Below are 46,877 nucleotides of genomic sequence, written 5' to 3'. Positions count from 1 at the left end.
GCAAGATGGCCTGATGGGCGTTGGCGGGCTGCTGCAGCCGCCTTCTTGGTCTCGATCAAGTTAATGTGACGATGCCGCTGGGGATGCTCGGCTGCATGCGCTGGGCCTTCGAGCTGCTGGAGGAGCACAAGGGCATCCGCATGGACTTGGCGGGCATTCCAGCTGAGGACCCGTCGACCTACGCGATGATCAGGAAGGCCGACACACTGGGCGTCTTCCAGATCGAAAGCCGCGCCCAGATGGCCATGCTGCCGCGGATCAAGCCGCGGACCTTCTACGACTTGGTCATCCAGGTGGCGATCGTCCGGCCCGGTCCGATCCAGGGCGACATGGTGCACCCCTACCTGCGCCGCCGCGAGGGGCTGGAGCCGGTGGACTATCCCACGCCCGAGCTCAAAGCGGTCCTGGGATCGACGCTTGGCGTTCCGCTCTTCCAGGAGCAGGCGATGCGGGTGGCCATCGAATGCGCCGGCTTCACGCCCGGCGAGGCTGACCAGCTGCGGCGGGCTATGGCGACCTTTAAGCTCACGGGTGGTGTCAGCAAATTTTCGAGCAAGCTGGTCGACGGCATGGTGGCGCGCGGCTACAGCCGGGAGTTTGCCGAGGGTACCTTCAAGCAGTTGGAGGGGTTCGGGTCCTATGGTTTCCCGGAAAGCCACGCAGCGAGCTTCGCGCTGATCGCCTATGCCAGCAGCTGGATGAAGTGCCACCATCCCGAAATCTTCACCTGCGCCCTGCTGAACGCTCAGCCCATGGGCTTCTATGCGCCGGCGCAGATCGTTCGGGACGCGCACGACCACGGCGTCGAGGTCCGGCCGGTCGACGTCAACTCCTCGCGTTGGGACTGCACGTTGGAGCCAGCGGGGCAGGGCAGGTTGGCCGTCCGCCTCGGACTCCGGCTGGTGAGAGGGTTGGCCAACGCCGCCGGCGCTGGGATCGTCGCCGCCCGCGAGGACCGTCCCTATGGCGACGTTGAGGACCTATGGCGCCGGGCGGGTGTGCCGGTCGCGGCACTACGCCAACTGGCGGCCGCCGATGGCTTCGCCGGTATGGGGCTTACGCGTCGAGAGGCTGCTTGGGCCATCCGGGCGCTCCGGGATGAGGCCCTGCCGCTCTTCGCGGCCGCCGGGGATGCGCAAGAGGTGGTGGAGCCGGAGGTCACCCTCAGGCCGATGAGCGAGGGCAGGGAGGTGGTCGAGGACTACACGATGACGGGCTTGAGCCTGCGCAGCCATCCCGTCGCTCTCCTGCGCCAGGACCTGAGAGGGCAGGGCATCATCCCCTGCGCCGATCTCGCTCGCACGCGGGATGGACGCAGAGTGACGGTGTCTGGACTGGTGCTGGTCCGGCAGCGGCCGGGATCGGCCAACGGGGTGTTGTTCCTGACGCTCGAAGATGAAACCGGCGTCGCGAACATCGTTGTTTGGAAGAAGCTCTTCGAGCAGCGGCGGCGCATTATCCTCGGAGCCAGCATGCTAGCGGTGAAGGGCCGCGTGCAGATCGAGGGCGAGGTCATCCACCTGATCGCGGAGCAACTGGTCGATCAAACGGACCTACTGCGGTCGGTTGGAAGTAGGGAGATGCCGACGCAGCCTGCCGGCAGGCCTGCACGGGTGTAGCGTCACCAAGGTTCAGGCTGCTTTGTCGGGCCACGGCCATGGCATGGTTTGGCTAACGCTTTCGACCGGCAGGCCACAGCCGGTATCGACGGCCACGAGGCGCAGGCCGGCAGCGTCTGGCAGCCCCTCCACCAGTTGAATCGCTCGATCGGCCGACATGGCTCGAACGTGCCAGACGACGGTGGGGATCTCTGAGCCCGCTGGAAAACCCTTAACCCCAAACAGGCGCATCAAGTGCTCCATCATAGATTGGTTGCTGATGCGACTATACTGTAGCTAGGTCTGCCGATCGATGCGCACAAAGGTCTTGTTTTTGGTCATGCGCCACCGGTCTAGCGCTTTGCTATGTAACCCAAGTGCCATACCCGATACCCTTGATCTTCGCTGTTATGACATAGAGGCGCTCTGATGGCATTATTCTCAAAGAACCAGCACGGGTATATTTTACCTAACGTATTCTGCCATTCCTTTTTTACCATCGGCAGGCCAATGGTCTCTGCGACCTCAGCGGCAATCATATCTTCGTCTCTAACATCTATCCAAAAATACCTGATCGACTGAGCCTTCCGCCCCTTTGACAATGGGGAGAAATCGACGCTGTAAGGAGAGTATAGGTAACGCACGACACATCGTAAACTAAGGCGGTCTTGTGTCTTGCCATTCACGCTGTCTTGATGCAGCCGCTCTATAACTTCATCACAAGGAATTTCCGAAAGTACTCTGCGAACATCCGCTTCCGACATTCCAGGGCGCACACGCTGCAAATACTCCTTTGCGTATCCGTCGGCGAGCGCGTGAGGAATACTCGCTGCGATTAGCAGAGCCGGTAACACAAAGAGCCGCAATGCCACCATCACCTCCAACGTGGAAATAGAACACACATAACTTTTGTTATGGAAATAAACGCCACTCATGCGACATCGCATAATGAACCGACACTATTCCAGATGTAGCTTCGCCATGCGATAAAAAATGGGCCGCTGCATGAAGTCAGCGGCCCAAGTCTAACGAGGACGGCGTGGAATTCTATACAGCAGGCTGCGATAACGCCGGCTGGACGAGCGCAGCGGGCGGGATTGCCCAAGGCCCGGAGGCGAGGTCATCCTCCCAGCGACCCCATTTGCCAAGGGCCTGGGACACCCGTTCGACGGTCAGGTAGTACGTGTGCCGATCATCCATGCTCAGCTCTGCCGTCCCATCGCGCAGAAACCAGCGCAGATGCTTCGCCTGCCACTGAAAGGGGCCGATCTCGTACTGGCGCCAGATTGACCCAGCGATCTCGGCCGACAGGTACTGGACCAACTCGGCATCAGCGGGGCGCTCCCGGTGAAAGGTGCCCTTCAGAAGTGCTGTGACTTGGCCACGGGCGTGGGCTTCGCTGATTGGGTTGGCGAGGGATTTCCTCATCGGCGCGCTCCCGAGTGTCGAGCCACGACGATACGGTAGAAGGCTTCGCCTGCGCGCCGGAGAAAGGCAGCGGAAATCATCGCCTTTCCGGTCGGTCATCGTTCAGGGGGTTTTGGCGTCAGGCGGCGCGATCAGCTCGTCGGCAAGGTCGAGGACGTCATCCCACTGGGGCCTTGTCGATTTGGACAGGCGATGTCGGACGGCCAGCTGGCCCAGTGTCACCTCCTCGTCCTCGTATTGGATCGGCACGTCTGCGGAGCGCACCAGGGCGCCGGTGATGCCGCCGTCGGCGTGATCCTTCCAGACCAGCAGAGCGAGCCAGCGGTCGCCGGCGGCATTGTGGACCTCGAAGGCGAACAGCTTCTCAGGGCCAGGGCGTTCGGTGCCGGCCCAGAGTCCCTCCCCTGCATCCCCGATCATCTCGTGCACGAAGCTGCCGTAACCGGACAGTGCGGCCAGCAGGGCGGCCAGATCGTCTTCGAACGGGCGCATGGCGTTCTCGGTGTTTAAGCTGGACAACGACAGATCTCCTTGATGCTCACGCGCCACGGCGGGGGCGCGGGTGGATGAAGGGTTGGGCGACCGCGTGAGGAACGAACACCATCGCTATGTCCCTCTTTCCGTCGCGGTGCCGTCGGTGAATGCGATGCAGGCCGTCGATGACCTGCGTGGTGCCGCCTGCCATGCCGACGGTGAGGATCGGCACCTCAGCTTCGGCGGGTGTCATGGTGGCGATCCGGCGTTCATCGCGCTCGAAGAGGGCGACATGGGTCAGCAGCGCCTGATCCAATGGGACCAGCTCAGGGGGGAACTTGGACGGTGCGGAGCGCACCAGCGCCAGCAAGCCCTCAACATCGTAGATCTGATCCTCGAAGATGAAGCTGCGGCCGGTGATCTCGGGGATGTCCTCGTCCAGCACCAGAGCCCGGTGCCGCTCCTCCAGGTGCCGGCGCAATCCGTCCTCCGTCTTGTACGGACGCCGGCACTGAGGACAGATCAAGTTGCTCGTGAGCATGGTTGAACCTCGGGTGTGATGACGGTTCCGGCCCGTACCCCAGCCGGAGAAGGTGTTGTGCCGCGACGCCGGGCGCGGCCTGGATGAGCCGCACGATGAAATCGTGGTCTTCCTGCCCATCCAGCAACTCCACCGGCAGAGCGCGTCCCAAGCGCAGATGCGAAAGCAGGAGTTCGCGCCAGTCCGCTGCGGCCTGTTCGATGGTTCCGGCGTCGGTGTCCGACCGGGAGGCCCCCAGCCGGCATTCGAGGAAGCCGTCGAGAGTTGGAAGCGGCGGCTCGGTTGACCTCACCCCCTCTGCCGGAGGCTTGGGCCTGACCAGGGCGAGGAAGCGTAGGAACGCGACCAGCTCTGTCGATGACGCGGCGGCAAGCCTCTCCTGACGGCTGATCGTGGACCGCGCTACCGGTGTGCCGCCCAGGAAGTGCAACAGCGCCGCCATGCCAAGCTGGGATTCGATCCCAAGTGCCTTGCGCAGGGCTCGTAGCTCAGGCCCGCTGGCCTGCCCCAGGCCGTAGTTCGTCGCCATGTTTCGTATCCATTCCTATCCAGGGTCGGGGTGCGATCCTGGCCGGCTCCCCTGCCCTCCTCGCCTTCCCGCCGCACTGGCGTTCGACCGCGACATTCGAGGGACGGAGGTGGCGGAGAGGGGGCGAGTTGATTCCCTCCCCTGCTCCTTCGGGGAGCCGGCGGAACCTGCCCGAAGTGCCGGACAGGTTCCTTTCCTGACTTAGGCCGCTTCCGCTGCGTCGGCGTCGTCCTCAGCCACCGGCGCTACCCGGAGAAGCGCGGTCATCACCGACGCATCGGCGGTCGGGACGAAAAGGCGCGTCGCGTACTGGACAATTTCGCGCCGGCAGCCAAGGTCGGCCAGACGCTTGATATCCGACGGCTGGAACCCAACGACCTCGATCCGATACTCGCCGTTGACGCGGGCGCGCTTGAGCTTCCACCCGTTCACCAGATCCAGCCGCACATCGGTAAGAACCGCGTCAATGGCCTCTTCCGGGGTCCAGGCCGTGTTCAGATCGGCGCCCAGCTTCGCCAGGGTGGAACGCACGCGTCCGGGATGGATCAGGCGACCAAGGTACTGAGCGCCCGTTTCGTCGATCACGCGGAAGACCCGGCCCCCGGCATCCAGGCGGTCCCAGACAGGGAGCAGAACGCCGCAAATGAGGTTCAGATCGTAGCCTTGCAGCTCCTTCGTCGCCCTTGCCTGTTCCAGCCACAGGCTTTCGGCTTCGCTGCTGGACAGGATGGCGAAGGCCTTAGCTGATGACAGGTTACGAGCTTCCTCGAAGCGTTCCGAGTAGGGGCCGATAAGCCGGACTTGCGCTATCACGTTGCCCGATTCATCGGTCCGAGCGCGGGCCGTGGCGACCGCGAACACCGCCCCCGTGGCGATCTCGCGGACGAAGCCGGTAACCTCCCGCCGCTTGCCACCCATCCGTCCGTCGGCAACGGCATGGAAGGACCGGGGCGTGCGGCGGTGCCATGCCCGGAGGTGAACGTAGTAGGTTTCCGCCTTGGACGACGGCTCGACGTACACAGTCCGCGGCGGGCTCACCACTTCGATGCGATCCGCCCGGTATTCCTCGACACCCTGGTTATAGATCCCGGCATCAATCGCCGCCTGAACGTGCTCATCAAGGCGATCTTGGAATTCATCGAAAAGCGCGTTCTGGTCGGCCACCTTCAACGCCAGCAGGCGGTTAAGGAATTGGCGCACCGGAGGGAAGCTGTTGCGAGTGAGGTTCCCTTCCCTATCGGTCAGCCGCAGCCCCAGTTTGCGCTCAAACTCGGCCATGGTGAGTCCGGCAATCGTGCCGCCAATGTGCAGTTCGAGGATGATCTGATTGATTGCCGCCGTGCCGTATTCGCCTTCCAGATTGTCCCGCTCCGACATCAGCCCTTGGCTGCCGGTGTCGCGCTGCCCCTTCGTGAGAGCGCCAAGCGCTCCCAGCCGGCGGGCGATGGACGTAATAAAGCGCAGTTGGCCGCGAAGATTGGTCGTGACCAAGATGTATTCCGGGGCCTGCGCTTGATCGGAGCGGTGGGTGCGACCCAGGGCCTGGGTGCATTCTTTCGCATTCCACCCCGCCTGCAGCACGTAATGACGGCGCAGACGACGGTTCGGGATTTGATTGGACGCGTGAAAATCCACGCCCGTGTTGGCGGCATTGCTGAAAATCAGAATGCGCTTATTGTCGTTGGCGAACGCTTCCATGTCGGCGAGGCGGGCGCCCTCGCTCCGGGATTGGATCTGGCGCGTCGGCAGACCCGTTTCCGGATCGGCCAGCGTTACGACCCGGCGGGACCGGCCCGTAATCTCGGCCACTGTCTCCACGCCGAAATGGTCGATGATGGCTTCCAGCGGCCCGTGCGGCACCTTGAGGAAGCCGACGCGGGCCAGCATGTCGTCACGCATCTTGACCGCTTCGGCACACACGACGCGGTTCCCGGCTTCGTCGATCACAGGGCGGGTCCGCGTGTTGCCCTCTTCGTCGGTGTATTCCTCGTAGGCGTGGACGGGGAACGACGCCTCCAAATACTGCATCAGAATGTCACGAGGCGTCAGGTCCAGATCATCGAGAGCTTCCATGGCGCCCTCCTTGGACAGGGCGCGTTCCTGCTGGGCTTCCAGGGTATTCACCAACTGGACGACCACGGCATGACCGGCGGCAATGTCGCGCTCCATTTCGCGGACGGCCGTCGGCAACTGCATAGACGTCAGGACTTGGTTCCAGAAGCGCTGGTTGGACCCCCAGAATGCCGACAGGGCGGCGCTCCGGGCGCCGGCGTCTGACTTGGAACCCGCTGAATCCATGGCGGCATCGAGGTTGGAAAGCACGACTTGCCAGGCATCAGCCAAGGTATCGTAGGTTTCCAATTGAGCCGGAGCCAGTTCGTGAACCAGGCGCTCGAACTTCACGTCGGCGTACGACAGCGAGCGAGCCGAGAACAAGCCCATGGCCTTCAAATCGCGCGCGACAATCTCCATTGAGGCTACGCCGCCAGCCTCGATGCGGGATACGAAAGCCTCTTTGGTTGGAAACGGGGTGCCCGGCCCATAGATTCCGAGGCGATCAGCGAAGCAGAAATTGCGCACCTCGGATGCCGCGGTGGCGGAGATATAAACAACACGCGCCTTTGGGAGCAGACGTTGAATGTCGATTCCCGCCAAGGCCGTTTGAGACGCTTTCGTACGGCCCCTCTCACCCTTTTCGTCCATGGCGTTGCCCATTTTGTGGGACTCGTCCATTGCAAGAACGCCCTCAAAATCGGAGCCCAGCCAGTCGACGATCTGCTGAACCCGGGATTTACCGGGGCGGTTCGACCGCAGTTCTCCGAACGAAACGAGCATCACGCCATGCGGCGCCTTCACCGGCTCCCCCGCCGGGGTGGCGCGCAAGGGGAACACCAGGGCCGGATCGCCGCCCAGAGCCTTGAAGTCGCGCTTGGCAGCCTTCAAGAGTTTGGTGCTGTCCTTCGTCAGCCAGACATGGCGTTGAATGCCCTTGTGCCAGTTATCCAAAATAACTGCGGCTATTTCGCGCCCTTTGCCCACCCCTGTTCCATCGCCGATGTAATAAGCACGGCGCCACGGGACGCCATCCGTATGTGCTTCCAGCCATTGGGCGTGCGCTTGACCTGCGTAGCAAACGACTTCCAGCTGTGCAGCCGAGATTTTTCCTTCCGCGATCACGTCTTCCGGGAAGCTGGGCACATACCAGATTTCCGGCGGCGTGACCGCCGACATGGCCCAGCTTTCCACGAGCTTTCCCGGATGCGGGGCCGGCGTGGGCAGGCCCAGCTTGGCAGTGTCCAGGCGGGCCGGACGATAAGCGGCAAAGCGGCTATCCGCGCCGTCACCGTCGTCGTCCACCTTGGACGTGCGGCGCACCGGGGCCAGGAGGCGGATAAGCTGTTCCAGGGTGTCCGCCTGCCCGATGACCGGCGCGGTGTTGTTCGCCGGAACCTTGTCGATCACCACGACGCGGGTTTCGATGCTTGTTCCGTGAGCCTTGTAGAGCGCACCCCCCACAAGCAGGTTGGCCCGCACGGCGTATTTGGAGCGGATGCGCGTGATCCAGGAGCCCCGATTGCTGGCGGCTCCGGTGTTCTTGCCGGTGATGCAGACGAGGCGGCCACCGTCCGGGAGCAGCTTTAGCGCGGCCTCGACGTGTTCGCCGGCCACCGAGAGGTCCTTTTTGTCGCCCGTGCGGATCGACCGGCTAAAGGGCGGGTTCATGAGAACCACGGTAGGCGTCAGCTTGCCCGCAAAGATGTTGTGGACCTGTTCGGCATTCTCCCCGGTGGGCTCGTAGCCGAGCGCCCGCAGAACCAGCTTGCGACGGTTGGCGATCTCGTTGACGTGGACCTTGGCTCCGGCATTGGAGGCGTGCACCGCAAGCCCCCCGTTCCCGGCGCTGGGCTCAAACACAACGTCGCCCGCGGTAATGCCCGCAGCCCAAGCCAAAGCGTATGCGTAGGCGGGAGGCGTCGAGAACTGTTGCAGCGCCAGCATTTCGCCATCGCGGCGGGTCTGGGTGGGGAGCAGAGCCGCCGCCGTCTCGATTTCCGATGCGATGCGAACAGCGCTGTCCGCGTCAACGTCCAGGGTCCAGACGGCAGAGTTGGCGCGAATGTGGCGGTTCATCGCCAGCTCCGACGCCTCATAGGCGTCCTTGGCGACGTAAGCGCCAGCGCCCATGGTTCCGCCGAACGCTTCGTCGGCCAGCTTGAAAAGCTCCGCCGACGACATGGCCGCCCCGGCGGTGATCCGTTCCAGGAGGCGATCGGCAAGCAGCGCGTAGCCGCTCACCATCGCTTCGTCGGAAGCCGCCGATGCGGGCGGCGGAGGCTCGTCCGGAGCGCTGTCGTTGGCCGGGGGGTTCCACGCCATTGCGGCCAGCGCCGAGGCATCCAGCGTGCGCACGGTGGACGCCTGTTGCGCCAGAAGATCGCGACGGTACTTCACCACGCCCACGATGCCGGCATTCTCATTTGCGAGCTTGAGCAGCACCTTACGCAGGTATTCGCCGGCGGTGTTCAGAACGGGCATTGGCGAGGCAGCATGGGCGGGGTCAACAACAAGAACCTCACACCGAATGACCTCGACGTTGAGAGCCGTGAACATGCCGGCGGGCGTGCAGCGAACCTCGATGCCGAAGCCGCGAGGCAGCGTGCCAGCCTGGACGGCGGCGCCAACGCTGGAACGGTAGCGGTTCATGACAAGCGAAAAGTCGGGAGCGGATTGCATGCGGGAGCCTCTGCGGGCGGAGTGTGGGGAACACAGCGCCGTTATATCGTACACAGCGCAGGGGCGCAACAATAAATGAAGCGTAACGCTGCACTTTAATAGATGATGTCTGTGAACTTAAGGTTCATCCAATGTCGCGGTTGGACGATGAGCCAGTGTAAAGCCTCTCAGGTTGAAAGGAAGCAGGAAGTATGTCTCTCGAAACACTTGATGTCCCAGTTAGACGCTGGCTTGCCCGGTTATTCCTGGTTGGGAAGCTGCTGGTAGCGCCAAAGTGCAAGCTGCGTCAGATCTGGCGCAGGTCACGCACGGGCGAAGGCGGAAGAGCATCACCCAGCGGCAGCGGCAGCTAGTCGTCTGCAGCCCAGAGAACCGCCGCGGCGACTGCGGCAATCTCCGCAACTCTCCATCGCGTGCTCTGGAAATCGCCTCTCATGGAACCGCTTGTCTGAGCCTCCGTTCAGATGAGGGCGTTAACCCCAGGATGGAACTATGTCGTCTTCGCATCGCAAGATCATGATCAACAGGGCACCGGTGTTGACGCTGTGGGCTACAGTGGTCGCGGAACGGCTTGGTCTGGACCATGATGAAGCTCTCACCATGGGCAAGGCGCTATCGGGCCTCACAGCGCATGCCAAGGGCGTCCGGCTGGGAATTTTCGAGCCGACCCCAGAGACGGTGAGCGATCAGCGCAAGGCGCTCCAGGATGGCGACGAGATCCACCTCCACCTCATGGGACGGTCGATCCCCACCGTGCACACCAAGGACGGCTTGCGTGCGGTCCGTCAAGGCAAGCTGATCACGCCGGCGAGCGTGAACCGGTACTTGGCCGGGAAGTTTGGGGACGACCTGGAGGATGTGCGTCAGGCCATGACGGTGCTGGCCCACTCATTGCCACCGGCGGACCTCGCACGGCAGGCGTTCCGGATGTATGAGGCGTTCCGGCCCGACGTGAAGGCTGGCACCGCCGGCTGGGGCGCCGAGGGCGAGTTGGACTTGGCGAAGCTCGCCCCGGCTGCCCGTTCGTGACGGACGATATGCGCTCTGCACGGTCGGTCTCTCCGTGTCGTGCTTCGACGCAGAGGAGCCGCGGCGAGCCCGGCGTGCAGAGTATGCATGCGCCGCTCCCTCAGTCTTGGAGTGCCGGACGTGCCGCCTTGAGGTCGCGTGCCCAGCGGACCTTCGGTACCAGGGGCGTCTTGTCGACCCTCTGGCGGCTCCGGCTGTTCCAACTCTTCGGTCGGGTTACATGCTCGGGTTTCCAGCGGGCGTAGCGGAGGCTCATGCCGGATTCCGTCGAGAGCGTGTATGTGATTATGCGGTCGAACCCCCTCCGAGCAGCCTCAGAGGCCGCCCAGGCATAAAGGGTCGAGCAGGCCTTGTACCGAAGCGTGTCCGGCAGGCTCCTATCAACGCACAGCCGGTTAACCTCCACCCAGGTCGTCTGCGGCAGCATCCGAGCTACCGGGCGCCCAACGGAAACGACGCCCACCAGCGTGTGTCCATTCCAGACGCCAGCCCCATAACGCCAACAGACCGGAGGTGGGCAGTGATCGTGGTGGCGCTGGACGAAGGCTTTCATCCTGGAAAAGGCGATGGGCGCGACTTCCAACTCGCAATCCAAGAGCAGCTGCCCGTCCTGATCGGCCACCCGACGCAGCCGCTCAGCGCCCAAGTGCTCCGCCGCTTGCAGGTTCTGCAGCAGGGCCGTGCGGAAGTCCGGATCGGCCATCTCATAAACCAGTTCCTCATAGAGCAGGTGGCAGCAGGTGGAGATCATGAAGGAGTGATCCGACCAGATTTCGGCCAGTTCCACGACCTGCGGCTCGCCGCAATGGATGCACGTCGGGATGGTGTAGTCGCGGTCGAAGTCGATGGCGAGCTGCCGATCACCCTTGCACAGCATGTTCATGGCAGAGTCCGGGTGTAGCGCGACCGTGCGGCGGCGCTCATACCGGGTCTCCCTTGCTCAGCTCGGCCTGGAGGGCCTCGTCGGACTTGTCCGCGCAGGATGGGCACTCGCCATCGTAGGCGTCATCGCTGGACGCGCCGCGGCCATGGCAGGTGCGGCAGACGTCTTCATCCTCATCGTCGTCCCTGGGGGGCGGCCCGCCGGCGATGGTGCAGTTCGTCTGCTCTGGCTGCGGTGCGCTGAGGTCGGTGCCGGTGATCGCAGTGCCGACAATGTTCGGGCCGTCCGTGTCGGACCGTGCCCTGAGCGCCTTGTGCAGCGCCGCGGCCGTCGCGGTGTCCGGCGCATCGATGTGGGTCACGAAGCTGACGCGCGGCATCACGCGGCTTCCTTGTTGCCGCTCACCTTTGCGAGCAGCCTCGTGATGTCCCGCTCCAGCCCAATGAAGTCGTCGACCTGTGGGGTCGGTGTCTTGTAGCCGGCCATGGCGGCGATGGTGGGTAGCGCGTCCGTCAGCAGAGCGAGCATATGCGGCAGGTGAACCAGCATGGCGCGGCCGTCCGCGCTGTCGAACACCGCGCGCTCGGCCTCGGTGAGGAAGCGCATGCCGTTGTCCTCCAACGAGAAGCCATCGGGATCAACGTCCCTCTCCTGGCCGTCGGACATGGACACGACGCGATAACCGTCGGCGCTGCTGGCATCCACCTTCCAGCCATCGATCAACGTGCCGTCCTTGAAAGCCTGTTCGGCGGCTTTGCGCGCCAACGCGGCCAGAGCCTCCTCGTCCGTGTCCGCCGGCACCACAAGGGCCACCGTCGAGCGGCCATAGGCCTGCATGGTCATGGCATACTCCACGGAGAGCGATACCGTGCGAGTAGCCCGCGCCCCGGCAACCAGTTCCTCGGTCAGATCGTCGAGGTCTGCGAGTCCGAAAAAGCTCTGCAGGTCGGCCGCGTCCACATCCACCTCATAGGGGCCGCTGTGGGCGTTCAGTTCGGCGGTGCCTTCGGCCAGGAAGTCGTTATCCGGACTGTCGGGAAGAGCCCGAATTTCATCGGCGCTCAGTTCCAGCACCTTGTTGGTCACGTCGATCCGGCTCGCGCCGTCGATGTCCACGGCGTGATCATTGACCCAGGCCTGCGGTCGGAACGTCGCGAACAGGCGCTTGTCGATAGAGGTGGCCGCAATCGGAGCGGTCATGGCGGTGGCCAAAATTTCGGGTGCAGGCATAGCTGCGGTCGCCTTGTATATTGGGGAACGAGGCAAATGTATCGTACACAGCGCATAAAACAACCCAAAAAAAGCAGCGCGCGCCGGGATTATTTACCGTTATTCTGGATCTCTACGAAGTCTGGCTCTGACGCAGAGTGAAATCTGTGGTTCCAATTGTCTATGTGGGACAACGAACAACAAACACCAGCGGCCACGCCTTGGAAGACGTGGCCGATGTAATTTCGCCTTTCGCCCGCGATTACCGGGTTCTAGCCCGTCGACGGTTGGGCGAGCAGCGCAAGTGCTCCCTCCCCTCTTTCTGTGAGTGCCCACGGTTCAAGCCACGCTCTCTTGCCCGGCGAGTGCCGGACGACGCCCAATGCAGCGAGGGTCCGGGCCAGACGCCAACGGCTGTTCCGCTCCCGGCCCCAGACAAGCGGTGCCGAGGGATCAGCCTGGATCGCGGCCAGGGTGCGGAGCTGCTCAGCGTCCAGCACCGGTCGCCACGGAGCATTGGGATCAAACGGCTCCAGCTGGCGCAATTCCATCATGCGCTCGCGCGGTTTGCGCTCACGCCCGATGGGAGGGAACTCGACATAGCAGTGGTCATCGAAGGGTGATCCGCAGAGACGCCGGATCGTCCCAGCGCGGCCGGTCATATTGTCTCCCATGACTCGGCTATCGTAGGTGCAGACGACGCAGCTACCCTCCCGAAACCAGTTGGCCGCTTCCGCGTAACGGGCTTTACGGTCCTTCGTGTAGAACCCGAGGCAAGTGCCAGTCTTGCAGCGGCCGTCGAAGCAATAATCCACTGCATCAGGCGGCTGGTGACGGGCAAAACGGGAGCCGGTCATTCGGCCAGCCCCTCGCGCTGGCTCCGTGACCGCACACCGAATTGCTCGAAGCTCATGCGCGTTCCGCCGATGGTGCAGAGCCGCCCATGCACCACGCTCTGGTCGACACCGTAAGCACGAGCCTCCTGCAGAACCTCTCGGTAGATCTGCCGATCCAGCGTCGGAGCGGCTTGGCCATCGCGCCAGATAAGGAAGTGGCCGATCCGCCAGTCCCGCGTCACGCGCCGGCCAAGCGCCCCGTCGTACACCCGGCGTCGGGTGACGACGACGGCTACGAGCCAGCGGCCTTCAACAAGGGCGTCGGGTGCCGCTATCCATGACGCCAGTGCGGCCCGCGTAGCCATCGGCTCGACCATCGGCATGTCGTCGCCTGGAAGGTACCAGACAGGGGATGAGGGGCTCTGCATCGCCATCAGTCCTCCGCTTTGCGCAGTCTGGCCGTCATGGCGTTCCAGTTCGCGAAGTGCGCAGCCGCGGTGACACCGAAGGGCCGCTCCGTCACATGCCAGTCCAGCCAGTCATCCGTCTCGCCGGGAACCGGGTGCGCGCAGCCGAACTGCTCGGCCCAGGCCTTTGCATCGTCGAGCAGCTTCGTTTCCCACTTGGTGCCCTTGGGAGCCTTCGGGTGGGTGGCGTAGCCATTGGGACCGCCCTGACCGCGATTGTCGGCGAGTAGAACCGGCTTGCCGTCATAGGTGATCGTCGCCGTAAAGCACGGCGTCTCCTCGCTCAGAGCCTTGACCTCGCGGTAGTTCGTGACGGCCCATCTGTCCATGTCCGAGGGCGGATCAACCGGCAGGGGGTGGTTGGACCGGTGGTAGAGGTAGGCCGGACCACGGCTTTCCTGACGCCCCCCATCCAGGACGACGACGACGTTCTCTCCGCCCTTGCTGACGACGCCGTACACCATCGCCCCCTCATGTTCGTATTCGACACGGGCTCCCTTCTCGAGCGTCAGGTTCGCCATGAAATCGTGCAGCTTGGACGGGATGGGCACCTTGGACGGGGTGAAGACGGCGGGACCGCCGGTGAAAACTTCCAGATCGTCGGTGACGACGGAAACCTTGGCCGCGACCTTGAACACAATGGCGTTTACCGTCTTCTTGGTCTTCGGGTGGGTCAGGCAAACGCGGTCGCCCTTGCTGTGTGGCATGGTGCGGTTCTTTCCAGGGATGAGGGGCTGTTGGGCGGTGTGGGGAGCGGTGGGATGCGGTCGGCGGCTGGCGTTCGGGATGGGAAAACGGGCAGCCGCCAACCGGCTCTTACACCGGGCGAAGAGAGGAATTTTCGAAGGACTTAAGCCGGACCGAGGCGGGAGCGCCGGTCAAGGCGAGGCCCGAGTGGGGTCGGCGACGGACGCTGAAAGGTTCAAGGCCGGGCGGCACAACGGTATCCATCACAAGGCGGAAGTCCGCCACCGGCAGGACGATCTCCTCGCGCGTGTCTTCCAAAACCACGCGGCCAAACCTCATACCGTCTTTGGTGTCGAAGCTGCTTTTCAGAATGCAGCGCCGCCCTTTGTGTTGGCCTTCCTCAATGATCCAGCGAATGTTCGTGGTTTGCCAAAGCGGGAGCTTCTGCGGGCCGAAAAGGTCGGATTGAGAGCCGGGCGGCGGATGAATAGTAGGCATTGGAGCCTCGGACGTGTTTGGGGAACACAGCAACGATATCGTACACAGCGCATGACCGCAACGAAATAATGCGCCCTGTACGATAGATTTTGCGGGCCGAAGCTGGTACAAGCCTTGGCGTTTTCGCTGTGCTGGTAGGACGAGGAGCGGCGCGGGTTCGTGTAGATCAGGCAGCGAGCTGCAATTCGCAGTCATCGAACACCGGCATATTCCACCGGCCGCCAAGGTCTTCTCTCAGGAGGAGCACCAGTTCGTCGCTGGCGCGAGTGACCGCGGTATAAAGCCAACGCCAGCGGTCATCGCGAAAGACGCGCGAGTCATCAATGACCGTCACGCTGTCCCATTCACTGCCCTGTGCTTTGTGGACAGTTAGGACATAGCCAAAGTCGAATTCCTCAATACCTTTTCTAACCTTAGGGCGGGTGATGCTGTGATTAAAGTGCTGTTGGAACATCCATGGTGACGTGGGTAGGTCTTTGCGCCTTTTCGCCTCATCCTCAATCAGGACCGAAAGGTTGAAGACGCCCTCCCCTTTCTCAAAGCCCTGCTCGGCGTCGGCCGTCATGATGCCCATCATGCCGTTGAATAGCGCTGCGTCGCGGTTGTTCTTGCAGCACATGACGGGCTCCCCCCGCATTGGCATCGGGCCGGAGAACCCGTGCAGCGCACGCAGGCGGCTCGTGTAGGCAAAGCGGACTTTGTGAACCCCGCACAGCGTCTGCGTTGTACGGCGGGCGACGAGGCGCTGGGTCTGGGGAGTGAGCGGGAGAACGTGGGCCGAGCCGGCGGACCCGAAACGGCGCGGCAGCTCGCCATTGCGGATCATGGTCGCCAGCCGGATGATCGGGCTTTCCTTGGCCTGCCGGTGGATCTCGCGCAGGAGGAAATCGGGGGCGGTCTTCGTAAATGCGCCGGCGCCGCTTACGGGCGGAAGCTGGTACGGATCGCCGAGGACCAACACCTTCTTCCCGAACATCAGGATGTCATTGGCCAGCCGCTCGTCGATCATCGAGCATTCGTCCAGCACGATCAGGTCCGCCTCTGCGGCCGGCCCGTCGATACGGGAAACGAAGTAGATTTCCCCCGTCTCCTCGTCCTCGCGGGGTTCGTAGATCATCTGGTGGATGGTCGTCGCGTCCTTGACCCCCTTCTTGCGCAAGATGTGCGCAGCCTTCCCGGTGTAGGCACCGGAGGCTACCTTCTTGACCTTGTTCCGCTCTTTGAGGCGTTCGATCACCTTGTTGGCCGTGTACGACTTGCCGGTTCCAGCGCCACCGCCGAGAAAGTAAACCTGGGGAGCACGCTTGTCGCTGTACCAGCCTTCAATCGCACGGATCGCACCGAACTGTTCGTCGCTGGGCGAGGTCTCATCGTAAGTGTTTTGCGGGATCATCGCGGCGGCCATTCGTTTGACCAAGGAGAGCATGGTAGGGGCTCCGTAACGACTCAATGAATTTAAGCCCGTTACGGGATTTTCCGCAAGGCGCGAAAGCAACGACTGCGAGAAATATTGCTCTCCGTCCGAGTAAAACGGTAGAATAGCGCTCCCTGCCCTTCCGATTTCCTACCCGGACAATGAAGCTCAAGAACCTCGCCTTGCCCGCCATCGCCCTACTGACGCTTGCGGGATGCACGCCGCTCGTGGTCCTAATGACGCCGTCACCGCCGCCTGGCCTGCGGTCGTCAGACCGGCCGCCGGCAGAAGTGAAGCGTCAAGTGCCTGCCTCCGCCGGCCAGGATCAGGCCCCGGTCCAGCATCCCATCCGGTAGGAGAAAACAGTGGCTAGAGGCGACGTCACTAGGAAGAAGATTGCAGGGATGAGCCCGGCGGAGCGTGTGTCGCTCGCCGAGAAGAAGGCGTCCGAACTCTGGCGCTTCATCGGGAGTCTAGCCCAGACCCACGGCAACAATCAAATCGTCAACGCAACGAACCGGCTATCCAGTCAAATTGGGCGTTCGTATGCCGGACACGCCTTCTTCGATTTCCAACAGGCCATCCTCTATATGGAGCTGGCGAAGTTGACAGCCCTATGGGATCGCCCTGACCTAGGAAAGTTCAGTATACCGACTGTGATCGCACTGATTGATGAGCCGAAAGTGCTGCGCATTCTTTACCGCCGCCGGCTTTTCGAGCGGTTGGAGCTGGAGCGAGTGTTCCGGCGCAATCACCGCGAGGAGTTCGCCTTCGAAGAACTACAACAGCACTGCCATGTAATCCGAGTTGGCGCTATAGAAGCTGCCCGGCGGTCATACCGTAAGCAACTCCGGATTGGAATGGGGGTTGGCCGGGCGGTGATGGAGTCCAAGCGTTTGCTGTCCATCCGTGACTTTCGGGATCGTTACATCGCCCACAACCTTGATGCCGATGATCCCGGCATTGCGGCTAGACCCTACACGGCGCCGAAATTCGGTCAGGAGCGGCGCTTGCTCATGACGACGTGCCGCGTCACGGACGCGCTGAACGGGGTCATTCGTGGGGCGGGCTTCCAATTCGAGAGCCTGCTAGGGGACGGAAAAAGGAACGCCGGCTACCTGTGGGATGGGTGTCGGTTCACAGCCATTCGATAGCCCAAACTCATAGGGCTCAGCGGCTGTGGCTTAAGAGGCGAACCCCAACGCGTCGGGTTGGAACTGGCGGAGTGCGGCCTTAGTCGATTCCCTTGGTGTCCGAGCGAGACAAGGGCTCCATGCTCCGGCGCTCGTTCGCCTCGTCGACCGCCTGGTTGAATGCACGACGCATCATCCAGATGTCGCGCCAGAACGCCGTATAGCGGAAACCCAGCCATGCCAGCAGGACGGCCGCGATGACCGCGCCCGAGATCAGGGTCGCTGTGTGCAGCCAGGGGAGTAGCTGGCTCGACACGACCAGAGCGCACATGCCGATGGCGATGACACTCAGTGCCAAACGGTTGCGGTGGTTGTTACGGTAGGACATCGGGCTGCACCTCTCGCCGGGAGCATACCCGGAGAGGAGGCCATCCGACAGGGCGAAGTGGGGCTCACCAGAAAGTGGCCCCTGGGCGGTCAGCAGGGGCCGGCGTTCTCGCCGTATGCGCCCTTCGGCAGGTGCCAGTCCGCGGTAGCCACGCGGATCGGCCCTTCGTAGGTGCGGGACATGGCAATGCGGACGATCTCCGGATCCATGTCATAGGCGCGGCCGCGGTCGGCACGCTGGGTGACCGTCTCGTCCCGCTGGATGGTGTGCCCCAGTCGCCCCTCCATCCCAGAGATCACGCCGAACATCTCAGGCGCCGCAACGCGCAGACTGGCCCATTGCGACGGCGAGCCATAGATGCAGCCGGCGCAAGATGCCCGCCCCCAACCCAGGTGGTAGCAGGGATGAGCTACAACCCCATGTCGCCTGACGATTGCCCAGACCTCCTCGTCACTCCAGGCGTGCACGGATCGCCAGACGTGGACTGTGCGGTTGGCCCGTCTTCCAGGTGCGTTGCAGCGGTGATTCTCAAATGGCAGGTACTTGGCCCTGTTAGCGCTTTCCGCTGCCCGCTCCCCTGTCATCACCAGGACCCGCGTGCCTCGGAACCTCTTTTGGTTGTTGATCGCTATGGACATGACATCCACTTTCAAACCACCACTGCACCAGCGAATGCGCAGATTGGGCGATAGCGCTGGCCAGCGCCGCCGGGTCGCGATTTCGCCGCGCTCCCCGCCGGCCACCTTCACGCCATCGGGTGTTTCGAAGGCCACGGGCGCGATCATGGCATTACTCTTCAAGAGTTCACGCTTGAAGCCGCCGATCCGCCATGAGAAGTATATGCGCAAACCAAAAGCTGCAGCGAACTTCCGGCAATAATCTGCCGTCACCGGCCAGTCCATGAAATTGCCTTCGTCCTCACGGCCGTCAACATCATGGTGCCACTGTTCAATTTTTGCAGGATCAACACCACGCTCCAGCAGGTCAAGAACCATTGCCACGCTATCTTTGCCCCCGCTGAATGCTATAAGGAAATGGTCATAGCTTGCCAAGTCCGGTTCGAAGAATGGAACCGAGACGGGTCCAAACGCCGAGGCCGGAGCTGAGGCGGTGTCGGAGAAGATGTCCAGCGTGTACTGGAACATGGGTGGGCTCCGGAATTGTGGGGGAGTGGCGCTGATGAAACTGATAATATCGTACAGAGCGCATAGCTCAAGAAGAAAAATTGTAACTCTGGATTTTTTCTTTGCGGCACTGGTGCTGTGATGGATATCGTTCTTCGTGATTTTTGACGGATCTCATCACCGTCTTGCACCGACAGTGGAGACACTTTGAATGTCCGAGCAGAACCATGAAGATCGCTTTGACCAAGCGGGCCTGGTGCAGATCACCGCCAAGATTGCGTCCGCGTACCTGAGCAACCATACCCTGGCAGTGGCTGAGATCCCTGCGGTGCTGCGCGGGATCTACGGGGCACTCTCCACCGCGATCAGCTCCTCATCGGTGCAAGCTGAGGTCCAGCAGCCGGCCGTCCCAATCAAGCGTTCGGTGGCGCCAGACACGATCACCTGCCTGGAGTGCGGGCAGAAGAACAAGCTTCTCAAGCGTCACCTGCGCGTCGAGCACGACCTGGCGCCCGACGAATACCGAGCGAAATGGGGCCTGGCACCGGAGTACCCGATGACGGCCCCCACCTACGCGGCGGCTCGATCGGAGCTGGCAAAGGGCATGGGGCTTGGGCGTCGCGCTCAGACACCTGCGCCAGTGGCACCGGAAAAGCCGACAAGGCGTGGCCGTGGTCGTGGCAAGGCGGCCCCCTGAGGTCGAGGTGATACTGGGGAGCGACCAGATGACCGCCGTCGCCTGGAGGGTGCTGGTGATCCCGGTCCCTTCGAACAAACCAGCGTCTTGGAAGACCTGGATGACGGGACAACCACGGCGGAGCTGACAATTCTGGCCTCACGATCGGGAATCCAGCACACTCACAGCATGAGCGGGCAAGCCATCGCGTCATCGACGGAGTCCCTGGCCGGGCTGGTGGAGCGCGTGACCTTCCACAGCGCCGAGACCGGCTTTTGCGTGCTCCGGGTGAAGGTCCGCGGACATCGGGACTTGGTTGTCGTCGTCGGACATGCGGCGATGATCTCGGCCGGGGAATGGATCCAGGCGAGCGGCAGCTGGGTCAACGATCGCACCCACGGTCTCCAGTTCAAGACCACCTTCTTGAAGGCGACGCAGCCCACCACGCTGGAGGGCATCGAGAAGTACCTGGGCTCCGGGATGATCAAAGGCATCGGCCCGGTCTACGCGAAGAAGCTCGTCAAGGCATTCGGCGAGGCCGTGTTCGACCTCATCGAAGCCGAACCCAGTCGCCTGCGCGAGGTCACGGGCATCGGGCCCAGGCGGGCCGACCGCATCGTCAAGGGATGGGCCGACCAGCGGGCGATCCGGGAGATCATGCTGTTCCTGCACGCCAACGGCGTCGGGACCTCCCGGGCCGTCCGCATCTACAAGACCTACGGACAGGAGGCGATCCAACTCATCACCGAGAACCCATACCGGCTGGCCCGGGACATCCGCGGCATCGGCTTCAAGACCGCTGATGCCATCGCCGCCAAGCTGGGCATCGAGAAGACGGCCATGGTCCGCGTCCGGGCGGGTATCGGCTACGCGCTGGCCGAGGCTATGGACGAGGGGCATTGCGGCCTGCCGGTGGAGGAACTGGAGAAGCTGGCTAGCGACCTCCTGGAGGTCGGCACCGATCTGGTGGCCGAGGCGCTGGCGGACGAGCTTCGTGACGGCGCCGTCATCGCCGATCAGCTGGAGGGCAGGGACTGCGTCTTCCTGGCTGGGCTGTACCGGGCCGAGCAGGCCATCGCCGCCCGGCTGCGGGGGCTCGCGGGCGGGACGCTGCCCTGGCCCGCCATCGACATGGAGAAGGCGCTGGAGTGGGTGGAGGGAAGGACGGGACTGACGCTGGCGCCGAGCCAGCGGGAGGCTGTCCGACTTGCCCTGGCTTCCAAGGTCATGGTCATCACCGGCGGCCCCGGCGTCGGCAAGACGACCCTGGTCAATTCCATTCTGAAGATCCTGGCCGCCAAGCACATCCGCATCCTGCTGTGCGCCCCGACCGGCCGGGCGGCCAAGCGGCTCTCCGAGAGCACCGGGTTGGAGGCCAGGACCATCCACCGGATGCTCGCCTTCGACCCGGCTGCCGGAGGCTTCAAGCACAATGAGGAGAACCGGCTGGAATGCGATCTGCTCGTCGTCGATGAGACATCCATGGTCGACGTGCCCCTGATGAACGCGCTGCTGAAGGCGACCCCCGACAGGGCGGCCCTGATCCTGGTCGGCGATGTCGACCAGTTGCCGTCGGTGGGGCCGGGGCAGGTGCTGGCCGACGTGATCGCATCCGGCGCCGTGCCCGTGGTGCGCCTGACCGAGGTGTTCCGGCAGGCGGCTGCGAGCCGCATCATCGTCAATGCCCACCGCATCAACCAGGGCCAGATGCCGGACTTGGCGCCGGTCGAAGGTTCGGACTTCTACTTCGTCGAGGCGGCGGAACCGGAGATTGGTGTTCGCAAGCTCATCGAGGTCGTCAGGAACAGGATCCCGAAACGCTTCGGCCTCGATCCCGTACGCGATATCCAGGTGCTCTGCCCGATGAACCGAGGGGGCCTCGGCGCCCGGTCGCTGAACGTGGAACTCCAGGCGGTCCTGAACCCACCGGGCGATGCCAGGGTCGAGCGCTTCGGCTGGACTTACTGTGTCGGCGACAAGGTGATGCAGACCGAGAACGATTACGAGAAGGAGGTCTACAATGGAGACCTGGGCGTCATCACCGCCATGGACCCGGAGAACAGCGAACTGCTGATCGACTTCGACGGCCGTGAGGTCGCTTACGACTTCGGCGAACTGGACAGGGTATCGCTGGCCTACGCGACGACGATCCACAAGAGTCAGGGCTCGGAATACCCGGCCGTCGTCATCCCGCTGGCGATGCAGCACTGGAGCATGCTCAGGCGCAATCTCGTCTACACCGGCGTCACCCGCGGGAAGCGACTGGTCGTCGTCGTGGGCCAGCGGAAGGCGCTCGGGATGGCGGTGCGGGCACGGCAGGAGGGGCGTCGGTGGTCGAAGCTGAAGGAGTGGCTTCTCGCAAAAGCAGCCTGACCGTTATGGGAACGCCTTCCGGCTCCAAGAGGGTACGGGCGCTTCGTCAGTTTCACCTCCCCGTCGAACGCCAGATCGGGCCGGCTTCCGGTAGCCGTTGATCTCAGAACAATGGGAGTTGCACCTTGCCGCCATCGTCCGCGTGGCGCCGTGCTGCCTGCACAGCGGCATTCTGGGCGCCCTCTTGGCTGCGCGATCTCCCGCTGGCAACTTGCTCGCCGGCAACGGTTACGTTCCATACCCAGCATTCAGGGCGCCAGGTTACAGCGAGATCGCACCCGTGAATGCGGGTGACAATGTGACGAACGGACCAAACCGGGGACTGGTGCATCAGGGCCTCAGGTGCGATTGGTCAACAGCCAGACCACATCGGGCGTTTATCAGGCGGCGGGGAAACTACGGAGGAGACTGCCAGCCCTCATCACCAGACCGAAGACGACGGCCGAGGCTTGGGTCGGGCGGCTGCGGGTCAGCTCGGCCTATTGATCGCTTGCTCTTCGTTTGCCGAGTTGGCCATGACCTCAACAAGCGTGTCCATGTCGTGGTACAGTCTTTCCAATATTTGCGCGACGATCTCACTCGCAGGACCTTTTTCGCTGCCCCCGATCGCGAGAGGGCGCAACACTTCGAATGCCTCATTCATGGAAGTAAAAGCAGTCGCAAGTCGTTCATTTCGCGTCATGGTATTCCTCAGATAACGCCGCCGTCGCAGGTGGACGGCGGGTTTGTACGGTGCCGGTTCTAGTGCGGCACCCTAGCCGCAAACTCGTTAATCGACAACTTAAGGCAGCTGGCGGTCCTGCAGGTCGGCGCCCTCGGCTCGCGTTACTTGCTGACGGGGGCGGCGCGCTGGGCGCGCGGCCAGTTCCACCGCGGCGGCTGACCGGCCGGGACGGCGGCGATCCTGCTGCTGGCCGGCGCCGTCGGCCCTCCTATGCTGGATCGGCAGGCGCGCTGGCGCTGATTATGTGGCGGGCATCGACGACAACCTCATCGCCGGCGTCGGTGGAGATCCAGACCCCAACGGATCTCGGCGAGGTGGGATGGTCGCCGCGGATATGCGCGACAGTACCCTCAACAACCTTTGGGTTGGCAGCAACCTTCAACTGGACGCCAGCCAGCGACACGGCATCAAAAGGACGTGCCTCGAACCATTCGGCACGGACGCGCATGCCTTTCACCAGCGTTTGCATTATGGCGCTCCTTAGATAGACGCCAGCAGCGCTTCGCCTGCCGGCGTCAGATCGATGATGTTCCCGCGGCTTCCAGCCGCGCTATCCGGCCGCTCGACGATGACGCCCTCGCGCAGCAGGACCCGTGCGGTCGCCTTGTTGAACCAGTCAATGCGAGGCTCGCCGGCAGGCCAGTCTCGCTTCGCCGCCATCCGAATGGCAGCGATCTGGGATTGCGTCGGTCGAAACCTCGGCTGCCCGGACGAGGCGGCCTCGCGCATGACCTCTTGGTGCAGGGTTCGCATGGGCTTCCCGTCGCTCTATTCACAGATTGGTGGCCGACCGTGAGGTCAAGCGCGCCCAGACTGCCGGAAAGGCGCTCGGGAACGATTCCAGCGTCACCAAGCCCCAGTAGGCTTCATCGCGCTCTTCGTCGGCCACCGCAACGTCAAGCCACAACCCACCGTCTACCTGGAGGAATTCCCAGCCGTGGCCATTGCGGCGGCCAGCAGCGAAGCTCCGGACGAACTGGAGCAATACGTCGTCTCCGACGAGTGCGCAGCTAGCCGGCACGGCCCGATCATGCAACGACGGCGCAAGCACGTCGGCCGACGCGCACCGATACTCGCCATCCTGCCTGACGAAGCTGAGCGCGAAGGCGGCGCTGCGGAGATCCTCCGGCGCGGCGGAATTCCATGCATCGGCCAGGAGGCGCATTGCCGGATGCCGTTCGCAATTCCCAGGGCCGCCCCCTACGCCGAACACGGCTCCTTCGGAAAATGGTACGCTGCTGGCGAGGCGCACAGCCTCAACGAACGTCCGGACGGAAAGACTCATGCACGATGCCACCTTCGGCTCCTTTTCTGGACATTCAGGCTGCGAAGCGGATCGACGAGGCTATCTCGTCGACGGGCATGGTTAGCCTACCGTCGGCGCCGCGCTCGATCAGTCCCAGTTCTTCGAGCGCGGTAACATCCTCGTGGACCCGCTTGACGTCCCTCCCGAGATCACGCGCGAGCGCCCGAATACCATCCGCAGGAGCACGCCGTAGGTGCCGCAGCAGCTCGTAGCGCTTGGGCGTCAGAACGGTGCATAGGGCCTCCCAGCTTGCGAAGTAGAGGCGATCGGTGGCCGCGGCGGGATGGCCCGCTTCAGCCGCCTTCCAAGCAGCGGCAACCTCAGCGGCCGCCTGGTCCAGGGCGTCAGTATCGACGCGGATGTCACGTTCGATCATGGTCGGTCCTCCATTGCCTCACCGCCGCCACGAAATCGGCGAGCAGCCGGTCGACGTTGACAAACTCGTAGGGATGCTCGGCGTCGTCCTGATGCCGATGGTCACCCTTGCCGCGTTCGTTGTCGAACCCCAGCACCCGCCGCCCGTCAACGATATAGACCAGACGGTACTTGAATCCGTGGGTGGTTGGCGGAACGGGCTCGGGCACCCGCCACACCACCATTTCGGCAAAGTCGCGGTTGCCGTAAGCGACGCGGCGGCGGATGACGAGTTCGGCATTCATGTTGGCATTCTACGCCAACGGCCTGTTGTCGGCAAGCGCCATCACCTGTGAAATCCGTTCCTTGGCAAGATAGGCGACACCCGCAGGTACGTTCTGCCGTCCAGCTCAGATATTGGCGGCCATGGGGCAATGGGCTGACGAACCCAAGCCCCGCGTCCGCGGCCTCGCGATGTCTTGCGTCTTGCTCCGGGTCAGGTGTGCGGCCTCTAGCTTGGCCATCTCCTCAGCCACCAGTCGCTCATGCTCATGGAACAGGATCAGCGCGGCCTTCCCGGATTCTGTGCGGCGCCAGCGCGTTGTGCAGCCGCCGACACCGCTCCGTTCGACGACTTCCACATAGCCCCTCAGGTGGGCGATCCGCAGCAACTCGTAATTGGTGCTGCACCATCCCTGCCGCCGCCCGATGAACCTAGCCATGTCGGCAGATGGGGGCAGACCGAGTTCAGCGAACTGCCGGTGACCGTCGTTGGTTAAAGCCGCCAGGCTCAGCTTAATGGTCAAGGCGCCGATCCCGGCCGGAATGCTGGTTGTCCAGGTCTGAATCAGCCCGCGCGTCAGCAGTCGTTTCTCCGGTGCAGACGCTGTGAAGCCAGCGGCGGGCATCCCGTCTATTCCGCCGGCGTCGATCCGCATCAGCTGGGCGATCTGGGCCGGAGTCAGCTTGGTCATCGCTCGGTACCGCATCGAGACGTCAGCACGTCGTTGAACCTTCTCACGTCACGCCGCGAGCTTGGTGCCGAGATTGGCAGGGTCAATCCGAAGTCCATGATGGACGAGGGCTTGCTCCAGCTTCGCCCTTGCCTCGGTCGGAACGGCATCTGCGTGCCAAACGCTGATCCGGGCCAGCACCCGTTCGCGACAGTCCGGTGTGGCCTCGATCAGGCTGGACACCACGCGGAGGCGACCAGGATGGATCACGGTGCGGACTGGATCGCGCAGGATCGGCAGCGCTTGGGCAATGTCGTCTTCGAGATGCGCTACGCCTGTGATTGACAGGTGCGGCAACGGACGGCCGGCATGCATGCACCAGCGCCACCCGTGATAATCCGATGCCCGTTCGTAGATGTCGCGGCACGGTGCAATCCAGCGTGTTCGCGCGTCGCCAGCTCCGTCCCGGAACCAGATCAACCATGAATACGAGGTTGCGCTGCTCCTCTTGGGATCCAGCCGCCCCACGAACATCGGGACGCGCTCGGCGTGAACGGCAATAATGTCAGGCGGACACTGGCTGAACAGCCGCTCGTAACGGCCCTGCCCTTCCAGGAATGCGGTTCGGACGATCACCGCCACGCCGCGTCGGGCGAAGCGGCGGGCGTGGTGTATAAAGGCCTCTCCCAAGGTGAAGGGTGGGTTCGTGCAGACCCAATCCGGAGCTTCCGCTTCATCGGGCGTCCAAGTCAGAAAATCGCGAATGCTGATCGGCTGCTCGTAGATGTTCCTGGTTCCGTAATCCGCCACATCTGCGACACGCACATGCGGAGTGAACTCCAGCATCGTGCGGGCGATATCCCCGGCACCGGCCGCAGGCTCACAGACGACGCTTCCGGACAGCGCGTCGACACCAAGGATCTGGTGCACCAGCGCCCGAACCGCCCACGGTTGAGTGGGGAGAAAGTCCAGTGCCTCCGGGGCTGACCGACGCCGCTCACGAACAGCTGTGTTGTAGGGCAGGCTGATCGGCACGGGGGATTGGACCCTTCATGAATGAGGTTAAACCAGTCAGACGCCATCGCTATCGCGGCTCTGGCGAACCGGCAAGGCATCGCGCGGCCGGTCAAGGAGCCCAAGCTATTCCGCGCCGTGCCGGAGAACCAGACAGCCGCCGCGGTTGTGGCGTCCCAAGCCAAAGACATCTTCGATGCACATTTTGCGGACTGCCAGGGTCGCCGCTCAGCTCCCTCTCGCACCGCTTCGCGGGTTCGACCGGCGGTGTCCGGCGTCGCGGTGCAACGCCGGGAGGGAACGCGGCTTACGACTGGGTTTTCTTACTCAGCCGCAGTGGCAACCACCGGAGCACGGCTGAATGTCCCGTGCATCATCGCCACGCGCAGGCCGGGCGCAGCGTTCAGCGCGTCTGTGATCTGCTGGCGCAGCTGCCCGTTTGGATCGATCTGCTTCATGACCGAGCAGAACTGGAAGATCTCCAGGTTCCCGAACGACACGCCGCCATCCCAGCCCTTCGTGTGGCCGACGAAATCGGGGATATCCAGAGAAACGCGGTCATTCGTGACGGGGGTGCTCATGGCGGTTGCTTCTCCGAAGGGATGGCGGTTCTGATGTCGTGGGTGGACGATGGTCAGTGCGTCGGGACGTAGGTGTAGCCGGTCGATCCATTCACCCGCTGTTCGTCGCGGCGCTTAATGGCGTCCCATCGGGCACGGTTCTCCTGAGATTCCTCGATCCTGGCCCGGAGCTGTGCCGAACGTTGCATCGCCGAGCGCTGCGCCTCCTGCTGGAGCGCCGTTGTCCGGGAGCCCTTATATGCGGCCAGCAGGGCCTCATCGGCCGCAGAGCCATTGGTGCAGAAAATTGTTGCCGAGCTCGTCATCTGGACCCGCTCACGGGCAGCCCGGTTACTTTCATCCAACTGCCCGGCAATCATCTCCAGGAGAATAGGCTGCCGACCCTGCTTCTGCTTCTCGCAGAAGGTGCTGCCGGCTTCGGTGACTTCCTCCGAGGTGACGTAGCGCGGATCGTAGCTGATGTTGAGTGTGTCAAACTTAGCGTCGCGGCCCGTCGTCACGGTCGGCTTCCCATTGACCAGGGGCTGCTTGAAGTGGTTCTCGAGGCCAGCGCCGGATAACAGCTGTCGTTGGGCGTCGCGCGCCTGCTGCCATCCGTCCACTGGACGGGGCCGAGAAGTCGTTGTGCAGGCAGTCAGGGATATAGCAACCGTGGCGACGGCAATGGAGCGCAGGGCGGTGGTGGGCAGTCTGGTCACGGTCGGATACTCCAACGTGCAATGGCATCTGGTTAGCCGATTTTCGGCGTTGCCCGCGACCTTGAAAGACGGCGATTTCCGCCGCCTTTCGCTGGTGTGGCTGTGCCGTTCGACCTTCGATAGTTGTACCTCAGGCGGCTAGGGAGGCGAAGAGGTCGCCTTGCCCGATCGGCATATTGGCTTGCCGCCGTGGCGCCGGCACCACCCTCGCAGGGATCATGGTGGCAGCCTTCAGCCGATTGTGCTCACCATCGGAAATCGAGCGGGCGAGCAACTCCGCGGCCGGCGTGCCTGGGCCGAGGCCTGCGTCAGTAAGACGCTGGGCGTGGTCCACCGTGTTCGCCAGTTCCTGCAGCCGTCCGGCGGCGAGTGCAATGGTGCCGAAGCGTAGGTAGAACTGTACCGCCACCGTCGGCTCGAAGCGTCCGTTGTAGTAGACATCGAGCAGGCGGTCAGCCTCGAACTCGAAAATCATATGAGCGGATTCGCCGTCAACCGAGAAGGTCTCCTCCTCCTGGTGTTCGACACACGTTTGCGCGGTGACCGCAGGCACGTCCCGGCCTGGGCGCTCATAGTAGAACGTGGTCAGCGGGTCGTAGAGCGGGTGCAACATCCGTTCATTCGCGGGAAGCGCGACCCAGCGCGGCTCCGGCATACGGAGATCGCGCCGGTTCGGCTGAACCTCGATCTTGGGGATCTCAAAGCGAACCCCCCGCTTGGTCACGTCGCGCCAGATGTGCAGAGCCTCAAAGGGGACGGAGGCGCCGTAACGTGCCCACATGAAGTCGATTGCCAGCACCTGCTCAGGGTTTACGAGTTGGAACTGCGGCTTTGCCATACGCGTCGCCCAGGCGATGTCAGGCGTCCCAGCGGCTGCCGTCGCGCGCATATAGGGGTCGGACCACGACACGGCCTCACCAGCGTAATAGGCCCAGAGGTCCTCGTCCAAGGCGGCGGCCCGTTCCTTCTCGCGGGCGTCGATCGTCAGGCAGATACCCAGCAGCTCCTGGACCATGGCTGGGGAGTAAACGTCGGCTTGGATCCGAACGTGGCCGGTAACCGGGTCCGTGGTTCTGGCCGTCCAACGCCGACGGTCGAGGTCGTACTGGGTCTCCACGAGGAAGTCGCGCAGATCATTGAGCGGCTGCATCCAGGCATACTTCGGGTCTCGGAGCATGATGGTCATGCTCTTGTCGCTGCTGCCCGATACGGTGCAAAGCGCGCAGCCAAATCGGCTTCCACAGGCGGAGGCGGCAGACTTACCGGATGAGACCACCGGGCATTCGCCGGTGGCCGCGCGATAGAGGTCACGGGTCTGGTCGAAGTTCGGTGCATAGGCTTCCAGCGCCCGCCCCTCCCCAGCCAGGGCAAGGCATTCCCATACCTCATCCGTGTCGAAGTCGGCGATCAGTGGCAGCGTCCGCTGACCGTCCGCGGTGACGGTAATGGCGCGGGCCGCGTCGCCCCTGCGATCCATCCGGCCGGCTCGGCTGGTAGACTCTGAGAAGCGGGTGCCCAAGAGGGTCACCACGCTCTCCCGGTCCAGGGACGCAGCAAGCTCGGAGATGCGGAAGAAGTCGCCCGGCTCCGCAGTCCGAAGCATCGCCTCGTATTCAGCCTTCAGCTCAGGCACCAGCTTGCGCAGTTCGCGCAGGTTCGGGCGGGCCTTTAGCTCTACTCTGCAGTCTCGGCTTGCCGAATTCGAAAACGTGGGCACTTTGCGCATCCCGATCACGGCAGTCATCCACGACGAGGCCAGGGTGGGACGCCCAACGCGTATCCGCAGAGGGATCGCGTGTCGACGGGCGTAGCGTTCCAGCAACGAAATCTGGCTCTGGACGTGCTGATGAATGACAGGGTTCTCGATGCCGGTGTCTGCGGTCTGAACGGTCAAGGGGTGGCGCAGCGGGTTCTCGCGCACCGCATCATGGTGGGCCAGCAGCGCGATGGTGCGCATTGCCGTGCTGTCCTTCCCGAAGCTGACCGCAACGGCGAGAGGAACATCCTTTTCGATGAGATCGCGCACCGCACGATAAGCTGCGGCGATCTTCTCGACGGTCTCAGAGGAGAACTTGGCATCCAGCAGCTTGTCTGTTGAGAAGAGCGCAGTCATGGCGGCGGCATCAGTCAGTGGTTTGATGAGACGATCCTACCATATCGTACAGAGCGCACAAGAAAGAAAATCTGCATCTCGATCATGATTGCAAATTATGAGACACAGTTGATCGCTTAAGTATAAGCATTGTCACGGCCAGACAATGAGGGCGCTTGGTGCGCACCTTGATTGCCTCGACCCAATCGGCGCCTCCGCCGACCACGTTCCAATGCGAGTTCTCGACCGAGATGGATCATCTCTCGCCCATCAAAGGCTATGCGGCCCTGGTGTGGTTGGTGACGATCGCCGCGCCAGCCGTCGGCTCAGTCGCACCCGACACCGCCGCCGTTCGATCTACCCGCCCCTCCGCTCGTGTTCCGGCACTTCGCACGGTTTCTCAGAACATGGACAGCTGACCACGCTTGTCGACCGTCCAAACCGGCGCCGCATTGGCGGCCACCAGCTCTGCAGGCGCGACGCGGGGCTCCGGTTCACAGTGCTGCTCCTCGATGTCATCGACCGCATGCGGAGCGGATGCGCCACACACCTCAACCGCGTTGCCACTGGTTCCTGCCTTCTCGGAGCCGTCCCGGCCCAGCAGCTTCAACAGCACGGTCGGAGGGAGCATCGAGAAGCCAGGGCCGCGAGGAAGCGCATCGACGAAGGCGCCCCAGGCGGCGATGTCGATGGCCCTTCCACGCTGGCACAGGCGGGCAAGTAGGCGGCACGTCAAAGCACAAAGGCGGTGGTAAGCCTGCGCGCGTTCGATCAGCAGCTCGGGGGTCCAGTGCGAACCGGGATTGAGCGGCTTGGCATGGCCCGTTACCATGAAAGGCGCCAAAGCCTCGGTCGTGGTTGCAATCTCCCGCAACAGCTTGTCCTGGTCCGACGGCGGCGCGAGGTAGGCTTGGTTGACGGCAGCTGAGATCGCGCCCTCAAACATGATGAAATCCGAAAACCGCTGGTCCGGGGTGCGTCCTTTCGGCGATCCCGCCTTTGCTTCCCGAAGCCGCCGGAGTGCCGAAGCACGCTGCCTGTCCGCCTCCTGGGCGATTTCCTCCAGCGCGGTGGGCGACGGTAGCGGCTGGCAATAGTGCGACCGGTAGCCAGTCGATGAGACCGGGCAATAGCCGAAGCGGACGGCGTGCAGTGCTTGGTCAGCAACACGCAGCGGCACGCCACGAACCTGGATGACGGTTGCGGGTAATTTTTCCCCGGCAGTGGGAGATGCGGTCTTGGAAGCGATCTGAGAGGAAGCGGCCATCTTTCTTGCCTCTTTGTGTTCGAGCCAGCCTTTCCGGCCTGCTCGGCGTGGGTACAAATTACCCTTGCCAGAGGAGAGAGGCAACAGCTATATGGGAGCAGGAGGGTAAAAATTACCCGCTTCGCCCATAGTGCTGAGGTCATGTCCATGGCGATGTCCGTTCACCCCCGTCCCATTTCCGTTCCGCACATGCCAGCTCGTTCCCGCGCGCGCCGCCGTAATGAGGCGCGTCGCTCAATGGGACGGGCGGAGAGTCCTGCCGCGCAGTTTTCGTTGTCCTTGAAGTCGACGGCGGACGATGAGTTGGACGTTGACCTGTTTGCCGGTGGCGGCGGCGCATCGGAGGGAATGGAGCAGGCCCTTGGCAAGCCCGTCGATCTGGCGGTGAATCATGATGCCGCTGCAATCGCCATGCACGAAGTCAATCATCCTCGCACCGAACATTTTCATAGCGACGTGTTTGAGGTCGATCCAGTAATCGCATGTAGAGGCCGCAGCATACGAAATCTCTGGGCATCGCCGGACTGTCGCCATTGGTCGAGAGCCTCAGGCAAGGCTCTGAGAAGTCCAAAAATCAGGGGATTGATGTGGGTTGTTATTAGATGGGCGCGCCTTCCGGGTTGGCAACGTCCGAAAGTTATTTACGTTGAGAATGTTCCGGAGATGCTAACCGCAGGCCCCACCGAGGACGAGCCGATCCTCTATCCGTTCCCTGACGGCTCCGGGGTTCCACCGGACAGCCAAAGCGCGCCGGCTGAAGCACTGAAAGGGCTCTACTTCCGACAATGGCGGACGGAGTTGGAGCGGCTCGGGTACCATCTCGAGTTCCGCTGCCTGGCCGCCCATCACTTTGGTGTCCCGACCATTAGGACCCGCCTGTTTATCGTCGCACGCCGCGATGGCGTCCCAGTCGCTTGGCCGACGCCGACCCATGGCGACCCACGTTCTGACGAGGTTCGCACGGGCTTGTTGAAGCCCTACACCCCGGTGTCCACCTGCATTGACTTCTCCTTGCCCTCCAAGAGCATCTTCGGTCGGACGAAGCCGCTCGCGCCCGCCACCTTGGACCGCTTGGCCCATGGTGCGCACCGCTTCATGATCGCATCGTCGATGCGCGAGGGTTACGAGCCGTTCGTCGCCACGCTCAACCATGCAGGCAAGGGGTTCCGGGGTTTCGCTTCGACCGAGCCGGCCAAGACCATCACCGCAGCCCGCGATGCCCATGGGCTTGTGCTTGCGGCCACAACGCAGATCACCCAGCGCGGCAGCCGCTCCATCAAGGTTCGGGATCCACGTGTGCCGCACCCGACAATCGTCACCAAGAACGAAAGTGCTCTTCTCACCAGCCACGCGCACCCACTGTCGGGCGCAGACACTGGCAGCGTCGCCTATCTGGCCCAGCACAACACGGGCGAGATTGGGCACAGCTTGCTGGCCCCCGCCTCCACCATCACCACAACGGGCAGCCACCAGCAGCCGGTGACCGCGACCATCCACAAGCTCCATGCCCCGAGTGTCGGACAGGGGCGGGAGGGGGCCGCCGCGACCCCCGCAACCCGCGATCCGCACGGGCGGCAGGGCGCTCACCTTGTGGTGCTCAAGGGTACGTGCAAGGACGGCCGGGCCCTTGATAGGTCGGCTCCGGCTGTTCTGGCGTCCGGAATGCACCAGGGCCTCGTCCAGACCAGACTGGAGCCAGTTGGCACGGCCTTAGACGACGTAAGCGTTCCTTTCGAGGACGCTCTCCTGACTGCTTTCCCCAAGCGACTGCATGAGCAAATTCGGGCCGTGCGGCGGTTCCTGGAGCGCGTCGATTGGAAGAGCACGCGCGGCCTGCGCAAACTACCGCCGGCGGAACCAGACGCCTTCTTGACCGCGCTCGCTGCCCAACTTGGCTATGTAGGCCCCGCGACCGAACTGCCGCACCTTTTGGGCCTCTGCCGCGTGAAGGGCGAGTGGTTCCAGATCGTCGACTTGTCGATGAGGATGCTGGTGCCGCAAGAGCTGAAGCTCATCCAGGGCTTCCCCCCGGAGTACGTCATTGACCGCACTTCCGACGGTCGCAGGCTGACCCAGGAACAGCAGATCGCCCGGATTGGCAACAGCGTGTGCCCGGAAATGGCCCGAGTGCTGGTAACGGCAAACTCGCCGCCGCGCCGCCGGCTGCAGATCGCCGCCTAAAGAACGCTGTGCGCTGCCACCACCTCCCTCTCCGTCGAACACGAACAAGGACCTGACCATGGACCGTAGCTCGCGCCCCGAAGTTCGAAATCCTGTTCTCGCCCTGCCGGCTGTCGCCAGGCTGCTCACGCTGCAGCCCGAACTCCGGCTTGCCCTCGCCGATGTCCTCCGCGACCTGTATCTGGACGCGAAGGTGCGCGCCGAGAAGTCTTGGACCAGCAAGAAAGGCCCCCTAGCCGTGTACTGGAGAGCTGTGGCGGTCTATGCGCTCCACATCAGCCGTGCGGTGCGGCCGACGAAAGCGGAACTGCGTTCGCGCGTTGTCGATCTCAAAGCAGCGGCGTAAACCTGTTGCGCAGACCGGCGCGCAGCCGGGCAGATCGAGGATCAGGACGTTATGAGCAGCACGCCGCCGGATTCCCGCCCCGACGCCGGCCATGACTGGGGCGCCATGACGCCCGAGGCATTCAATGACTGGATGGACGCCATGGGCTTCGAAACGCGCGAGGAGGCCGCGGCGGCGCTGAGATTGTCTGTCGAGTCCATCAAGCATTATCGCTCCGGCCGCCGCGGCGACGGCAAACCGGTCGTATACCCGCTCACTCTCGCGCTCGCGTGCACTGCGCTGTTCCACCGCCTTCCGCCGTGGACCGTCCGGCGCTGAGGGCATTCCTTGCGCCACGGTCTCAGTTGGACGGTGTGGCTTCGCGGAAGGACGGCCCCTCCCCACCGGGAGGGGTGATGAAGGGCCGTCTGGAGGCTCAGGGTGCGGACAGGAATGCCTGCACCGACGCCTGGGTCTCCTGCATCTCCCGCTCGCCCACGATCACCGTAGGTGTCGTGGTCGCCAGGTAATCGACGTTGAATGTCAGGTTGGGCCGGCCGTCACCCCGGTCCAGTTCGTCGCCGATCTCGTCGGCGATGAACCGGGACCCCTCTGCAGATTCCGATGAAGCCGGCCGGGTATTCCGATTTGAAGGCGGCCACCGTTCCGAACTGAAGCCGGCCAGCGTTCCGAAGGAAAGCGGCCGGGGTGGCGTATCCCCGCGAGGCGTTTTTCGTGTCGCATGAGCATGGCGTCGGGTCAAGCCGCCATGATCATGTCGAGGTGGAGGGCGTCCCCGGAATCCATAGGAGGGCCCCGGGCAAGCCGGTCGCGAGCGCGCCTCATCACGCTGGAGAGCGGCCGGCTTGCCTGGGAGGTGCCTGTGGAGCTCCGGGGGCGCCCGGCGGTCTCGTCACTCTCCGTCGGCCAGGGCTGGCTGGCGTCGCGGCTTGCGCATTGAGTCTCCGGTGAGGTCGATGCGGTAGGCGTTGTGAAGAATGCGGTCCAAGATCGCGTCCCCGAGAGTCGGATCCCCAATGAGTTCGTGCCAGCGGTCCGTGGGGATTTGGCTGGTGATCAGCAGAGAGCCGGCGTTGTAGCGGTCCTCTACGATCTCGAGCAGGTCGCGGCGCTGCTCTGCGTTCAGCGGCTCTGGTCCCCAGTCGTCCAAGATGAGAAGTCGCACGCGGGCGAAGCCACGCATCAGGCGGGCGTAACGGCCGTCGCCATGTGCCAGGGCCAGGGTCTCGAACAGCCGGGGCATCCGCTGGTAGAGTACTGATAGGTTTTCGCGGCAGGCACGGTGGCCAAGCGCGCAGGCCAGCCAGGATTTGCCGATGCCGGTCGGCCCGGTGATGATCACGTTCTGGTGGTCGTGGATCCATCGGCAGGTCGCCAGCTTCTGGAACAGCGCGCGGTCCAGCCCACGCGGCGCCCGGAAATCAACATCCTCGATCACAGCGGGATGGCGCAGCCGGGCGCTCTTGGCGCGTGCTTCGAAACGTTTCTGCCGCCGCAGCGTCACCTCGTGATCGAGCAGCACACCCAGCCATTCCTCATGGCTGAGCGTGCCGGCCTCGCGGTTGGCCTGCATCTCGCGCAGCGCCTTGGCCATGCCGTGCAGCCCCAGGTCGCTGAGCTGGTCGAAGGTGGGATGGGAAAGCATGGTGGGCTCCTAATGAAAGTACCGCGAGCCGCGGATGTTGGCGTGGTCCAGCGCCGGCGCCTCAGGGCGGGCGGTGGAGCGAACCCGGTCCAGGTTGTTGCGTAGGATCGAGGCGATGCTGTCGGCAGTGGTGGCGCCGATCTCCAGCGCCCGGGCACTCACCGCCTCAGCGCGGGCCCGGTTGGGGCCGCGAAACAGCTTCAGCACGCCACGGCAGGTGCGGAAGCCCTGTTCCGGGTGCGGCCGGCTGGCGAGGATGGCGCGGATCAACGCCACAGTATTGGGGCCAAGGTCGCCGGCGTCCCGCTCGAAACGCTCGGGGCTCCACTCGGCGTAGCGGCGGTGTGCTGCCGGCATGTGCTCGGGCACGGTGCTGTGGCGCTCGCCGCCGTGCCGGCGGGCATGGGCGGCGATCCGTTGGCCGCGGTGAAAGAACTCCACCGTGGTGGCGGTGAGGCGTGCGTCGATCTGTTGGCGGATCAGCGTCGCCGGTACCGAGTAATAGAAGCCGGCGACCTCGACATGGTAGTCGGGGCCGACGCGCACGAGCTTCCACTCCGCGTATTCGTAGGGCGTGTCGGGCAGCGGCCGCAGCGCCGGCCGATCAAGCTGTTCGAACAACTCCCTGCGGCTGAGCCCGAGGCGGCGCTGGGGCCGTGTGTTGAGGTCCTCCAGCACCCGGTCTATCGCGCCATTGGCTTCGGCCAGGGAGAAGAACGGCAGATTGCGCAGCCGGCCGAGGATGAAGTACTGGGCGATGCGCACACCGGCTTCCACCTTGGCCTTGTCACGTGGACGACGCGGACGCGCCGGCAGGATGCCGACGCTGTAGGCGTGCGCCATGTGGGCGTAACTGCGGTTGAGCTCCGGGTCGTAAAAGGAAGCCTTGAGGACGCCGCTTTTCAGGTTGTCCGGCACGATCAGGCGCGGGCAACCGCCGAGGTCCTCGAACATGCGGACATGCGCCCCGATCCAATCGGGCAGGGTCTGGGTCCAGGTCGCCTCGGCGTAGGTGTAGTTGGAGGCGCCCAGCACGGCGATGAAGAGCTGGGCGGGCCGCACGGCGCCGGTGGCGGGATCGCGGATGGGCAGCGTCTTGCCGGAGTAGTCGACGAAGACCTTGTCGCCGGCCAGGTGGGGCTGACGCATGCTGGGGGCGAGCCGCGCCTCGAACTCCCGGTACAACTCGCAGAAGCGGCTGTAGCCGTAGCCGTCGGGATGAGCGGCACGGTACTCCTCCCACAGGATCATCAGCGTGACGCCCGGGCGTTTGAGTTCGCGGTGCATAGCTGTAGTGGCCCGAGATCATCGATAGTCGGACCCGAGATACTAACCAATTTTGAGACCAAACTCTCTGAGACATACGATGGAGGCCGGTCCAGTTTAGCTGAGACTGGGACCGTATTCTTTGAGACAGACCTGAGATCGGAGGCAAGGGCTCCTATCATTTGAGACGCTTGCCTGTCCCGAGCAGCGGCTCGGCCGCCTGTGCCTGCTGCGTTATTCCTGCACCTCCACCCCGCTCAGCTCACCGACAGAGAAAAAGTAGCTATTTCATCTCTGTTGGTGAGCGCCTACTCATTAGACGACGTCACCTGATCCGACCAGAACATGGACCTAATACGCTCCCAGACGGTTAAGTCGCGCCGGTGACTGGGACTTTGATGGGAATGTTCTTTGATTAAGCCATCGTTGGTCAACGCATTTATGTGGATGATGGCATTGGTCGGGTCGAACTTCATACCGTGGTACCGGGCGCGCAGGTTGCCCTCGCGGTCAATAAGGTGCATAACAGCACCGTGCATCTGCATCCCGTCCGGCATCGATGTGAACTTCAGGCCGTACTGTTCCGCAAGTTCCCGGGTGGCCATGGACCCCTCGGCGCCGCTGCTCAGGAACATCGAGTTCATCGGGTCAAGGCCATGCGCCGCAGCGAAATCCCTGCGGACCTTGGCGGTGTCCCGTGCGGGGTCCGTGGAGATCGTGACGAACTTCACCCTGTCCTTCATCGGGGTCGCGTTGACCTGCTCCTGCACGGCTGCCACGGCCTTGGTGTGCAGCGGGCAGACGTCAGGGCAGCTGGTGTAGACGAACCACAGGACCACGACCTTACCCTTGAGATCATCCAAGGACACTGTGCGTCCCTCGGTGTCGATCAACCTGAAGTCGGGGGCTGGGCGGTTCACGACCTCGACGTACTTGTCCTTGCTCGAGATGTTGTGTTCGACCTCGGACAGGGAGTGGGTATGGGCAACGCTGCCGGTGCCGAGGATAAGGAGTGCTGCCGTCGCGGCGGCGAAGTGCTTGTTCATGGTGCTTTCGTTCTCATGGCGGGATCGACATCGACCCTTGGTCACTTCTTGGATTACTGCGCCATCATCGACCACCGGGCCCGGATGTCCTCGGGCCAGCGGCTCGCGATGTAGGCCAGAACGGCCCAGATCTCATCATCGGTGAGCGTGCCCCCGAACGCGGGCATGTCGCTCTCGTACCTGGGCGGGGCGTGCTTCTCGATGCCCTCCTTGATGATGCTGAAGAGCACCTCGTCGGGGTGATGCCACGTGTGCCCCGAAACGTCGTGCGGCGGTGCTGGCATGCGACCGTCCGGCTTGCGGCTCTGCCAGTCCGGCTGGCCCTTGAGGTTGACGCCGTGGCAGGACGCGCAGTTCTCGGCGTAAACGGCCTTGCCGAGCGCCACCTGGGTGGCGTCGGTCGGGTCGGCCCGGCTGCCCTTGGACGTCAGGGTCCAGGCTGCCACGCCCCCGGCGACGAGGAGCGCCAGCGCGGCGCCCCCCGTCCAGGCGATTGTCCGGCGGCGCGTCATTCGACCGCGAACACCTGCGGCTCGCCCCGGCCGCCGAAGGTGTAGACGACGAGCGGCTCGGTCCGCGGGCCCTCCATCCCCGGCGAACCGATCGGCATGCCGGGCAGCGAGATGCCCTTGACGGCCGGGCGCTCGGCCAGCAGCCGCTTGATGATCGCCGCGGAGACGTGACCCTCGACCACGTAGCCGTCAATCAGCATCATGTGGCAGCCAACGAGTTCCATCGGCACGCCCTGCTCCTGGCGCTTGAACGCAAGGTCGTGGGTGGCGACGGACGTCCCGTCGATGCCGTTGGCGCGCAAGTGCTCCGCGTGGCCCTCGCAGCAGCCACACTGAGGGTTCTTGTACAGGATGGCCTGCTCGGCGAAGGCGGTCGCCGGGGTCAGCAGCACCAGCGACAGGGCGATGGTCTTGAGGATGCGCATGGTCGTGTTCCTCGGAATCGGGCTCGGGTCAGGTGACGCGGATGGTGCTCATCATCCCGGCGACCTGGTGCTCGAGGATGTGGCAATGGAACATCCAGTCGCCGGGGTTGTCGGCGACGAAGGCGACCTCGACGCGCTCCCTGGGCGCCAGCAGGACGGTGTCCTGCCACTCGCGGAAGCGGGTCGGCTGACTGTTCCTGGACAGCACCCGGAAGGTGTGCCCGTGCAGGTGCATGGGATGATGCCACGCCGTGTCGTTGGCCATGGCGATGACGCAGGTCCGGCCTCGCTCGAGCGTGAAGATGGGATCCATGACGTGGCCTCCTCCGTGGCCGTCGGGACCGCTGGCGGCGACACCGTTGATGGCCCAGGCCATGCCGCTGCGCATCATCGTGCGCATGTCGGTCATTTTCCCGTCCACCATGGCCCCGGCCATCATGCCCATCATGCCGCCGCCCAGGGTTACCTCGTGACGGACAGCCCCGGAGAGGTCCGGCTCGGGCACCGGGTTGGCCGGAAGGCCGATGGGGGCCTCGAGCGGCCGGTCGCGAAGCCGCTCGGCCCCGTAGGCCAAGTCGACGAGCCGATAGGCAAGACCCCTGTAGAAGTCGTCGACGACGGTGACCCGGTCACTGGGAGCGCCGATCATGTCGATGACGAGGTCGATGCGCATGGCGGGGGCCAGTACCACGCGGCCATCGGCGGGCTCATGCGGCTCGACCGGGTGCCCGTCGATGGCGACGACCTGCGGCCGAAGGCCCTGGAGCCGGAGGCCGAAGATGCGGGCGTTGGCGGCGTTGACGAGGCGCAGCCGGATCCGCTCGCCCGCCCGCACCGGCACCTCGTCGAGCACGCGGCCGTTGATGGTGACGGTGTTGCCGACCCGGCCGTTGTGGCTCAGGTCCATCATGTTGCCGAAGTCGTCGCTGATGGAGGCATCGTTCTTCAGCCGCCAGTCGCCGAGCATCCAAGTGACGTCGCGATCGACCCGGATCGGCTCGCGCTCCTCCACGATGAGCGCCCCGGCCAAGCCGCGGCCGACCTGCTCGTGGCTGCGGATGTGCGGGTGGTACCAGAAGGTGCCCGCATCCACGGCGTCGAACTCGTAGGTGAAGGTCTCGCCGGGGGCGATGGGCGGCCGCGGCATGTGCGGCACACCGTCCATGGCGTTCGGCACGCGGACGCCGTGCCAGTGGACGGTGGTCTCCTCGGCCAGCCGGTTGGTCACGGCGACCCGCAGCCGGTCGCCCTGGCGGACGCGGATCTCAGGGCCGGGCACCCGGCCGTCGTAGGCCCAGACCGTCGTCTCGGGGTACTCGGCGCCGACCATCCGGGCCCGCCCGGGACCGGGAGTCAGCGTGTGGGTCGGCTCCGCGGCCTGTGCCGGGCGGAGGATGGCGGGGGCGAAGCCCGCCGCGGCGATGGCGCCGCCTGCAAGGAGCAGCAGCTGCCGTCGATCGATCGGCCGGGCAAACGGGTTCGGTAGCATTCAATCCCTCGAACTGGGCCTGACGGCGGGTAGCCAGCTTGGCCCCGCCGGTTAGGCAGGTACATCGGGCGCACGACGTGCGTCGGCGCGCGTCTCAGGCAAGGGATGAGGGTATCGGAGGCCGGTGGTCAGGCGGCGGCGACAAGCCGTCCGCGACCGTCGGCGACGCGGCGGCGAAGGCGCCAGGCGCGACGGAGGGGCTGTCGGGAGAGTCCGGCAGAAGACCGGGCAGGACGATGCAGATGCCTCCGTGGCAGCCCGCCATGTCCATGCCCTTGCCGGTCTCCTGGCCGGAAGCGCAGCCCTCGCAGCCCGCCATGCCGCCGTCCATGGCGGCCGCGGCCGTCTCCTGTGTGCCCGCCATCATGCCCACCTGGGCAGCCTGCGCCGTCGTCCCGAGCGCGAGGCCCAGGATCAGCAGGACGGACAGGATACGGCGCAGGCAGGCCATGGTTTCAATATGAGCTCGTCAGGGGGGCAGGCCAACAGGTTTGTCGCCCCGTGTTCGCAACTCCGGCGTTCTCAATGATTTTGGCGCCGAGGACCGGGACGAGAGCCATGTCGAGCAAGGCATGCGTATGCCTCGCCCAAGGGTGAACCGAGCACCCCATCCGACGCGAGAGCCTCGAGGGCGCGCAGGAGATGTTCGGCAGCATCGTGTTGGCCCTCATCCATGGCCCTCTTGAACGCATTGAGGATCTGCCTTTCCAGGCTCCGGCTCCGCATTCTTCGCCTCCGCTGTTCGGCATCGGTGCAGGCGGAAACCGTCCGCGGCTCCTGGCCTCGGGCGACTTGCCGCGACAACCTCCTCGGCCGCTCGGGTGGGGCGCCCGGCATGGGCGCCCCGAGACGCCATCACACTGCTTCTGGTCGCCCGGTTTGTCGCAGGAGCTTCCCTTTTTCATGCCGGAGCACATGACCAGGTGCATCAGCGGGCAGGCCAGAAGGCCCAGATAAGGCAGGGCCGCGGCCAAGTGACCCGGATAGGTCACCGACAGGGATACGGCTGCAAGGGCGAGGAGGCCGAGGCCGCCGAGAACAGGCCAGCTGCGCCACCAAGGCATCCGCCGAGTTTGTCCATCCATGTTGGGTTCCTTTCTCCATCCGTTCTCCATCCGGTGTGGATCACATCATGCCCAGCGAGCCGCCGAGCAGGTCTTCGGCGGCCTTCCTCTGCTCCTCCGACAGCGCGGCGAAGAGCGGGGTCGCGGCGGCGTTGAGCCTCTTCGTGGCCTCCAACCGGACCGACAGCGCCCTTTCCCGTTGCGCGAGGCGCTCGGTCAGGGATGCTGACGTCTCACCCTTCATCATCTGCCCGTGCATGGAGCGGTGGACCTCGGCGTTCGTCCGCAGGGCGTCGGCGAAAGCCTTCCATTCCTTGGTCTGGGCGTCGGTGATGCCGAGCTCGGCCTTGAGGAAGGCGATCCGGCCCTCAACGTGCTCGAAGGGCATGCCCATGCTGCCCATCGACCCCATGCCGCCCGTGGCCATCATCGGACAGGAGATCGCGTCGGTGTCGGACTGCGCGTTCCGCTGTCCCATCATCCCTTGCATCATGGGCATCATGCGCATCGTGTCGCCCGGACCCGTCATGCCCTGCATGCTGCCGTGGGACTGGTCAGACGAAGCCGTTGGAGCGGCTTGGGTTGCGCCTTGGCCCGCCACGTGGTGGGCCTGGTGATCCGGTTGGGTCTGGGCCTGGGCGAGCGAGACCGACGCCGCGAGGGCCACGACCGGCAGAAGGGTGCGGGACATGAATTTCATCGTTTTCTCCATGGATCCGGAAAGCTGATCTGAGACGGGCCGTGGTCGGCTCAGCCGCCGCCCACGCCCGCCGTCATCCAGCGGGGCAAGCTCCCGGCGCGGGCCGGGGAAAGGTCGCGCAGACGCAGCGGGCGGGAGGCGGCCGAGCTCGTTCCCGCGGGTGGCAAGGTGCCCCGGCGCGGGCCGGGGCAGGGAAATCAGGGGCATGGTTGCCCTCGCATCGGTGGCCTTCCCGACGCGCCCGGACCAACTCCGGGCGTCTGGGTCAGCCGGATTGGCCGCGTGGTCGCGACCCGATCAGGCGATCACCGCGGCGCCGCCGACGGTTGGCGGGCGCGGATCAGATGCGCAGGGTGGACTTCGGAGGGTACGGCTCCGGATGCGGGGTCTCGCCCCACCCGAGCGCCGGGTCATGGGGGACCGGGGAGGCCACGGGCATCGAAGGCGGGTGCGGCGCCTCGGGAGGCAGCATGGAGGGGATGACGCAGACGCCGCCGTGGCACGCCGCCATGGTCATCATGCCCTGGTCGTTGTCGCCGCAGTCCGGGCAGGCGGGGGAACTGGCGACGCCCATGCCCAGGGTCGCCACCGGACTTCCCATCGTGCCCCTCATCGGCACCTGGGCGGCCAGCGCCGTCGTCCCGAGCGCGAAGACCAGGATGAACACGACGGAGAGGATGCGGCGAACGACCTGCATGACGGGTCTAATATAGCTCGATGTTCAGGTTCGGCCAAGGGCGCTGCCGTTGCACGTGGTGCGACGGAGAAGGGCGTCTCATCGCCCCGACCGCAAGTATTTCACGAAAGCGGCAATTCCGAGGATCAGGAAGACAAGGACCAGGAGCCAGACGATTCCCATGGCTCCCATCATCCATCCCATCCCTTCCATATTGTGCATCATGGCATCCGTCCTGGTTGCTGCAATCCGACGAGGGGCGTGAGCGGCGGCCCGCCGCTCACAGCCGAAGGGTCCGAAGGCGAAGCGCATTCCCGATCACGCTGACCGAGCTCAGGGCCATCGCGGCGGCAGCGATGATGGGGCTCAACGTCCAGCCGAACAGCGGGTAGAGCACGCCCGCGGCGATCGGGACGCCGATCGCGTTGTAGACGAAGGCGAGGAACAGGTTCTGCCGGATGTTGCGCATCGTCGCCCGGCTCAGCGCGCGCGCCCGCGCGATGCCCGCGAGATCGCCCTTGACCAGGGTGACCCCCGCGCTCTGGATGGCGACGTCCGTGCCCGTTCCCATGGCGACACCGATGTCCGCCTCGGCCAGGGCCGGGGCGTCGTTGACCCCGTCGCCTGCCATCGCCACCACCCGGCCCTCGGCCCTCAGGCGCTTGACCACCCGGTTCTTGTCCTCGGGCAGGACCTCGGCCTCGACCGCGTCGATGCCCAGCTTCCGCGCGACGGCCTCGGCCGTGGTCCGGTTGTCGCCGGTCAGCATCACGATGTGGATGCCATGCTCGCGGAGCGTCTTGAGCGCATCCGGGGTGCTGGCCTTGATCGGGTCCGCGACCGCGATGACACCGCCGGGCTTGCCGTCCAGGGCGGCGAACAGGGCCGTGGCGCCGTCGCGCCGGAGGTCGTCCGCCTGGGCTTCCAGGCTGCCCAGGGCGATCCCCCGCTCCCGCATCATGGCGGCGTTGCCGAGGACCACCGTGCGCCCGTTCACCCTGCCCGCCACGCCCTTGCCGGTCACCGAGCCGAACTCGGCCACATCCTCGACCGACAGACCGCGCTCGCGTGCGGAGGCGACGATGGCGGCCGCCAGGGGATGCTCGCTCGACCGCTCCAGGCTCGCCGCCAGCGACAGGACGGTCGCCTCATCGAAACCGGGCGCGGGGGTCACGCCGACCACGCGGGGCTTGCCCTCGGTGAGGGTGCCGGTCTTGTCGACGACCAGGGTGTCGACCGTCTCGAAGCGCTCCAGCGCCTCGGCGTTCTTGATCAGCACACCCGCGGTCGCCCCCTTGCCGACGCCCACCATGATCGACATCGGCGTCGCCAGACCCAGGGCGCAGGGGCACGCGATGATGAGGACCGACACGGCCGCGATGAGCGCGTAGGCGAAGCCCGGCGACGGCCCCCAGATCATCCAGCCGACGAACGCCAGCACGGCGACGACGATGACGGAGGGGACGAACCACGCCGACACGAGGTCGGCGAGTCGCTGGATCGGCGCCCTCGACCGCTGCGCCTCGGCCACCATGGTCACGATGCGCGACAGCATGGTGTCCGAGCCAACCTTCTCCGCAACCACGATCAGCGCACCGGTCTGGTTGATGGTGCCCCCGATCACCGTGGCGCCGGGTTCCTTCTCGACGGGCAGGGACTCGCCGGTGACCATGGACTCGTCGACGGCGCTACGGCCCTCCAGAACCCGCCCGTCGACCGGCACACCCTCGCCGGGCCTGACGCGGAGCCGGTCGCCCACCTGGACCCGGTCCAACGCGATCTCTTCGTCGTCGGCGCCGTCGCGGACGCGCCGGGCGGTCTTGGGCGTCAGGTTCAGCAACGCCTTGATGGCGCCGCCGGTGCGCTCACGGGCCCGGAGCTCCAGGACCTGCCCGAGCAGGACCAGCACGGTGATGACCGCGGCCGCCTCGTAGTAGACGGCGACCAGCCCCTCCGCGTCGCGGAACCCGGCCGGGAAGAGGCCCGGCAGGACGGTGGCCACGAGGCTGAACAGGTAGGCGGCGCCGACGCCGAGCGCGATCAGCGAGAACATGTTCAGGCGGCGGGTGACGAAGGACCGCCAGCCGCGCTCGAGCAGCGGCCAGCCCGCCCACAGCACCACCGGGGTGGCCAGCAGGAACTGGGCCCACACGGAGGTGCGGGGCGAGAGGACGCCGTGCAGTCCGAGGCCGGGGATGTGGGCGGCCATCTCGAGGATGACGAGGGGCACGGCGAGGGCCGTGCCGATCCAGAACCGGCGGGTCATGTCCGCGAGCTCGGGGTTCGGCTCGCCCTCGACGCCTGCGGTCACCGGCTCGAGCGCCATGCCGCAGATCGGGCAGGTGCCCGGCCCCTCCTGCCGGATCTCGGGGTGCATCGGGCAGGTGTAGATGACGCCCTTCTGCGGCGACTCCCGGTCCGCATGCCCGGGGGCCGCTGGCTTGGCGGCCGGGGCCAGGTAGCGCTCGGGATCGGCGACGAATCGGTCGTGGCAGCGGGCCGAGCAGAAGTGGAAGGTCTGCCCGTCGTGGACGGCGCGGTGCGTGGACCTCGTCGGATCGACGGCCATCCCGCAGACGGGATCCGTCACCTTCGGGCCGTCACCGTGTCCGTGAGGATCGTGGCGGTGATGCGCGTGGCCGCGATGCAGGTCAGCCATGGTCGTCCTCCATTTCCTTGCGCTCGCGCCGTCCGGCAGCGTCTTCGGCCCCCGGGGCGAACGCCTGCCCGGTGGGACTCCGGGTCGATTGGTTCCAGGCTCCACCCTCCAGTGGTTGGAAGGTCAAAGATTTTCGTCCAAGGGTTCCGACGCCCGGGGCGGCCGGATCGACCGGAACGCCAGGGCCGGGATGACCATCCACTGCGCCACCGGCGACAAGCCGGTTTCCAGCCAGGGCAGCGCCGGCATCAGGTCGGAATAGGCCCAGGTCCCCCGGACCCCGATGTTCAGCCACTCGCTGAAGGCGGTGTAGCCGAGCCCGAACGCGACGGTCAGGGCGGCCACGACCGAGAACCGCCGCCGGGGCCAGCGACGGCTCCCCGCCAGGAGCAGGGCCGCCACCAGGGAGGCCAGTGCGATCAGGACGTCGCCGCCGGTGCAATGGACGGCGGCGAACACGATCTCGCCCGCCGTCCCGGTCTCCCAGAGCGTGTAGAGCGGCATATGGAGGAGCTCCCACGCCAGGTTCCCGATGGCGACGATGGCCAGGTAGCGCCGGAGGGCCGCCAGCCATCCGGCATGTGAGGCGTGGTCGGAGGCGCCTTGGTCGACTGCCTCCGTGATCCCCATCCGCGGCTCGGCGTCCAGGGCCGAGCGGGCTGGGAGGCGGCGCACGGGAACGAATGCCTTCACGGTGTCCTCCGTCACGACCAAGCCGCGCCAGAGGCCGACGGCCGGTCCAGGTGACGATTGGGTTCGCCTGCCGAGGGGGCCGCGACGGTTGCCGGAGCGGACGCCGCGTCGGCGGCCGGAGCCCAACCGCTGACCACCCCCCATTCATCCCTACCCTAGCCCAGGCGGCTGCCCTGGTCTCCCGAAGGACCGGAGGGCCGGGAGCGGCCGCCTGGGCCAGCCGAGCTTCACTTGCTGGGCCTGAGGCTCGTGACCGTGTAGTTGCCCCCGGCCCCGGCCAAGGTGAACTCGACGGATTGGCCCGCCTTCACGCCGCTGAGGTCGACCTCGGGCGCGACCGGGAAGTCCATGGTCATGGCGGGCCAGTTGATGGCCGGGATGGGGCCGTGGCTCAGGTTCACCGTGCGCTTGGCCGCGTCGACCTTCTTGACGGTGCCCGAGCCCATAGCGCCCTTGTCGGCGGGCTTGGCCATGGACATGGAGCCGTGGTCCATGCCGCCGCCCTGCGGCTTGCCCTGGCCGGACATGTCCATCTGCGCCAGGGCCGGTCCGGCCAGGAGCATCGCGACGGCCGCGGCGATGACGGGGTGGAATGTCTTCATGATGCTTTCCTTCACTCTGCGGGATGTGCGGAACCCAACGCGCGGACGTCGTCCGCCGTGGCAACGGCCTGGTTCCGCAGGAGGAACCGTTGCCAAACCAGGTAGACGGCCGGGATGACGATGAGCGTCAGGGCCGTCGTGCTCGCCATGCCGCCGACCATCGGGGTGGCGATGCGTCGCATGACCTCGGAGCCGGTGCCCTCGCCGACCATGATCGGGAACAGGCCCGCGAAGATGGTCGCCACCGTCATCACCTTGGGCCGCAGCCGCAGCAGGGCGCCCTCGACGACGGCGTCCTCGATGTCGCGGGCCGTCATCGGCCGCCCCGCGGCCGCGGCCTCGGTCCGGCGCCGCCTCAGCGCGAGGTTCAGGTACACGAGCATGACGATGGCCGTCTCCACGGCCACGCCCGCCAGCGCGATGAAGCCGACGCCCACCGCGACCGACAGGTTGAAGCCCAAGTACCAGAGCAGCCAGATGCCCCCCGCCGGCATCGTCACATTAACTTGATCGAGACCAAGAAGGCGGCTGCAGCAGCCCGCCAACGCCCATCAGGCCATCTT

Annotated in this window: 48 protein-coding genes and 1 pseudogene; 9 read left to right on the top strand and 40 right to left on the bottom strand. The window is 64.7% G+C overall.

The window, feature by feature from the left end; all coding sequences use genetic code 11:
- Positions 1-71 precede the first annotated feature (71 nt).
- Positions 72-1,619 (top strand): annotated as a pseudogene (locus FZ983_RS31895) (OB-fold nucleic acid binding domain-containing protein); the annotation flags it as partial.
- A gap of 332 nt (positions 1,620-1,951) precedes the next feature.
- Here the strand turns inward: FZ983_RS31895 and FZ983_RS31890 are convergent.
- From FZ983_RS31890 to FZ983_RS31875, 4 genes are all read right to left on the bottom strand, one after another.
- The gene (locus FZ983_RS31890) at positions 1,952-2,533 is read right to left on the bottom strand and encodes a hypothetical protein (protein WP_149228744.1); all 582 of its coding nucleotides are present in this window, start codon (positions 2,531-2,533) and stop codon (positions 1,952-1,954) included.
- 112 nt (positions 2,534-2,645) lie between these two features.
- Positions 2,646-3,026: a hypothetical protein gene (locus tag FZ983_RS31885; protein WP_149228742.1), complete on the bottom strand. Its 381-nt coding sequence runs from the start codon at positions 3,024-3,026 to the stop codon at positions 2,646-2,648.
- 102 nt (positions 3,027-3,128) lie between these two features.
- Complete coding sequence (locus FZ983_RS31880) at positions 3,129-3,545, bottom strand: hypothetical protein (protein ID WP_149228740.1); 417 nt, start codon at positions 3,543-3,545, stop codon at positions 3,129-3,131.
- Positions 3,546-3,564: 19 nt separating this feature from the next.
- Positions 3,565-4,041 (bottom strand): hypothetical protein, encoded by a 477-nt coding sequence (locus FZ983_RS31875; protein WP_149228738.1) that lies wholly within the window; start codon positions 4,039-4,041, stop codon positions 3,565-3,567.
- Between the two features lie 55 nt (positions 4,042-4,096).
- Here FZ983_RS31875 and FZ983_RS31870 point away from each other — a divergent pair, with 55 nt between their 5' ends.
- The gene (locus FZ983_RS31870; RefSeq protein ID WP_149228736.1) at positions 4,097-4,327 is read left to right on the top strand and encodes a hypothetical protein; all 231 of its coding nucleotides are present in this window, start codon (positions 4,097-4,099) and stop codon (positions 4,325-4,327) included.
- A 444-nt stretch (positions 4,328-4,771) separates the two neighbouring features.
- On the opposite strand, the gene FZ983_RS31865 is transcribed toward FZ983_RS31870, so the two are convergent.
- Positions 4,772-9,304, bottom strand: a complete 4,533-nt coding sequence (locus tag FZ983_RS31865; protein WP_149228734.1) for a strawberry notch-like NTP hydrolase domain-containing protein — start codon at positions 9,302-9,304, stop codon at positions 4,772-4,774.
- Positions 9,305-9,796: 492 nt separating this feature from the next.
- Here FZ983_RS31865 and FZ983_RS31860 point away from each other — a divergent pair, with 492 nt between their 5' ends.
- Positions 9,797-10,333: a hypothetical protein gene (locus FZ983_RS31860; protein WP_149228732.1), complete on the top strand. Its 537-nt coding sequence runs from the start codon at positions 9,797-9,799 to the stop codon at positions 10,331-10,333.
- Positions 10,334-10,433: 100 nt separating this feature from the next.
- On the opposite strand, the gene FZ983_RS31855 is transcribed toward FZ983_RS31860, so the two are convergent.
- From FZ983_RS31855 to FZ983_RS31820, 8 genes are all read right to left on the bottom strand, one after another.
- The gene (locus FZ983_RS31855) at positions 10,434-11,216 is read right to left on the bottom strand and encodes an XF1762 family protein (RefSeq protein ID WP_149228730.1); all 783 of its coding nucleotides are present in this window, start codon (positions 11,214-11,216) and stop codon (positions 10,434-10,436) included.
- Between the two features lie 37 nt (positions 11,217-11,253).
- Positions 11,254-11,595, bottom strand: coding sequence for a hypothetical protein (locus FZ983_RS31850; RefSeq protein WP_149228728.1), 342 nt, complete (start codon positions 11,593-11,595; stop codon positions 11,254-11,256).
- Positions 11,595-12,446 carry a hypothetical protein gene (locus tag FZ983_RS31845; protein ID WP_149228726.1) on the bottom strand — a complete coding sequence of 284 codons (852 nt, stop codon included), beginning with the start codon at positions 12,444-12,446 and terminating at the stop codon, positions 11,595-11,597. The genes FZ983_RS31850 and FZ983_RS31845 overlap by 1 nt, the downstream gene beginning before the upstream one ends.
- Before the next feature lie 251 nt (positions 12,447-12,697).
- The gene (locus FZ983_RS31840) at positions 12,698-13,282 is read right to left on the bottom strand and encodes a hypothetical protein (RefSeq protein WP_149228724.1); all 585 of its coding nucleotides are present in this window, start codon (positions 13,280-13,282) and stop codon (positions 12,698-12,700) included.
- Positions 13,279-13,695 (bottom strand): hypothetical protein, encoded by a 417-nt coding sequence (locus FZ983_RS31835; protein WP_149228722.1) that lies wholly within the window; start codon positions 13,693-13,695, stop codon positions 13,279-13,281. Before FZ983_RS31835 ends, FZ983_RS31840 begins: the two co-directional genes overlap by 4 nt.
- The gene (locus FZ983_RS31830; protein ID WP_149228720.1) at positions 13,695-14,435 is read right to left on the bottom strand and encodes a hypothetical protein; all 741 of its coding nucleotides are present in this window, start codon (positions 14,433-14,435) and stop codon (positions 13,695-13,697) included. Before FZ983_RS31830 ends, FZ983_RS31835 begins: the two co-directional genes overlap by 1 nt.
- 109 nt (positions 14,436-14,544) lie before the next feature.
- Positions 14,545-14,913, bottom strand: coding sequence for a hypothetical protein (locus FZ983_RS31825; RefSeq protein WP_149228718.1), 369 nt, complete (start codon positions 14,911-14,913; stop codon positions 14,545-14,547).
- 166 nt (positions 14,914-15,079) lie between these two features.
- Entirely contained in the window at positions 15,080-16,339 is a 1,260-nt protein-coding gene (locus FZ983_RS31820) for an AAA family ATPase (protein ID WP_247884065.1), read from the bottom strand.
- A gap of 392 nt (positions 16,340-16,731) precedes the next feature.
- Here FZ983_RS31820 and FZ983_RS31815 point away from each other — a divergent pair, with 392 nt between their 5' ends.
- The gene (locus tag FZ983_RS31815) at positions 16,732-17,481 is read left to right on the top strand and encodes a hypothetical protein (protein WP_149228716.1); all 750 of its coding nucleotides are present in this window, start codon (positions 16,732-16,734) and stop codon (positions 17,479-17,481) included.
- Between the two features lie 79 nt (positions 17,482-17,560).
- Here FZ983_RS31815 and FZ983_RS31810 read toward each other — a convergent pair whose 3' ends face one another.
- Together FZ983_RS31810 and FZ983_RS31805 are read right to left on the bottom strand one after the other, a co-directional pair.
- Positions 17,561-17,848 (bottom strand): hypothetical protein, encoded by a 288-nt coding sequence (locus FZ983_RS31810; RefSeq protein ID WP_149228714.1) that lies wholly within the window; start codon positions 17,846-17,848, stop codon positions 17,561-17,563.
- 89 nt (positions 17,849-17,937) lie between these two features.
- Positions 17,938-18,993, bottom strand: a complete 1,056-nt coding sequence (locus FZ983_RS31805) for a phosphoadenosine phosphosulfate reductase family protein (protein WP_149228712.1) — start codon at positions 18,991-18,993, stop codon at positions 17,938-17,940.
- A 190-nt stretch (positions 18,994-19,183) separates the two neighbouring features.
- Between FZ983_RS31805 and FZ983_RS31800 the strand changes: the two genes are divergently transcribed.
- A complete protein-coding gene (locus FZ983_RS31800; RefSeq protein ID WP_149228710.1) occupies positions 19,184-19,669 on the top strand; it encodes a MucR family transcriptional regulator in 486 nt (161 codons plus the stop codon).
- Between the two features lie 168 nt (positions 19,670-19,837).
- Entirely contained in the window at positions 19,838-22,021 is a 2,184-nt protein-coding gene (locus FZ983_RS31795; protein ID WP_149228708.1) for an ATP-dependent RecD-like DNA helicase, read from the top strand.
- Positions 22,022-22,953: 932 nt separating this feature from the next.
- Here the strand turns inward: FZ983_RS31795 and FZ983_RS31785 are convergent.
- From FZ983_RS31785 to FZ983_RS31735, 11 genes are all read right to left on the bottom strand, one after another.
- Positions 22,954-23,214, bottom strand: coding sequence for a hypothetical protein (locus tag FZ983_RS31785; protein ID WP_149228704.1), 261 nt, complete (start codon positions 23,212-23,214; stop codon positions 22,954-22,956).
- Positions 23,215-23,225: 11 nt separating this feature from the next.
- A complete protein-coding gene (locus FZ983_RS31780) occupies positions 23,226-23,498 on the bottom strand; it encodes a hypothetical protein (RefSeq protein WP_149228702.1) in 273 nt (90 codons plus the stop codon).
- 19 nt (positions 23,499-23,517) lie between these two features.
- On the bottom strand, positions 23,518-24,030 hold the full coding sequence (locus FZ983_RS31775) for a hypothetical protein (protein ID WP_149228700.1): 513 nt from the start codon (positions 24,028-24,030) through the stop codon (positions 23,518-23,520).
- Positions 24,031-24,064: 34 nt separating this feature from the next.
- Positions 24,065-24,427, bottom strand: coding sequence for a hypothetical protein (locus FZ983_RS31770; protein ID WP_149228698.1), 363 nt, complete (start codon positions 24,425-24,427; stop codon positions 24,065-24,067).
- Entirely contained in the window at positions 24,414-24,710 is a 297-nt protein-coding gene (locus tag FZ983_RS31765) for a DUF6516 family protein (RefSeq protein ID WP_149201742.1), read from the bottom strand. The genes FZ983_RS31770 and FZ983_RS31765 overlap by 14 nt, the downstream gene beginning before the upstream one ends.
- Positions 24,711-24,815: 105 nt before the next feature.
- Positions 24,816-25,379, bottom strand: a complete 564-nt coding sequence (locus FZ983_RS31760) for a hypothetical protein (RefSeq protein WP_149228697.1) — start codon at positions 25,377-25,379, stop codon at positions 24,816-24,818.
- Between the two features lie 48 nt (positions 25,380-25,427).
- Positions 25,428-26,393 (bottom strand): hypothetical protein, encoded by a 966-nt coding sequence (locus FZ983_RS34420; RefSeq protein ID WP_188092596.1) that lies wholly within the window; start codon positions 26,391-26,393, stop codon positions 25,428-25,430.
- Between the two features lie 302 nt (positions 26,394-26,695).
- The gene (locus tag FZ983_RS31750; protein WP_149228695.1) at positions 26,696-26,953 is read right to left on the bottom strand and encodes a hypothetical protein; all 258 of its coding nucleotides are present in this window, start codon (positions 26,951-26,953) and stop codon (positions 26,696-26,698) included.
- Between the two features lie 53 nt (positions 26,954-27,006).
- Positions 27,007-27,651: a hypothetical protein gene (locus FZ983_RS31745; protein ID WP_149228693.1), complete on the bottom strand. Its 645-nt coding sequence runs from the start codon at positions 27,649-27,651 to the stop codon at positions 27,007-27,009.
- 130 nt (positions 27,652-27,781) lie between these two features.
- Entirely contained in the window at positions 27,782-29,764 is a 1,983-nt protein-coding gene (locus FZ983_RS31740; RefSeq protein ID WP_149228691.1) for a hypothetical protein, read from the bottom strand.
- Between the two features lie 379 nt (positions 29,765-30,143).
- The gene (locus FZ983_RS31735; RefSeq protein WP_149228689.1) at positions 30,144-31,010 is read right to left on the bottom strand and encodes a hypothetical protein; all 867 of its coding nucleotides are present in this window, start codon (positions 31,008-31,010) and stop codon (positions 30,144-30,146) included.
- 303 nt (positions 31,011-31,313) lie between these two features.
- Between FZ983_RS31735 and FZ983_RS31730 the strand changes: the two genes are divergently transcribed.
- From FZ983_RS31730 to FZ983_RS31720, 3 genes are read left to right on the top strand one after another with little or no spacing between them, the layout of a single operon-like run.
- On the top strand, positions 31,314-33,191 hold the full coding sequence (locus FZ983_RS31730) for a DNA cytosine methyltransferase (protein ID WP_188092595.1): 1,878 nt from the start codon (positions 31,314-31,316) through the stop codon (positions 33,189-33,191).
- A gap of 58 nt (positions 33,192-33,249) precedes the next feature.
- Positions 33,250-33,537 (top strand): hypothetical protein, encoded by a 288-nt coding sequence (locus FZ983_RS31725; RefSeq protein ID WP_149228685.1) that lies wholly within the window; start codon positions 33,250-33,252, stop codon positions 33,535-33,537.
- Between the two features lie 51 nt (positions 33,538-33,588).
- Entirely contained in the window at positions 33,589-33,855 is a 267-nt protein-coding gene (locus tag FZ983_RS31720) for an XRE family transcriptional regulator (RefSeq protein ID WP_109155062.1), read from the top strand.
- 97 nt (positions 33,856-33,952) lie between these two features.
- On the opposite strand, the gene FZ983_RS31715 is transcribed toward FZ983_RS31720, so the two are convergent.
- The 14 genes from FZ983_RS31715 to FZ983_RS31645 form a co-directional block, all read right to left on the bottom strand.
- A complete protein-coding gene (locus FZ983_RS31715) occupies positions 33,953-34,279 on the bottom strand; it encodes a hypothetical protein (protein ID WP_149228683.1) in 327 nt (108 codons plus the stop codon).
- Positions 34,280-34,429: 150 nt separating this feature from the next.
- Complete coding sequence (gene istB / locus FZ983_RS31710; protein WP_149228681.1) at positions 34,430-35,182, bottom strand: IS21-like element helper ATPase IstB; 753 nt, start codon at positions 35,180-35,182, stop codon at positions 34,430-34,432.
- 9 nt (positions 35,183-35,191) lie between these two features.
- Entirely contained in the window at positions 35,192-36,469 is a 1,278-nt protein-coding gene (istA, locus tag FZ983_RS31705) for an IS21 family transposase (RefSeq protein WP_149228679.1), read from the bottom strand.
- Between the two features lie 287 nt (positions 36,470-36,756).
- The gene (locus FZ983_RS31700; protein WP_149228677.1) at positions 36,757-37,494 is read right to left on the bottom strand and encodes an SCO family protein; all 738 of its coding nucleotides are present in this window, start codon (positions 37,492-37,494) and stop codon (positions 36,757-36,759) included.
- Positions 37,495-37,547: 53 nt separating this feature from the next.
- Entirely contained in the window at positions 37,548-38,006 is a 459-nt protein-coding gene (locus tag FZ983_RS31695; protein WP_149228675.1) for a cytochrome c, read from the bottom strand.
- Positions 38,003-38,431: a DUF411 domain-containing protein gene (locus tag FZ983_RS31690; RefSeq protein ID WP_149228673.1), complete on the bottom strand. Its 429-nt coding sequence runs from the start codon at positions 38,429-38,431 to the stop codon at positions 38,003-38,005. Before FZ983_RS31690 ends, FZ983_RS31695 begins: the two co-directional genes overlap by 4 nt.
- A gap of 28 nt (positions 38,432-38,459) precedes the next feature.
- On the bottom strand, positions 38,460-39,920 hold the full coding sequence (locus tag FZ983_RS31685; RefSeq protein ID WP_149228671.1) for a multicopper oxidase family protein: 1,461 nt from the start codon (positions 39,918-39,920) through the stop codon (positions 38,460-38,462).
- Between the two features lie 94 nt (positions 39,921-40,014).
- Positions 40,015-40,371, bottom strand: a complete 357-nt coding sequence (locus FZ983_RS31680; protein ID WP_149228669.1) for a hypothetical protein — start codon at positions 40,369-40,371, stop codon at positions 40,015-40,017.
- Between the two features lie 674 nt (positions 40,372-41,045).
- Entirely contained in the window at positions 41,046-41,684 is a 639-nt protein-coding gene (locus FZ983_RS31670; RefSeq protein ID WP_149228666.1) for a Spy/CpxP family protein refolding chaperone, read from the bottom strand.
- A 340-nt stretch (positions 41,685-42,024) separates the two neighbouring features.
- On the bottom strand, positions 42,025-42,381 hold the full coding sequence (locus FZ983_RS31665; RefSeq protein ID WP_149228664.1) for a hypothetical protein: 357 nt from the start codon (positions 42,379-42,381) through the stop codon (positions 42,025-42,027).
- Positions 42,382-42,640: 259 nt separating this feature from the next.
- Positions 42,641-45,019 (bottom strand): heavy metal translocating P-type ATPase, encoded by a 2,379-nt coding sequence (locus tag FZ983_RS31660; protein ID WP_149228662.1) that lies wholly within the window; start codon positions 45,017-45,019, stop codon positions 42,641-42,643.
- Between the two features lie 123 nt (positions 45,020-45,142).
- Complete coding sequence (locus FZ983_RS31655; protein WP_247884064.1) at positions 45,143-45,712, bottom strand: hypothetical protein; 570 nt, start codon at positions 45,710-45,712, stop codon at positions 45,143-45,145.
- 227 nt (positions 45,713-45,939) lie between these two features.
- The gene (locus FZ983_RS31650; protein WP_149228660.1) at positions 45,940-46,314 is read right to left on the bottom strand and encodes a copper-binding protein; all 375 of its coding nucleotides are present in this window, start codon (positions 46,312-46,314) and stop codon (positions 45,940-45,942) included.
- An 11-nt stretch (positions 46,315-46,325) separates the two neighbouring features.
- A complete protein-coding gene (locus tag FZ983_RS31645; RefSeq protein ID WP_149228747.1) occupies positions 46,326-46,808 on the bottom strand; it encodes an efflux RND transporter permease subunit in 483 nt (160 codons plus the stop codon).
- Positions 46,809-46,877: the final 69 nt, after the last annotated feature.

The sequence above is a fragment of the Azospirillum sp. B21 genome (genome assembly GCF_008364825.1).
Lineage (GTDB): Bacteria > Pseudomonadota > Alphaproteobacteria > Azospirillales > Azospirillaceae > Azospirillum.
The sequence above is the reverse complement of the archived record's forward strand: the minus strand, read 5'-3'. Positions and strand labels throughout refer to the sequence as shown.

Excerpts from the sequence above, each read along its gene's own strand:
- FZ983_RS31780 (WP_149228702.1), bottom strand. The coding sequence starts at position 23,498 with ATGCGAACCCTGCACCAAGAGGTCATGCGCGAGGCCGCCTCGTCCGGG.
- FZ983_RS31665 (WP_149228664.1), bottom strand. The coding sequence starts at position 42,381 with ATGCAGGTCGTTCGCCGCATCCTCTCCGTCGTGTTCATCCTGGTCTTC.
- FZ983_RS31850 (WP_149228728.1), bottom strand. The coding sequence starts at position 11,595 with ATGCCGCGCGTCAGCTTCGTGACCCACATCGATGCGCCGGACACCGCG.
- FZ983_RS31860 (WP_149228732.1), top strand. The coding sequence starts at position 9,797 with ATGTCGTCTTCGCATCGCAAGATCATGATCAACAGGGCACCGGTGTTG.
- FZ983_RS31805 (WP_149228712.1), bottom strand. The coding sequence starts at position 18,993 with ATGTTCCAGTACACGCTGGACATCTTCTCCGACACCGCCTCAGCTCCG.
- FZ983_RS31865 (WP_149228734.1), bottom strand. The coding sequence starts at position 9,304 with ATGCAATCCGCTCCCGACTTTTCGCTTGTCATGAACCGCTACCGTTCC.
- FZ983_RS31820 (WP_247884065.1), bottom strand. The coding sequence starts at position 16,339 with ATGCTCTCCTTGGTCAAACGAATGGCCGCCGCGATGATCCCGCAAAAC.
- FZ983_RS31875 (WP_149228738.1), bottom strand. The coding sequence starts at position 4,041 with ATGCTCACGAGCAACTTGATCTGTCCTCAGTGCCGGCGTCCGTACAAG.
- FZ983_RS31700 (WP_149228677.1), bottom strand. The coding sequence starts at position 37,494 with ATGAACAAGCACTTCGCCGCCGCGACGGCAGCACTCCTTATCCTCGGC.
- FZ983_RS31855 (WP_149228730.1), bottom strand. The coding sequence starts at position 11,216 with ATGAACATGCTGTGCAAGGGTGATCGGCAGCTCGCCATCGACTTCGAC.
- FZ983_RS31885 (WP_149228742.1), bottom strand. The coding sequence starts at position 3,026 with ATGAGGAAATCCCTCGCCAACCCAATCAGCGAAGCCCACGCCCGTGGC.
- FZ983_RS31660 (WP_149228662.1), bottom strand. The coding sequence starts at position 45,019 with ATGGCTGACCTGCATCGCGGCCACGCGCATCACCGCCACGATCCTCAC.
- FZ983_RS31750 (WP_149228695.1), bottom strand. The coding sequence starts at position 26,953 with ATGAGCACCCCCGTCACGAATGACCGCGTTTCTCTGGATATCCCCGAT.
- FZ983_RS31840 (WP_149228724.1), bottom strand. The coding sequence starts at position 13,282 with ATGACCGGCTCCCGTTTTGCCCGTCACCAGCCGCCTGATGCAGTGGAT.
- FZ983_RS31775 (WP_149228700.1), bottom strand. The coding sequence starts at position 24,030 with ATGAGTCTTTCCGTCCGGACGTTCGTTGAGGCTGTGCGCCTCGCCAGC.
- istB (WP_149228681.1), bottom strand. The coding sequence starts at position 35,182 with ATGCTTTCCCATCCCACCTTCGACCAGCTCAGCGACCTGGGGCTGCAC.
- FZ983_RS31830 (WP_149228720.1), bottom strand. The coding sequence starts at position 14,435 with ATGCCACACAGCAAGGGCGACCGCGTTTGCCTGACCCACCCGAAGACC.
- FZ983_RS31725 (WP_149228685.1), top strand. The coding sequence starts at position 33,250 with ATGGACCGTAGCTCGCGCCCCGAAGTTCGAAATCCTGTTCTCGCCCTG.
- istA (WP_149228679.1), bottom strand. The coding sequence starts at position 36,469 with ATGCACCGCGAACTCAAACGCCCGGGCGTCACGCTGATGATCCTGTGG.
- FZ983_RS31835 (WP_149228722.1), bottom strand. The coding sequence starts at position 13,695 with ATGGCGATGCAGAGCCCCTCATCCCCTGTCTGGTACCTTCCAGGCGAC.
- FZ983_RS31890 (WP_149228744.1), bottom strand. The coding sequence starts at position 2,533 with ATGAGTGGCGTTTATTTCCATAACAAAAGTTATGTGTGTTCTATTTCC.
- FZ983_RS31740 (WP_149228691.1), bottom strand. The coding sequence starts at position 29,764 with ATGACTGCGCTCTTCTCAACAGACAAGCTGCTGGATGCCAAGTTCTCC.
- FZ983_RS31765 (WP_149201742.1), bottom strand. The coding sequence starts at position 24,710 with ATGAATGCCGAACTCGTCATCCGCCGCCGCGTCGCTTACGGCAACCGC.
- FZ983_RS31670 (WP_149228666.1), bottom strand. The coding sequence starts at position 41,684 with ATGAAATTCATGTCCCGCACCCTTCTGCCGGTCGTGGCCCTCGCGGCG.
- FZ983_RS31695 (WP_149228675.1), bottom strand. The coding sequence starts at position 38,006 with ATGACGCGCCGCCGGACAATCGCCTGGACGGGGGGCGCCGCGCTGGCG.
- FZ983_RS31825 (WP_149228718.1), bottom strand. The coding sequence starts at position 14,913 with ATGCCTACTATTCATCCGCCGCCCGGCTCTCAATCCGACCTTTTCGGC.
- FZ983_RS31815 (WP_149228716.1), top strand. The coding sequence starts at position 16,732 with ATGAGCCCGGCGGAGCGTGTGTCGCTCGCCGAGAAGAAGGCGTCCGAA.
- FZ983_RS31795 (WP_149228708.1), top strand. The coding sequence starts at position 19,838 with ATGAGCGGGCAAGCCATCGCGTCATCGACGGAGTCCCTGGCCGGGCTG.
- FZ983_RS31810 (WP_149228714.1), bottom strand. The coding sequence starts at position 17,848 with ATGTCCTACCGTAACAACCACCGCAACCGTTTGGCACTGAGTGTCATC.
- FZ983_RS31680 (WP_149228669.1), bottom strand. The coding sequence starts at position 40,371 with ATGGCCTGCCTGCGCCGTATCCTGTCCGTCCTGCTGATCCTGGGCCTC.
- FZ983_RS31720 (WP_109155062.1), top strand. The coding sequence starts at position 33,589 with ATGAGCAGCACGCCGCCGGATTCCCGCCCCGACGCCGGCCATGACTGG.
- FZ983_RS31645 (WP_149228747.1), bottom strand. The coding sequence starts at position 46,808 with ATGCCGGCGGGGGGCATCTGGCTGCTCTGGTACTTGGGCTTCAACCTG.
- FZ983_RS31785 (WP_149228704.1), bottom strand. The coding sequence starts at position 23,214 with ATGCAAACGCTGGTGAAAGGCATGCGCGTCCGTGCCGAATGGTTCGAG.
- FZ983_RS31800 (WP_149228710.1), top strand. The coding sequence starts at position 19,184 with ATGTCCGAGCAGAACCATGAAGATCGCTTTGACCAAGCGGGCCTGGTG.
- FZ983_RS31690 (WP_149228673.1), bottom strand. The coding sequence starts at position 38,431 with ATGCGCATCCTCAAGACCATCGCCCTGTCGCTGGTGCTGCTGACCCCG.
- FZ983_RS31770 (WP_149228698.1), bottom strand. The coding sequence starts at position 24,427 with ATGATCGAACGTGACATCCGCGTCGATACTGACGCCCTGGACCAGGCG.
- FZ983_RS31650 (WP_149228660.1), bottom strand. The coding sequence starts at position 46,314 with ATGAAGACATTCCACCCCGTCATCGCCGCGGCCGTCGCGATGCTCCTG.
- FZ983_RS31735 (WP_149228689.1), bottom strand. The coding sequence starts at position 31,010 with ATGGCCGCTTCCTCTCAGATCGCTTCCAAGACCGCATCTCCCACTGCC.
- FZ983_RS31760 (WP_149228697.1), bottom strand. The coding sequence starts at position 25,379 with ATGACCAAGCTGACTCCGGCCCAGATCGCCCAGCTGATGCGGATCGAC.
- FZ983_RS31685 (WP_149228671.1), bottom strand. The coding sequence starts at position 39,920 with ATGCTACCGAACCCGTTTGCCCGGCCGATCGATCGACGGCAGCTGCTG.
- FZ983_RS31845 (WP_149228726.1), bottom strand. The coding sequence starts at position 12,446 with ATGCCTGCACCCGAAATTTTGGCCACCGCCATGACCGCTCCGATTGCG.